This window comes from Coprococcus sp. ART55/1, from assembly GCF_000210595.1.
GTDB lineage: Bacteria > Bacillota > Clostridia > Lachnospirales > Lachnospiraceae > Coprococcus > Coprococcus aceti.
On record NC_021018.1, the window covers coordinates 251,230 to 308,900 of the forward strand.

The following is a 57,671-nucleotide window of genomic DNA, read 5'->3' on the forward strand; positions in this document are numbered from 1 at the left end:
ATCATAAGTCCCGCCATGATCGCTATACCAGTGTCGAATATCTCTACATTTCTGGTCGAATCCTCTATCGCCGTATCTTTCTTCATGTAAGAGCCAAATGTTATGAGTATTCCCATGGCAATGGAAAGCGAGTAGAACATCTGCCCCATGGCAGCAACCACTGTCATCCACGAGAAGTTCTTCACATTTGGCACAAGGAAGTATTTTACTCCCTCAAGTGCGCCCGGTCTTGTCACGGAATATACCGCAATTATGACAGACAGAACGATCAGTATAGGCATCATGATCTTGGATACCCTCTCTATTCCGTTCTGCACACCGGCAAATATAATGATAAGTGTAAATGCGCAGAACGCCACGAAACACAGCTCCGTTGACACACCATTTGATATGAAATCGGTGAAATATCCATCCTCAGCCAGCAGCTTTGCATTTCCTCTGAAATACTCCACCAGATATTTGATGACCCAGCCGCCAATAACCGAATAGTACGGCACTATAAGCACAGGTATAACGGCATTTATCCAGCCGCCAAACGACAGCCATTTCTTCTTTCCAAATGATTTGAATGCTCCAACCGGACTCTTTCTCGTCATTCGTCCGATTGCCGTCTCCGCAACTATCATAGTATAACCAAATGTAAGTGCAAGCACGATGTATATTATGAGGAAAATTCCTCCGCCGTACTTTGCCGCAAGGTAAGGGAATCTCCATATATTTCCAAGGCCCACCGATGCACCTGCCGCCGCCAGCACGTACCCCAGCTTGCCCGAAAATGAACTTCGCTTACCATTCTTCATATCTTCCATATACCTTCACCATAGTTTACCTGGAACTAATCCCCGTAATCTTTCCTTCCACATTTATTTGCATATACATGTGATTCTAACATGCCCCGAGAGGAAAAGCCACTATATATTTGAACATCATCCAGACTGCTGGCATCTCGCCCTCAACACTCCATTTATTTTTGCCGCATCGCGATAAAATACTTCCTTTGAGACCGCCTTGGGGTTATCTCCAAAGGCCCTTATCCCCTGTACTACTCCATCAAGATATAAACCATCTTCCTGAAAAATATGTGTCATAGGGAGATCCCCCAGCATATCCATCAGCACAGCTACTTCTGATTCAGCAACCTTCTTTACCCCGATCATAAATTGTCCTTGTTTTCCGGGATGCTTTTCTGCTTTTTTGCACAGAGCAAACGGATACATTTTTATTGGATTTTTCTTTATCCACGCTATTCTCAGTCTCCATTCTACAAATACCCTTTTATCAAACGTGCATACTTATTCTCCGAATCCTCCACAACCTTTATCTTGCCCTGCCTTATGAAATGTTCTATCCTCGCCGCATACCACCAGTCACCGACTCCGATCGTAACCTGTCCCAGAATGTCACCGATCAGCCGGCACTCCTTAACCGGCTTGTCCGTCAGCTTGTTCCAAATGATAAAATCATAGAAATCATCTGACACACTGAGCACTGTTCCATTTACCACAGCCCTGAGCGGTGCATTTTCAAGGACAAGCTCACCCCACATCTCCGCATACATTCTTATCTCATCTGATGTGAGTTTCCTCTCATTTCCGAGGAGCCCAGCAAATTCCTCCGCCGCCACCTCGCTCCAGCTATGATACGACACTATTACGTTTTTCTTTACAACATGTTCTGGCTGCGTGACAACTGACACTTCATTTGGATAGTTCTTCAGGATGCTGCATACATGATAAAATCCACACCTTGAATATGGAGCGTCACTGTACCATATTCTTACCGGCTCACCACCCTCAAGAAATCTTATAAGCCTTACCAGTTCCCCAGCATACACATCACCAAGTTTCTTAAGTTCATTGTCATATTCCTCGTCCTGCTCCCACTGGTTCTTAGCATACATTGAGTAGATAAAATCCTTGCGGTACTGACTGTCAACTACCTCGCCGATGTAGCCCATGTCCAGCATGAAACCAAGGCAGATCACCTCGTCAGAAGAACCCTGTATCCACAGTGGCTGACCATTCTTATATTCCTCATTCTCGCATTTTGCCGCTTTCATGGAACCTGCCGAACTTTCTCCAAATAGTATCTCTACCATAATCTGCTCCTTATCGTTCCCCAATACCACCTATCATCCTGTCAATCTCCTGATATGCCGTTTCTGTCCGTGCTGAATATGTACCATTCGGAGAATCTCCCTGCATAACAAACAAGATCTCTTCATCAGTTTTCGTGTATAGATCAATTCTGTCAGAATACCAGTTATAAACATGATACGGATATTTATTTAATATGCCATCTATCTTTTCAATGTCACCATCATCATACCAGATAATATCCTCTGCGCAAAACTCAAAACAGGATATTGCCGCCTCATATATCAACATTCCCATCATAAATGCAGACAAACTACTTTCTGCCTGGCCGATCTCATTTACAGTGCCATCCTCATCAGTTTCCACAACATACACAGGTGGATCATCCTCAGCCATATCAGCCCTTCTGATAGCGACCTGATATACTCCCTGGTTCTCATTCAAGATATAAAAATATCCTTTTACCTTCCTTGTCCATTTATACCTGCGCTGAAAATCAAGAGTAATCCAGGGATCATTGCTATGATCAAACAGCTCGCTTGTTTTACCACATTTCTTCCATATCTCATATAGCGTATGTGGGATGCTCTCAAATCCCGCTCTCAGCCCTTTTATCTCCTCATCTGTATATCCTACAAATGACTTGATATTGTATATTTTTTGTAATAAGGCATAATCCATTTACATTTCTCCATAATTCTCATCCCGGTTTTAAGTTTCGGTTTATCAACTCTCAATCCACGATGTCATACCCTGCTGCCGCCAGAACTTCCAGTGCTTTTTGAAAATTCTCCTTCTTCACCATAACATAATCCGTATTGTATGTGGATACTGCAAATATCGAAATTCCGTTATCCGCCAGAACAGATGCGATTTTTGCCAGAATCCCGATCAAAGAAAAGTCCAATACGCCCTGAATGCGGAAGGCCATCCAGCCGTCATCACGCTTTATAACATTTGCCGGCACTTCACTCACCGGGCATACAAGAGACTTTTCCTCATCAGTTTTTCCTAGAAAACAATAATCAGAATCGAGATTCGCATATGTGTAATCTTCCACCTGACACAATGAAAATTCTTCATCAATCTTTTTTATCTCCATGACCTCTCCTTAAATCTATTTTGTAAGCACCTTTTTGCAATATCTATGTGCACCATCAATGAGGACAAACTAATTTACGCTTTGTTAATGTATGTGCTCCCATTACATATGACTTCATATCCGGAACAAACCTTGTGTTGCAATCAGGGCATTCAAATGCTCCTGCCTCTCTATCAAGAATACACGCAATCACTATTCCGCCACATACCACTACTAACCCTATTGCGATAAGCAGAACCCTCAGCCAATTCTCCATCTCCAGAATTCCTGACAATAAAAACAATGGAAATGCCGCAACTATCGTAAGTGTCGCGACCATTGCAGACAAAATAATTTTCTTTTTGCTTTCCTGTGCCTCTCTAACTAAATTCACCATATTAACCTCCGCTTTCTTTCGATAATCCTCTTCAGATACTCTTTCGCCAGATAGTAATTCATTCACTGTTATCTCTAATTCATCACATAACGGCAACAGTAATGAAACTTCCGGAAAACCATTTCCCGTCTCCCTTAATTAAAGATATTGTTGGGTAAAAAAGAAAGGTCAGTCGATTTTGCCGATGAAGCGGTAGTAGATTTCTACTTCCTGCTCACGGCTTCCGTCCTCGCCCTTGACAGCTTCGTGGACGGTTATTTTTTCAATTAGAGTGTTCAGAAGTTCGGCGGTCAGCTCCACAGGGTTGACATACTGTTTCATCAGGGCAATCCACTTTTCAGCATCCGCTGCGGTCTGTACGGCGGCTTCCATCGTTTTGTGAAGCTGTCTTATTTTTGTTTCAAGCTCCTTTTGCTCGTTCTGGTACTTCTCGGACAGCATATTGAAGTTATACTCGGTTATGCGTCCGGCAGACCAGTCCTCATACATTTTAGCAAACAGCCCGTCAACCTCGGCTTTACGCTTCTCTGCCTTTTTCAGCTCCGCAGCCTGCTTTTTCTTCGCAGAGTTTCTTTCCCTGTCGCTGGCATTGAGCAGGCGTTTCAGCAGCTTGTCCTCGTCTTTCTGTGCCAGCATAGACCAGTATTGCAGTCTTGCAAGCACATAGGCATACAGTACATCATAGCGGATATAGTGCATGGAACACTGGCGTAATCCCTGCCCGTTCTTGCTGCAATGGTAGTACCCGTATGGGTTCTTATTCTGCTTGTTTTCCCCATAGGCTAAAGACCATCCGCAGTCTGCACATTTTATCAATCCTGCGAAAATCTGTGTCGTACCGTTTCTGCGTTTCCTGCGTCTGCTTGCAATCAGCTCCTGAACTTTTTGGAACACTTCTTCAGAAATGATGGCTTCGTGGGTATTTTCCACACGATACCATTCTTCCTGCGGCTTCCGCACCTTTTTCTTGTTCTTGAATGAAATGTTGCTCTGCTTGTTGTGAATGCTGTGACCGATGTAGGTTTCCTCTTTCAAAATGCTCTTGACCTGTGCTATCGTCCACGCATAGGCTTTTTCTGCGGGCGCACCGGCGTAGATATTGGCGAAAGTCCCGTATCTTTCATAGTTCAGCCAGCCGGGGGTAGGTACTTTTTCCTCCACCAGAATCCGTGTAATGCTGGCGGCTCCACGCCCGTGTACAGCAAGGTCAAAAATCTTCTCTACAATCCAGCGTGTTTCCGGGTCGATCAGAAGATGACCTTTTTTGTCCGGGTCTTTTACATAGCCCAGCGGTGCATAGGCTCCATAGTGTGCGCCATTGGCAAATCTTGTGTGCATGGCAGCCTTGACCTTTTTGCTGGTCTGTCGGGCGTGCATTTCATTCAGGATGTTTAAGAACGGTGCAAGCTCGCTTTCTCCGTTGATGGTGTCCACATTGTCATTGATGGCAATGTAGCGTACTCCCTTGCTGGGGAAATAGATTTCCGTGTACTGACCGGTCAGGATATAGTTTCTTCCCAGACGGGATAAGTCCTTTGTGACAACGCAGTTGATTTTCCCGTCTTCGATGTCATCAATCATCCTTTGGAAACTTGGACGCTCGAAATTTGTCCCACTCCATCCGTCGTCAATGTACTCGTCTACAACGGTCAGCCCATGCTCTGCGGCATACTGTCTAAGCATCATGCGCTGGGTCTGGATACTGCCGCTTTCCCCCTGTAATTCATCGTCACGGCTCAATCTCAAATATAGTGCAGTGTTATAAATCGTTGTATTGTATGGTTGTTTCACGGTTAAAAATCCTCCTTCTAAAAGAAACAACCCACGCTTATACAATACTCGCTGGTACAAGTATATCATAAGCGTGGGCTGATTGACAGTCGTTATTCCGTATTTTTTCAGGAAGCGGCGGCAGCGTGCTGGATCACATCTTCCAGCAGGCTGTCAAGCGGCTTCCCATCCTGTGCGAAATGCTCCGATACCTTGATACGGACTTTCCCCATGACAAAATACTGGGTGCCGTCTTTTTCGGTAAGCAGGGTGCCGCTGTTTTTGTTATTGCTCTCGTTTTTGCTTTTTGCCATAGGCAGTTACCTCCATAAATGAAATATGCCCGACAAGGGAATGTCAGACAGGTGTACAGCCGCAGACTGTCTCCGTGTCAACCAAACCGTGTCAACCGGCAGAAAAGACTTTGAAAACAATCCATAGGCGCTCTATTATTACTTTTTACTTTTTCTTTGATTTCTTGGTTGACATGGTTGACAAAGGAGAGAAATGCCCCAAATATCAGGCTTTTCCCCGTCAACCGGCTGTCAACCAAAGCGTCAACCAAACTGTCAACCGGTGGCTTTTCAGAATGGAAGTTCCATTTGCCGGGCTTCTTCTTCCGTGATTTCCTGAAAACCGTCCCCCTCCGGCGGAGCTTGGTTGACACGCTCCCAGCCTTTTTGAGAACCGTATTTCTTATACCGCTTCGGGCTTTTGTAGGCTACCCAGCCCTGTATGATGCCGCCCGCAATGCCGGTATTCATAATCTCGCAGATTGCCCGTGTCTCCCAGTCTGCCGGGGAATTTAAGTTCCCCAGCGCTTCCTCATAAAGCTGCTTGGAACATACCCTGTCGCCGGTGTAGTCCTCCAAATAGGCGTAGATCATGCCGGCCTGTGTGTCTTCCTGCATAAAGTCCTGCTGGTGGGCGTTCAGGTATCGGTTCATTTCCATGCTGAATGACAGCTTATACTTCCCACTGCGATAAACCGTCATGGCTTCCGCCCACATCTGTTCGATATACGCCCTCGCCGCCGCTTCATCGTCCAGTATGTGAACCTCCGCCCGTTCCGGGTACACCGTCACGGGGAGAAAGCGCCGGTTGCCGGTGCGGTCACGGGGCAAAAAGTCCTGCCGGTTGGTCGTCCCTCCAAATACACATTGCCGCAGCCGGTCTGCCGGATGTGTCTCATACGGCACTTTGTAGGTTTCTTTCTGGCGGCTTAAGAATGACTTGATTTCCTCAATACTCTTGGCGTTGGCTGTGGCAATCATCTCCGACATCTCGATAATCCAATGCCCTTGCAGCTTGCGGTACACATTTTCATCGTCCAGCTTTTTCAAATCGTCTGAAAACCATTCGTCCCTGCCTGCCAGCAGCCGGAAAAAGGTAGATTTCCCGGCTCCCTGACCACCAACCAGACAGAGCATGACCTCAAACTTGCTCCCCGGTCTGAATACCCGCCGGATGGCTCCCATCAGGAACAGTTTCAAGGCTTCATAGGTGTATTCGTCCGTATCGGCTCCCAGAAAGTGATGCAGGGCGTAACGGATGCGCTCTGTGCCGTCCCATTGCAGGCTGTTCAGGTAATCCCTGACTGGATGGTAGCGGTTTTCATTGGCAACAATCTTGATGGCGCTCTGCACCTTTTTCTCGCTGGTAAGCCCGTAATTTTCTTCCAGATACAAAAGCAGGTAGTTCATGTCCATGTCGGTCAGCGTGGTACTGGTGCGCTCCCAGCCCAGCGGCTTCACAATGTCAATCTGCTCCGTCAAAAGGTTCAGGCGCAGCGCCCCGCGAAACAGAGGGTCACGCTGGAACACCGTCAGGCAGTTTCGGATGCTGTTCTTCACGCCGCCTTTCTGCGTCCCCTCTAATGTTTCCCGGATTTCTGCCGGTGTCTGCGCCGGTTCCATTGTGTCCATCGTCCTTTTGACCGCTTCCTGCGTTTCCGGCGGCAAGCTCTGAAATTCGCTGTTCAAGCCGCAACACCTCCTTTCCCTGTGCGGCGATCAATGCCGCTTTTTCTTCTATTTCTCCGTATAACAAAATATCCAAAAGGTATTCTGTGTAGCTTATCCTCTGCAACGCTTCCACAAAAAGAGGATGCCAGATGGCATCCTGCGGCTGTGGGGCGTGTGCTGTTTTCCAATGCTCCAGCAGGCGCAGATAATCGCATAGCACCCGGAAACAATACCGTTCCGTTTCCTGAAATCTCTGCTCCGCTGATTTTTGTCGGGGCTGTGACCTGTTGTGACGCTTCCTATCTGGCGGCGCATTGCCGGATTTCTCATAGGAAACGCCGAAGTCCTCCGCAAGCCTGACCGCAGCTTCCCGTTTCCCCAATCCATGCAGCAAAGCGGCAAAGTCGATCACATCCCCGGAAGCCCCGCAGCCGAAGCAGTAAAAGCGGCTGTCCACTTTCATGCTGGGCGTGCGGTCATTGTGGAATGGACAGCAGACCATGCCGTTTCTCCCCACCCGGATTCCATAGAATGAAGCAGCCTGCCGGGTGGTAACAGACTGTTTCACCGCTTCAAATACATTCAAATGCTCCCTCCATAAAAATACTGGTAGCGGTAAAGCTGCCGGTTATATCATAGCTCCATCTCATGTTTCTTTCTCTGTACTGCCTGTGGCTGCTCCCTCCGGCGCAGTGCGGTATCTACGGCGTTCTGCACCTGCCGTAGCCGTATGACTTCCTCCCGGAGTGGCTTGTGCTGCGGAGACAGTTCGGCATACTCTGTTTTTAACTGTGCGTATTCCTGTTTCCATGCTTTCAGGGCAATGGGTTTTCCGTCCAGTTTTTCTTTCAAAATACGGCGGGCGGCATAAAACAGCCGTAACTCCGCATCGTGGGATGTTTCAAATTTCTCCCTCTGTTTCTTAAACTTGATATTGTTCAATTCCGTATGAACAGGTTTTAGCCGCTGGTAATTCTCGCCCTCCCGTATCAATTCCTGCAATTCCTTTATCTGGGCAGATTTCTTTTTCATGGAGTCGCTTAACGCTTCAAATTCTTCGTTGACAGAGGAAAGACGCTCCTGCAAATCCTCTAATGTGAGCAGCTTGTTTTCCGTCAGATAATTGACGGCTTCGGCAAACTGCTTTAAGTTTCCGGTTCTGGCTTTATTGCTCCATGCCCCTGCGTTGCGCTGGTTGTAATAAGCGATCAACAGGTCGGCAAGGCTCGGTGTCTGCGGTTTGGAAAGTTCTTCTTTTACCTCTGCCATCCAGACAAACAGGGCTTTGATCTTCTTCCTCACATCCTGCATGAGCCGGTTGGTGGCTTTAATCCAGCGGTTCAGTTCCCCTTTCTCGGTGCGGATGCCCTTTGCTTCCATCTGCCGGACATTAGCTCCCTCGTGGACAGTAGGTATCAGGTCAAGCCCCTGCCGCACATAGGAACGGTGGTCGATACGCACATCCAGCCCTTTTTCCTCAAATTTTGTATTAACGGCAGCCGCCCACTGCTCCCGCCAGTGTTCCAGCGTTTCCGGCTCATGCCAGTCTGTTGTATGGACAGCGTTAAACATATAATCGCCGTTTTTATCCCGGATTCGGTTTCCATCTTCATCAAGAAGATATTCCCGACGCTGTTTTTGTCCCCATGTGCCATCCGGGTTCAAAGGCCGCATGGTTGTCATCACATGAAAATGCGGGTTAGGGATGCCGCCGTCCTCTTTCTCCGGGCTGTGAAAAGCAAGGTCGGCAATCATGCCTTTTGTCACAAACTGCTCCTGTACGAACTTCCTCGCCAGCTCCATGTTTTCTTCCAGCGTCAATTCATTCTGCATGGCAATATCAAAGGAATAGGCAAGCTGTGCTTTTGGATGTTTCTCGCAGTTCTCCACAGCATTCCAGAGGGTCGCCCGGTCAAGATATATTTCCGGCGCATGGGGCGGCAGCATGATTTCCGAAGCGATCACGCCGCCCTTTTTGGTGTAGTCGCTGACTTCTCCATAGTAGCTGCTGTAAAGACGCTCCCCGGCTCGATAGGCTGCGCTGGCAATGGCGCTCTGACCGGCGCTGCGCTTGATCTGTGCGATTGAAAAATGATAAAGTGCTATCCTTAGTCACCGCCTTTCTCCTGCCCGGAAATACGGGCGTGGTTCTCTGTGGCAGACCGGATGAAATGCTCCGCCTGCGGCAGATTCAAAATGCTTTCCATGAGGGAATAAAATTCCGCTTCGGATAGCTCCTTTGTCTGTGGTGCAATGCTCTCAATAGCTGCCCCACGGGTAATCAGCCGGTGCGTCCTCTGTTTCCGGGAACCGCTTTCCAGATACGCCTGCCGGTTTTTCAAACGCTGCATTTTCCGTTTTTCCTGTTCCAGCAGGACAGTGGTTTTTTCATATTCCTGCTTCAACTGTTCCAAAGATTTTTCCATGTTCTCACATCCTTTGCTGATAAGATAAAGAAAGACCATCCGCAGACAGTCCGTGTGTCAGTGCTTCTATAAAACCCGATGAAAAGGGAAAAACGCAGAGCGGATTTCTCTTTGCGGCGGGTACACAGGGGATAGCCGCTTTAGCGGCGCAAGGGGGTGTAGCCACCTTGTCGGAGCGAAGCGAACGCAGACCTCGGATTGCTGATTTTATCAGCGGCAGAGGTAAGCTCCGCAGGACGCACGATACATGGTCTTTAGACTATGTATAGAAGTGCGCCCTTAGTTCCTAAGGGATTTTGCCGTTTCCGGCAGTCTTGTCCTTTTTCTTGGAACGCTTGGAAAGATACTTCGGGCAGTCAACCACAACCGCCCGGAAGCTCTGTTTACATTCGTGCTGGCATTTCCGGCACAGTTCGTTGTAAGTGATACGGCTGCGGTCATTTAAGAAGAAAGACCATTCCAACCGCCGCTTGTTACTCATTCTTGCCATAACCGGCTCCTTTCTCCGTTTCTATCTGATGTACGCAGATAGGCTGTTTTGATGTAGCGTCTCGGTATCATTTTTAAGTTTTTTTCCCTCTGTATGCCCCTTTGGAAAGTGCGGCAGTATTGCAAGTCAGGGAATGATACCTCACGCTTATTTGTCGCTTCCCGGTACGGTTTCGGAGCCTTTTGCCATCCATTCAAAGAAAGCAATTTTGCTGACCTTGATAAGTCTGCCCCTGCGGAACGCTGGAAAGCCGGGTGTGTGTACCAGCTCATAGGCGCTCGCTCTTGAAATTCCCATAATCCGCTGAATGTCCGCCACATCCAGAACCAGCGGTAAATCCTCGTAGCTGTTCAATCTCTTTTTATCGTTCATTCTGTTCCTCCCATAAATCAAATAGGTTAAAATGCTTCCTGTTGCCGTTCTCCCCAAAAGCCGTTTTCCTGCCCCATTCCTGCGGTGTTTCCCTGCATTGGTGCGCCGAATGCGTCACTTCTCCTGCCGGTCATATCCCTTTTGGACGGTCATTCACTTGTCAAGGTACTGTGCGGTACGAAATTACCAACCGCAATCATCATAGCGTACTATCCTTGACAAAACAATGATTCTGCGATACCATGAGTGTAACGGATATAACTGAATTATATAATTACCATAAACAAAGGCAGGGGATAGGGATGGAGAATCAGTTTATACGGCATGAGCCATGTTTTGAGAGGATTTTGTTTGTCCTGACGCTGGACAGGAAGAAAATGAAAGAGCGGATTTTGATTGGGGAAGAACAGCAGATCCGCTTCCGTCTGAACGGGAGCCAAAACGCAGAGGTGCTTTGTGATATGACACGCCCACTGGGAACTTTTTTGATAAACTTTGAGCGTGACACGGACAGAGACTGGAACTTATACGGGCTTTCTCCGCTGCGGCAAGCTCTCCACTCCAACCGATGGAAACAGCCGGAGCTGGAGCAGGCGGCAAGCGAATTTCTTTGGGAGAAATATCTTAGCAACGACCCTCTGAAAATGTATGTGGCGTTCCGTATCTGGAACAGCTATCTGCTTGCCAGAGAACCCCGTGACCGTAACGCTGCCTGTGACCGCTTCATGGATAAAATGAGCAGACTGACCGGGGTATTCCAAAACGAAACCATGAGCTTTGACAGGGAGACAGGAAAACCGAAACAATTTCAAGCTGGCAGCCTTTATTTCAAAGGCGCACCGTCAGAAGATACCCGGCTTGACCTCTGGTTCCCGGACAACCGGCGCACAGAAGAATGTGTGTCTGCCTATGCGTCCCTCTACCCGTTGATTACCTATTATCTGAACAGGCTGAATGACTGGGGGCTTTGCTTCCGGCGGTGCAAGGTCTGTGGAAAATATTTTCTGGCAAAGAGCCAGCGGTATGAGCTGTGCAGCGACAAGTGCCGAAAAGCACAGGCGCTTCAAAACAAGCGGGAATTTGACGAGAGGTCAAGAGAAAATAACTATGACCTGCTTTATAAAAATGAATGCCAGAACTGGCGCAACAAAATAAACCGGGTAAAAAATACCGCAGGCTTTCCGGCTGACCGTCTGGAAAAAATACAGGCTTCCTTTTCCGACTTTAAGAAAGAAGCCTTACAGAGAAAAAAGGCTGTAAAAACAGGAACGGCCAGCCCGAAAGAATTTACGGACTGGCTGTATCAGCAGAGTAATGTAATTGTTGAGCTGACCGAGATATGAAAAACTTTCTATCGTCAATTTCGCATTATTGCAATAACAGATTGCTTCTTCCATGAATGGTAATATTATCATCAAACTTTTGGAAGAACTATAAATGTCCGAGGTGCCTTTGATTTCGACAGAAAAACAGGCTGAATTGTTACAAAGCTCGGACATTTCAAAAGAATTTTTTGAAAAATACTAAAGAAGCGGAGCAGCTAAAATCTGCTCCGCTTCGATATGATTGATCTAAGGATGTTTTGCTATTTGATTAAACTCACTCTGTCAACCGCAATCGCTCCACAACTGGAAGGTTAACGTCAGTTTTGTAGACCCATATAGGCACAATAAGGCAGATTAGCAACACCAGTCCAGACACCAGCACCAGCGGGATAAATGGATAGGAGAAAACAGCATAATAGGCCACTTTACTAAAAATCATATATAGCAAGATGAAGATTGCTGTTCCAATGGTGACTGCAAGGGAAAGGGAAACGCCCCAATAATAGAAACCTTCCATAAATAGCATTCGTTTGATTTGTCGCTTTGTCATTCCAATGCTTTCAAGAACAGCTAATTCATAGCGCCGAGTATTTACATTGACAACCATTGTATTGACAAAGTTCATGACACCAACAAGCAGCAGGATCACGGACAACCCTGTTCCTAAAACCTTTGCTGTAATGAGATATTCCTGCATTTCTTCTCGCCGTTCATATCGGGATATAATATCAATGTTAGCTTGTGATGCGGTGATTTGCTTTAATTCTTGCAGTATACTTTCGTCATGTTGACCATCCGTATCAAAGGCCACGCGGAACACTCTATATTGCGGAAAGAGTTCTTTCAAAGCTGTTTGACTAATATACAAATCAGGAGCCGTCCCTCTCTCATTGCCTCCTCCTGCTCGAAACCCTTCATTCAAATAACCGTTCGCTACAATAAAGGAATGCTGTCCGTTCTGCGTCTGGATTGTTATTTCCTGCCCCGGCTGAATAAGGTCTTCTACTGTTTTGGACAGCAGCACAACCTTTCCTTGTTCAAAGGCAGACGTGTCAATAGGCAAGTTTAAGGTTTTATTGATTTCTTCCAAATATGCACTGTCAATTCCAAAAACCCCGCTAAAAAAGTTTTGCTGATAATTTTCTAATTTTGCCGGATCAGAAAAATCAATGCCGTTACTCCGTCTAATGACGCAAGAAACTCGTGAAATACAGCATCGTCATATACAACATCTACTGCTACTTGAGGATAAGGTGCATAGGTCAACCTCAAATTCTCAATGCCGTCAAGCTGACCAATCTCTGAAACCATTTCGCTGGAAATTAAATCTTCTCTTTCGTGGATACTATATGTGAGTGCAAAATCGCTTACTCCCCATTGGCTCACATAATTCTCCGGGCTTAAACCATGTAATAGCCCTGTGACGACAAGGAACAAGGAAAGGCCGAAAAAAAGCGATGCAAAAACAAGGGTTGTACTCTTAGCATTACGAAAGACATTGTTCCATGCCATTCTGGACAACTTCATTTTGCTACAATTTCTGGCGCTGCTCTTTGTGCTGGCTGCTGTATATTGGAGTGCTGCTATTGGTGAAACACTTCCGGCAATTTTGGCGGGCTTCATGCTTGCAATCATAACGGTAATGAACGTAAATATGGCCGCTCCTATGAAAATAAACGGCGAAAAAGATACTTTTGTTCCCACATCAGAATTTGTTGAATACATCATATTCAGGAAGTAAGGAACAATGCCAAAGGAAACAACCGCACCAAGTAACAGACCAATCGGAATACCAATACAAGAGATTCTGATTGCCTGCTTATAGATAATTCTCTTTATCTGCCTTTGAGTCGTTCCAATCGTTTTAAGACGGCCATAGAATTGCACATCTTTTATGACAGAGACATAAAGAATATTATAAATCAGCAGATAGCCGCTAAAGGATATAAAAACTGCTAAAATTATTACAGCTAAAATAATAGTTCCACCATTTGCCTGTTCTAATGGTACAATTTCAAATGTTTGCCCTTCTGCAAAGTCAATCTCACGCCGCAATCTTTCACAGTTTTTGTCAGCATTATCATTGCCTTGAAAACGGATCATTGCCGTAACACTATTATCCAGTGATACATTTAAGCTATCCTTAAAAGCGGATGAAACATAAACATAACCACGATTATTTGTGCGCATTGGAATGTAGTCCGTATAGTAGCCCGACAGCAAAAAGGTGTCCGTGACATAATCATAGCTATCGCCAATTTGGTATGACAACACAATCTCCATCCCTATTTGCGGATCAGAAATGCCCATCTGTTCAAGCACCCATGTAGGTAGCATAATTTCGTTTTTACTTGATGGGTAATTTCCTACAACACCTGATATAGTAGGAAGACGGTGGTGTTCCCACTCGGTATCATCTATCCAAACTATACCTAATCTCGCATTTTGCAGTTGCTCTGTATCAACACTGCCTAAACGCTGCTGTATACCTACATCAAGGACAAGGTTTGATTTTGAAATTTCAACCAACTGATTTTCTGTTACATTTGTGATTCCGACATCAGCGGTAGTTCCCATTAACCGAATTTGTTGCATTTGGTAGGTTTCAAAGTAACTAAAACCAATACTGAATGTCGCAGTTATCATAAATGCAGTTAGCACAAGAGCAATGATTGCAAATAAATTACGCTGCCGTTCACGATGCAAACTGCGCTTTGCCAGCTTCTTTTCAATGTCACTGGTATCATTTTCAAAAGGCCATGTCATAGCTTGCCACCTCCTTATTCCACAATCCTGCCATCCTCAATGCGGACAATCCGATCTGCAAGGCGGGCTATGTCGTCATTGTGGGTAATCATTACAACGGTTTGCCGGAACTCCGCGCTGGTGCGCTTGATAAGTCCCAGCACCTCGGCGCTGGTCTTGCTGTCAAGGTTACCGGTTGGCTCATCGGCCAGCACAATAGCCGGTTTGGTAATCAGAGCGCGGGCAATCGCCACACGCTGCTGCTGTCCGCCGGATAGATTGTTCGGCATATTTTTCAGTTTATCTTCCAGCCCCAGTAGGTGAACAATTTCGTCCAAAAACTTCTGATCCACCGTGTCCCCGTCCAGCTCCACCGGCAGGACGATGTTCTCATACACATTCAGAATAGGAACAAGGTTATAGTTCTGGAAGATAAAGCCGATGTTGCGGCGGCGAAAGATGGTAAGCTGTTCATCGTTCTTCTTTGCCAGTTCTTCGCCCCGGGCGATCACGGTTCCGCTGGTGGGAGTGTCCAGCCCGCCCATCATGTGAAGCAGGGTGGACTTGCCGCTGCCGGATGTTCCCACAACGGCCACAAACTCGCCGTCCTCCACGGAGAAGTTCACACCGTCAAGGGCGCGGGTAATGTTCGGCTCTGTGCCGTAATACTTTTTCAGATCAATCGCCTGTAAAACGCTCATACTCAAAACTCCTTTCAAGGCTTTCTGCCTGTTGATAAGGCTATTGTAAAACCCAAATGTCCGCGAAATGTTACAGCGGCCAAAAAATTTCATTGAAAATCAGGGTGAAATGTTACAACGCTCGGACATTTCAAAAAAATTTACGGCGGCAGCCGGAAATGGCCGTCCGCCGCGTTCTATTTTGTAGGCAGCATAATGGAAAATTCCGAACCCTTGCCCGGCTCCGAAACCACTTTGATATAACCGCCCTGTCGCGTTACGATCTCGCGGGTCAGATACAGGCCAATGCCCACGCCCTGCTGCTCGTGTACTTCTTCCTCACGATAAAAGCGCCGGAAGATAGCAGCCTGATTACTTTCGGAAATGCCCTTGCCGGTATCGGCTACTTTGATCTCCACATACATTTCCCACGGTATCACCGACACCGTAATTTTTCCACCTGCCGGAGTATACTTCACCGCATTGTCCAACAGGTTAAAGAGGGCTTCGGATGTCCACTTGCTGTCATGGGAAAAGGTCAAATTCTCCGGGCAGTCCACAGATACAGCGATTTTCTTTTTTTCCGCTGCATACACGATCCCACTCATGGCCTGCGCCACAGTATCAAAGAGGCGGCCCGGTTTCTTGTTCAACTGGATCACGCCCGTTTCCAGCCGGGAGGTTTTCACAAGGGCCTGAAAGAGAAAGTCCAGCTTATCTGTCTGGCTGCGGATTCCCCGGATAAAGTCGGTGCGCTCCGCCTCGGTCATGGGCTTTTCCAGCAGGGTGTCCGTCGCCATTTTCAGATTGCTTACCGGCGTTTTCACTTGATGGGAAATATCCGATACAAGGGTCTGTAACTCCTGCCGTTCCTCGTCCACCCGGCGGCGGTTCTCCTGCATGATCTGGTAAAGCCTTGCCAGCCGGTGCCCGATTCTGGCAAGCTGGGTTTCGCTGTCCTCTGGCCGCTGGGGCGCTTCATTCCCGGCGATCATGTGGTCTAAGGTCTGGCACAGGTCAGCGGTAAACTGCGACAGCCGCTTTCCAAACGCCTGCGTCAGTACAAAAATCCCCACAAGGGCGCACAGCAGCAGCGTCCCGCCTGTCAGCAGCACCGCAATCTGTTTTGTCACAAGAAACAGGGCTATGGTGATCCCGGACATGGAGAGGACAAGCTCCATTGCCACCCGGCCAAACAGCCGCTTTACCGAGAGGTTTTGAAACTTCATTTTACCTCGCCTCCCGTCCATTGATACCCCATGCCGTAAACGGTCTTGATGTAGGGTGCGCCGCCGTCGGCTTCAATCTTGCTGCGAATACGGCTGATGGAGGTTGTCAGGGTGTGTTCGTCCACAAACCGCTCGTCTATATCCCACAGCTTTTCCAAAAGCTGCCCACGGGTCAGCACTTGCCGGGGATTTTTACGAAACAGGTTCAGCATTTTGTACTCCATCGGGGATAGAGTCAGGGGCTTGCCGTTTAAGGAAGCCGTCTGCTCCGAGAAGTCCAGAAACAACCGCCCGTCGTCGTAAATGTCCTTGGCCGGTTTGTGGTGTTCCAGCATGGCGAACATGGCTTTGATTTTTCGCTGCAAGGCCCCGATCACAAAGGGCTTTGTGATGTAGTCCACCGCGCCCACCTCATAGCCCCGTATCTGGTCGCTCTCCTGATCGTTGGCGGTCAGGAATATTACGATGGTGTCCGGGTGCTGGGGCTTTATCAGCTTGCACAGTTCAAAACCGTTCCCGTCCGGCAGGTTGATGTCCAGCAGCACTAAATCAAATTCCCGCTGGCGGATGGCTTCGGCTGCGGTTCTGGCATTTAGGGCAGAAGTCACGCCGTAGCCGTCTGCGGTCAGGTTATAGTCTAACATCTTATTCAAAAAACTGTCGTCCTCGACAATTAAAATCTGCTCCATATTCTCACTTCCTTTGCTTTTTGCAGATAGTATAACAGGCAAATGTCCGAGAATTGTTACAAGGACAAATATATTTATCATTTTACAGCTTTTTTATGTGTACTGCAATTTTATAAAAGAAAGGACAGCAGTATCATCAAATTGCTGTCCTTGCGGTTTATTATAGCTGGTAGTGTATAAGCGTGGGTTCATCATATTTGGTGTGGTATCTTTAACTATGGGAAACTCCTCGTTCCCATTTTGAAATTGTTTTATCGCTGATTCCAAGTTTTTCAGAAAGCTGTTTTTGAGTATATCCCTTTCTCTTTCTCTCATCAGCGATAAATCGTCCAATTTTAATCTGGTCCATATGTTTTCCTCCTTTCTGGCTCAATTATCTCCCCATTTTATTGCCAATCACACCCACGAGGCGTAGAATATGGTGAATCTATGCGGGTTCTACGCTTCGTAGACTAATCTATTTATCTGTTATCACCTATTTCTTACCAAAGCTACTTATATCTTCTAAATCACTTACCATCTACGACAGCCTGCAAATCATTATATATTCCTCATCATTCTCGTCCACGATCTGGAATCCAACGCTCCACTATCTCCAGCTCATCCCGTGTAACCCGGCATATGAGATTTAACACCTCCACGCCGGCAGCCTTCGCCTCATAGAAAGTCTCTGCGAACTCCCTGTGTATTTCCGCATTTGGCCTGACCTCAGTTATCCCTGTCATCGGAATGACAAATGCCACATAACATTTATATCCCTCGGAGACCGCCTTCATCAGCTCCCGCAAATGCCTGACTCCCCTGTCGGTGGGTGCATCCGGGAAATATCCTATACCACCGATCTCCTGCGTACAGCCCTTGACCTCCATGAGATACTTCGTGCCATCCTTTTCCATATAGAAATCAATCCTGGAATCCCCGTATACATACTCCGGCTTTATAAAGTCATAATCCTTAGTTTTAAGCCATTCCAAAACCACCTTATTCGGCACCTGACTATCCACGTTCACCCAGCCAAGCTTTGGATCCTCCACCGCTATGAGATCGTATTTCGTCTTGCGGTTTGGATTTGCAGACTTCTCAAGGCTGACCGTGTTCCCCGGTATCAGCAGACGGCTAAGCCTCCCTGTGTTCTTTACGTGCACGGTCTCTGTAACTCCGTCTATCTCCACATGGGCTGTGAACCTGTTTGGCCTGTCTACGAACTTGCCTGAGATAACATTTGTATATTTCACCTTTCCTTACATCTCCCATCTATTCCACAACAGAGCGGTTCATCATGTAGAATGAGAACCTTGCCTTGTCTACAAGCTGTCCCTTGTCATCGTAAATATTTGCCTCGTACAGTGACACCTTCTTGCCCTGGCGGATCTCGATTCCCTCACAGATGAGATACTCCGTGTTCATAGCCGGAGCTATATATGTCATGGTTCCATCTATAGTTGAAGAAAACTTTCCGTAGGTACATGCTGCGATCCCGCTCACTATATCCGCAAGTGAGTACAGGCATCCACCATGCACAGAACCATATGGATTCAGGACATCCTCTGTGACCATCATCTTGCCCTTCACATATCCAAGGCTCATATCGACCAACTCTATCTTCAGGTTCTGGACATAGATGTTGTCCTTGTTAAACCTTATCAGCGCCTGTTTCACATCCTCGGACATAGCTTTTTTGTTGTCGTTTATCTCATTCATGCTTAGTTTTACCTTTCAACTCTATTTTCATGTTCATACATCCTGCGCACATATCAAAAGCACTTGTCCAGAATATCCGGATCAAGTCCTTTTCTTCCCGTTACAAATCCAATTCCAAAGTACAGCACCGCACCTACCATCAGTCCCCACACGACCGCATTTATCCCAGCGATCTTGATAAAATACGTTGCAAATATATATGTTGCGATTGCGCCTACGCTGCTGCACACCGCCGCCTGCTTAGTTCCCTTCTTCCAGAACAGACCTCCCACAAGGGGCCAAAAGAATGTGCATTCAAGTCCGCCAAATGCAAACATATTGAGCATGAAAATTATATCCGGCGGATTGATCGTGAGAACCATCACCACCACGCCGAGCAACATCGTAAGTATCGTGCTCACCAGCTTGACATTCTTGTCGTATTTCTCATTTTTCACCGGATCATCACCCACCACGTAATTCTTCCACAGATCCTTCACTATAGCTGCTGTAGCAAGTATGAGGAGCGAATCCGCTGTCGACATGACTGCTGCCATCGGCGCTGCGAGGAATATCGCTGCTATTCCAGGCGGCATGATCTTCTGTACTATATATGGTATAAAATAATCCGAAGTTGGAAGATTATCAGTATCGACAAGTGCGCCAGCCCATGTTCCTGCAAGATGCATTCCCACGATCACAAAGCTGCATGTGAGAACTCCGATCCACATCGCTCTGTGCATGCTCTTCGTATCCTTAAATCCCATGGCACGCACAGCAGTCTGGGGAAGTCCCAGCGTTCCAAATCCCACAAGCACCCAATAGCTGAGCAGCCCTCCTGGCGTGTATTTTGAGAAAATGTCATCGTACACCTCCGGCAGATTTGTCTGAAGACCGGCATCTATCGCGGCAAGACCGCCCCCGCTCCTTAAGACAAAGAATATAAACAGGAATGTTCCGATACACATTACTATTCCCTGAATCGTGTCAGTTATGACAACCGCACTGAATCCGCCAATAGCTGTGTACAATATCACGACTGTGCCAAATATCAAAAGTGAAGTCACATGATCCATTCCCGTTATGGATGCTATAAGTGTGGCCCCGCCTGTAAACTGGCTTATCATCTGTGCTACGAAGAAAACTATAAGTCCAAGGCTCGTGATGACCACCAGCGCATCGCTCTTGTATCTCGCCTTGAAGTAGCCCACCACTGTCACAGCGCCCGTTCGTCTGGACACTATCGCAAGCTTATTTCCAAGTACACCTAGTACCAGAAATGTGACCGGGACCTGGATAGCAGCTATCCACGCCTGTGCATATCCATATGTAAGACCTGCTGCACCCGGCCCTAATATAAATGAACTTGCGGAAGTGTATGTCGCCATGATCGTCATAGCTAGGACGATTCCGTTCATATTTCTTCCGCCTATGAAATACTTCTTCTCGGACGTTGTGTGCAGACTTTTCTCCGCCCTTCTGCTATAGACAAAGCTCACCACAATATTGAATAACAGATATCCGAGAAAAACCGATAAGATCAATATCTGATTACTGTTCATTTTCACCCTCACTCTCATCCTCTTCATATTGGAAATCTACAAACACAAACTTAAGCAGCCAGAATACACCGATTACCGCAAGCACCACTGTTCCAAGCACCGAGACCACAAACCACGCCGGCATATGGAACACCGTCCACCCGGTGCCATTTAGCAGGAACGCGGTTAGCACATGCCATAAAAAACATATAAATACCACAAGCAGCGTCGCTTTGATCTCTTTTATGCACTGCCTGTGCTGTTCTTCCTTTGTCAGTTTCATCATAATAATATATCCCCTTATATTTCATAAATACATCGAACAATGCTCATTATATCACGCTGATCAGTTTTTTCATAGTTGCCCCGACAGCCACCCAAATCCTGTGCATATACAAACTCTGTATTATTGTCTGCACAAAAAAACTGGCGCACAGACGTTTCGTCCATACACCAGCTATTTATAGTTTACTGTATACCGATTTATGTTATGCTATTTTATCTTTTACATTTTCCAATTCATATAACGTATCCGGATCAATATCCAGACATTTTGATGTATCCCTCGTTCCTGTCACATCCCATGCCAAAGTTCCATTCAAAATTGTACATGAATTCAAAAAGAAATCTTTGTCTCTAAGCGGTTCAAACACTTTCTTATCCAGTAGTGGTTTTGCGTCATAACATACAATTTTGCCATCCTCAAAATACACATATACTGTATAATCATCAAATGGAACCACTTGCACTATATCATATATCATGCCAATTCCCCCTCTCTGTATAGTATATAAATTTTTAAATCAATGGATTTATTCTGTTTAATGGCAAACCATCCTTCGATAATTCCCAATTCTGCATTAACTCATCTTGATGAATTACGCACCATGCAAGTATGAGCTTTAACTGCCTTGAAGGCAATGCACCTTTTATAACCCGTGCTTCATTTATATCTATTATAGCTTTATTTCCGTTATATTCTGCATGAAAATGTGGCGGATTATGATCATCATAATACATAGTTATTCTGATTCCATAAAACAGTGATATTTCTGGCATACTATCAACCTCCAATTATTATTGATAATATTATACTATATCATTCCAAGGCTATTCAATAACTATCATTACTATATCAAAAGATAACTTAAGTAAATTTAGTCTTCTCTAGTTATTTTTTCCTAACCATATTGGCACAATCACTTATAAATTTGAATACAAAAAGCGCCAGCACATAAACCTTGGGATATATCCAATATTAAGCGGACATACCACCAGCGTAAATGCGCCAGCGTCTTATTTACTCTATATACATTTTAATTCAGATCTTTATACATTGATCTCCGCAGTAACACCGAGGATATCCTTGTTCTCATCGAGGATAGGCTGAATGACCTCTGCAAGGAACTCTCTTGTCTGCTCAGGAGCACGACCTACGAAGTTCTTTGGCTCAAGGATAGATACGATCTCCTCCTTTGTCATACCAAAATCAGGGTCTGCTGCGATACGGTCAACGAGATCATTCTCTCTTCCGTACTTCTTGACCTGCTCACCAGCAAGCATTGAGTACTCTCTGATCTTCTCATGAAGCTCCTGACGGTTGCCGCCACGCTTAACAGCATCCATCATGATATTCTCTGTTGCCATGAATGGAATCTCCTTCATGAAGCACTGATAGATAACCTTGTCATATACCACAAGACCATCAACAACGTTCAGGTACAGATCAAGGATTCCATCAACTGCGAGGAATGCCTCTGGAACTGAGATACGCTTATTTGCTGAGTCATCCAGTGTTCTCTCAAACCACTGTGTTGCGGCTGTGATAGCAGGATTGAGCGCGTCGCACATTACATAATTGGCAAGTGATGCGATTCTCTCACTTCTCATTGGATTTCTCTTGTATGCCATAGCTGATGAACCGATCTGGTTCTTCTCAAATGGCTCCTCTATCTGCTTTAAGTGCTGGAGAAGTCTGATATCATTTGAGAACTTGTGTGCACTCTGTGCGATGCCTGAGAGCACATTAAGAACTCTTGAGTCGACCTTTCTTGAATATGTCTGGCCTGATACAGGATAGCACTCAGCAAATCCCATCTTCTCAGCGATCTTTCCATCTATCTTTCTCACTGTCTCGTGATCTCCTCCGAAGAGCTCAAGGAAACTTGCCTGTGTTCCAGTTGTTCCCTTTGATCCGAGAAGCTTCTGCTGGCTGATCATGTACTCTATATCAGAGAGGTCAAGGAGCAGCTCCTGCATCCAGAGTGTTGCACGCTTGCCGACTGTCGTTGGCTGTGCAGGCTGGAAATGTGTAAATGCAAGAGTTGGGAGATCCTTGTACTGATCTGCGAACTTTGCCAGCTCATTTATAACATTGATGAGTTTCTTTCTGACAAGCTTTAATGCCTCTGTCATAACGATAACATCTGTGTTATCGCCTACATAGCAGCTTGTTGCTCCAAGGTGGATTATTCCTGCTGCCTTAGGGCACTGAACACCGTATGCATATACGTGGCTCATTACGTCGTGACGAACCAGCTTTTCTCTCTCTCTGGCAACATCATAGTTGATGTCATCAGCGTGAGCCTTGAGCTCCTCGATCTGCTCATCTGTGATTCTTGGATTGCCGTTCTCGTCCTTGAGACCAAGCTCCTTCTCTGTCTCAGCAAGAGCTATCCACAGCTTTCTCCATGTCTTAAACTTCATATCAGGTGAGAAAATATACTGCATTTCCTTACTAGCGTATCTTTCACACAGTGGGCTTTCGTACTTGTCCTTACTCATGTCTTTACCTCTTTCTTCCTGTAGTCTCCCGCATCTGCCAGCTGACAAATGCTTTTATATCTTATCACACAACTATTATACATGGGTTTCAGATTATTTCCATGCTTTTTTTGCATAAACCAGAAATTCGGAATCAATATCTGCTTTTCCGCTGATATGATTCCGAATTTTTACTTTATTGTCTTCCGACAAGTGCGCACTTTCGTGCGCTATCACCAGGACTCCTCCCGCTTATGCGGGCCCCTCCTCATATCTTGTCTTCCGACAAGTGCGCACTTTCGTGCGCTATCACCAGGACTCCTCCCGCTTATGCGGGTCCCTCCTCATATCTTGTCTTGCGACAAGTGCGCACTTTCGTGCGCTATCACCAGGACTCCTCCCGCTTACGCGGGCCCCTCCTCATGATATAATATGAGACTCCGAGCCTCTCTTGAAATCCTCGTGGTCACCTCTGATGTCCTCTGTAGGCGGTTTCATAGGATATTGGCCGCTGAAGCATCCATGGCAGTACTGTCTTCCGCCTGAGAGCTCCGGAAGTCTCTCCATCTTCAGGTACGCCAGAGAGTCGGCGCCTATGATCTTGCATATATCATCTACAGACCTGTTGTATGCTATGAGCTGTTCTCTGTCCGGAATGTCAGTTCCAAAGTAGCATGGATACAGGAATGGAGGTGAACTGATCCTTACATGGACCTCTGTCGCTCCTGCCTCCCTGAGCATGCCAACTATTCTGTCACTCGTAGTTCCACGAACTATAGAGTCATCTATCATTATGACACGCTTGCCATTTACAGCCTCCTTAAGGACGTTCAGCTTAACACGCACGCTGGACTCTCTCTGGCTCTGCTGTGGCTTTATGAATGTTCTTCCCACATATCCATTCTTGACAAATGCCGTTCCATATGGAATACCCGATTCAAGTGAATAGCCCATGGCCGCTGCATTTCCCGATTCAGGAACGCCAACTACCACATCAGCGTCAACCGGGCTGTCCTTTGCAAGGCATCTTCCGGCTGTGATACGCGAATCGTACACAGACATTCCATCTATGACTGAATCAAGTCTCGCAAAGTATATATACTCAAATATACATCTTGCATGCTGCTCCTGGCACATGTTCTTGTACGACTGGATTCCATACTCAGGTGATATGGTTACAACCTCTCCAGGCTCCACATCCCTGACAAATTCGGCACCTATTGTATCGAGCGCACAGCTCTCAGATGCCAGTATGTATGCGTTATCACGCTTTCCTATACAAAGCGGTCTGAAACCAAATGGATCTCTGGCTCCAATAAGCTTTCTAGGACTCATGATGACAAGTGAATATGATCCCCTTACTTTCTTGAGAGCTCTAGTGACAGCCTCCTCAACGGAACCGCACTTAACTCTCTCCCTGGCTATATGGTAAGCTATTACCTCAGAATCAATTGTAGTCTGGAATATAGCGCCTGTGAGTTCCAGCTCACGTCTAAGCTCAGGAGCATTTACCAGATTGCCGTTGTGTGCAAGTCCCAGAGTTCCCTTTACATAATTGAGAACCAGTGGCTGTGCATTCTCTATAGTGCTGGCACCGGCTGTTGAATATCTCACATGACCCACGCCGATATTTCCCTTTAGCTTGCTCAGTGAATCAGGTGTGTACACCTCATTCACAAGACCCATGCCCTTTAAGGAGCTGACCTTGCCCTTAGGACCGGCAGTGTCTGACACCGCTATACCGCAGCTCTCCTGCCCACGGTGCTGCAATGCAAACAGACCATAATAGATCGTGTTCGCCACATCATTTCCATCGAAATCATAGATACCGAAGACTCCGCACTCCTCGTGCATCTCGTCCTCGTCATAATAATGGGATCTTAAACATTCGTTCATAAATATATGCCTCTCATGTTATATTATTGTAACTGTCACGGCCACATAATTCTCATCGTATGTCTGGTAACAGTCATATCTTTCACCACATAAAACTTTATCTGTTTTACCACAACATGTCAACAGATAAATTCTATCATTTTTAGGATTATACCCCACTTTTTTCATGCATTTTCACCAACAGCAGTATATTTCGCAAGTATTTATCTATTTAAACTTGAGAAAATCCACATCTCTCTGTCACAACCTCGCCTCACCGGTCGCGCTGTGCTTCTCTCCTGACACGGCAGGTTACCACATAGTCCTTCCGGCTTCCACCTGGAATTGAAAAAAGCCCAAAAGATACAAATTTTACGTACTTTGTATCTTTTGAGCTTTTATACCACTCTCTACTCCACTGCGTATCCCTTTGCCTTTATGAGATCCACCATCTTGTATACATACTTCTCACACAGCTCATCTGTGGCTGCCTCGACCATAACTCTGATGACAGGCTCTGTACCGCTCTGTCTGAGAAGAAGTCTTCCGTCGTCTCCAAGCTCTGCTGCTATCTCATCGTTCAGTTTCAACACATCAGCATCGTTCATGACTGCATCCTTGCTTGAAACCTTGACATTCACAAGGAGCTGTGGATATATCGTCAGGCTGTTGAACAGCTCTGAGAGCTTAACCTTACGTCCAAGAATCGTCTCCATGATCATCAGCGAGGTGAGGACTCCGTCACCTGTTGTTGCATATTTAGAGAAAATGATATGACCTGACTGCTCACCGCCGATGGAATGTCCGTGCTCCATCATATTCTCGAACACATACTTGTCGCCGACTGCTGTCTTCTCATAGTTGATGCCCTTCTTGTCAAGTGCCTTGTAAAGTCCAAGATTGGACATAATAGTTGTAACGATCGTATTGTTGTTCAGCTCACCCTTATCCTTCAGGTAACGGCCACAGACATAGAGGATCTTGTCTCCGTCCACGATCTCACCCTTGTCGTCCACTGCAAGACATCTGTCCGCATCACCATCAAATGCAAATCCCACATCAAGTCCCTTCTCCTTGACAAATGCCTGAAGCTTCTCAATGTGTGTTGAACCACAGTCCGTGTTGATATTTGTTCCATTTGGCTCATTGTTGATGACATATGTCTTTGCTCCGAGGGCGTCATACACTGACTTTGCAACCAGATATGATGCACCATTTGCACAGTCAAGACCAATCCTCATACCCTTGAAAGGTCTGGTTGGGATCGTGAGCAGATAGCCTATATATCTGTTTCTTCCCATGGTGTAGTCAGTGGTCTTACCGATGTTCTCTCTCTTTGCAAATGGTATCTCGCCGAGCTCACCGTCTATATACTGCTCGATCTCGTTCTCGATGGCTGCCTCAAGCTTGTAGCCCTGGCCGTTGATCACCTTGATACCATTGTCATAATATGGGTTGTGGCTGGCTGAGATCATGATACCGCAGTCAAAATCACCTGTACGGACAATATAAGATACACTAGGTGTAGGAGTTACATGCATCAGATATACATCTGCTCCGCTGGCTGTAAGTCCTGCAACCAGTGAATACTCGAACATGTAGCTTGAAAGTCTCGTATCCTTTCCGATGACAACGTGTGCCTTTCCATCCTCATGCTGCTTGCCATAGTAATAACCAAGGTATCTTCCAACCTTATATGCATGCTCCACAGTAAGGTCAACATTTGCCTCGCCTCTGAATCCATCTGTTCCAAAATATTTACCCATTGTAAAATCCTCGATTCTATTATTCTATAACCTCATCCTGCTCGCTTTCCTGAACGACCAGAAGATCTATCGCTCTCCTGTGGATGTGTATCTTGGTCTCCTTATATTCTCCGCCGAACTCACCGTCACATGTCCATGCAACCGGATCCTCTGCATCGAACTTGACCCTGTGAGCCCTGAATGAAACCATACTCCTCTCATTCACATCTCCCGTAAGAAGCGCCCTGACAACTCTCTCCAGATCAGCTGGCGTCTTCATTGTCCTTATCAGTATGCCCTCAAAAAGTCCGTCATCGAACTCAACGCCTTTTCGGGTTATACTCTTAAATCCTCCAACGGATATCGAGTTGGACACCATACCGAATATGAACTCGCCTTCCTGCTCGTCCCCGTCTATCGTAACCTTCATCTTGTAAGATGGTACATTTGCCAGACTTTTTATCCCCTGCAATACATATGCCGCATGCCCAAATATATTCTTCATATTCTGCGGCGTTGCATATGATGTATCTGAGAACATTCCAAAAGCTGCGACATAAACAAAGTTCTTGTCGTTCAGACTTCCTATATCTATGGAGAACGGCTCTGCCTTCACTATCATCTCAGCCGCCTCAACCGTCTCTCTCGGTATGTCCATGCTCCTTGCAAAGTCATTGGTGGAGCCACACGGAATATATCCAAGTGGAACCTTTATCCCGCTCTTCATATATCCTGTAACTGTGTTGCCCAGGGTTCCGTCGCCCCCCGCACATACGATCACATCGTAGTTTGCGCCTTCCTCCTGAACAATTCTCTCTGCGTCATCTGCCGATTTCGTAAGATATGTCCTGACCGCGTAATCGTTGTTGCAGAACACTTCCAGCACATCCACCAAAGAATTCTTCAGAGTAGTCCTACCCGCTTTGGGATTCATGATGAACAGCATATTCTTCATACTTTCAATAACACAACCTTTCCCTTTGATACTGCTTATTTACTTGTGATCCTCCTTGTACTTCATGTACAGATCATACCCCTTCTTGCGGAGCTTGCATGATGGACAATGTCCGCAGCCCTCGCCCTTGATGCCATTGTAACATGTGAGTGTCATATCTCTGATGACATCCAGTCCACCCAGCTCATCAGCCATCTTCCATGTCTCCATCTTATCGATCCACATCAATGGTGTTATTATATCAAACTCGTAGTCCATTGCAAGATTTAGTGTTGTATTTAACGATTTGATAAATATATCCCTGCAGTCAGGGTATCCTGAGAAGTCACTCTGGGACACTCCTGTTATTATATCAGATATTCCTCTCTGTTTGGCAAATATTGCTACAAATGTAAGAAATACCATGTTCCTTCCGTCTACAAATGAGTTCGGTGTACCCTCATCAGGTGCATTTTCATCAACCTTCATGTCCGTTCTTGTCAGAGAATTTGGCGCAAGCTGGTTGAGAAGACCCATGTCAAGTATGTGGTGCTCCACTCCGAACTTGTCTGCGATCTCCTTTGCACACTCAAGCTCCAACGCATGTCTCTGTCCATAGTCAAATGATACCGCATACACCTTCTTGTACTTCTTGAGTGCCCACAACAGACACGTTGTGCTGTCCTGTCCGCCGCTGAATACTACAACTGCCTCATCCTTATTCTTCAAATTCTGCATGATCTCATCCTCCATATATAATCAAATATGATATTCCGGACCGCATTATAACGCTCCCGGATAAACAAATTCATCATTATCAATTCAGTGTGCCTATGACTATCTTCCCGCATTGTACATCATCAGCATCTTGTTCTGCAGAGCTGTATCGCTCTCAAATCGTCCCCTGAGAGTGGTCGTCATGGTCTTGCTTCCCGGCTTCTTGATGCCTCTCGCCGTCATACAACTGTGATGTGCCTCTATCATAACCGCCACGTCATCGGTTCCCGCAGCCTTGGATATGACGTAGGCTATGTCCGAGCCTATCCTCTCCTGAAGCTGAAGTCTCTTTGCAACCATATCCGCGATCCGCGCTATCTTAGAAAGTCCGAGCACTCTTCCATTTGGAATGTATGCGACTGAGACCTTCATGTCATACATGAGCGCCATGTGATGCTCACAGTAGCTGAACACCTCTATATCCTTGACAAACACCATGTCGCCTGCCTGTCTTGCCACTCCGTCCTCAGCAAATGTCTTGCCGAACATCTCAGCCAGCTCGTCGTTGGTGTAGTTCATTCCCTCAAATACTTCCTCGTACATGCGCGCGACCCTGTCAGGAGTCTCTACAAGTCCCTCTCTGTCAGGATCATCGCCAAGGGCAATCAATATTCCTCTTACATGCTCCTTTATAGCCTCTTTATCTATCGCCATCTTATACACCTCTTTCTTCCGGATCCCAAATGAACTTGTGAAGCTGTAACTGAAGCTTCACATCATTCATATCGTTCTCGATCATAAAATCCACTATATCCGCAGGATCTATACTGCCATACACAGGACTGATGAATACTCTCGTCTTCTCATCCAGCGCATACTCCTGAACTATCTCAAGACACTTCTCCAGATCTTCCTGTGAACCGACCACAAATTTCACCGAATCATTCTTGTCTATATAGTTATAATTTGCAAGGCACATGTCACTTTCCATGCCGCTGGATGGACATTTGTAATCCAGCGTGTATGACACATTCCCTCCAAGAGCCTTGAACTCTGCTATATCCACACTTCCGTTCGTCTCGATCTCAACCCTTATATCGTCCTCCAACTCAAATGCAAGGAGGAGCTTATCTATATCCTTCTGTATCAGCGGCTCCCCGCCTGTCAGGGTGACGTTCTTCACCTCTGTCCTTCTGACATAATCGATGATCTCATCCTCGGTCAGCTCCTCATACGGAACGCCTGCCTCATTTGCCCACTTGGTATCGCAGTAACCGCAATCAAGATTACAGCCCGCAAATCTTATGAATACGGCAAGCTCTCCGGCTCTCGCGGCCTCCCCGTTGATACTTATAAATCTCTCTACAATTCTGTACGTACTCACGTCTATATTTCCTTTCTCCCAGTGTATATTGTATATCGTCTCACATCTGACAGATCTTGAGACCAGTCAGTTTCTCACCGGGATCCTATTGTTTATATTACTCGCAATAAGACGCCACATTATTCGGTGTCTCATACACACTTGCCTCTATGACCTTATAGCCTCGGCTGGTCATCTCATCATATATATACTTTGCAAAATTCTCTGCCGTAGGTCTGAAGTCTACCTTTACAATTCTCAGATTCTCTGCAATCAGGGCGTCCTCCGTTGCCTGTCTTAGGCTTCCTGTCTCCATGATAAGGCTGTGATCAAAGTAATCTGCAATCTCTCTCAGATCCTTCTTAAGATTTGAGAAATCTACCACCATTCCCCTGTTCTGTGTATCGTGCTCAAGCGTTTCCGCTCCGACCTCTATCTCCACCGTCCATCTGTGTCCGTGGATATTGCTGCATTTGCCCTCATAATCTTTCAAAAAATGGGCGCTGTCAAAACTTGCCTTTGTCTTTAACTTATACATAACTCCTCCTATAAGCATCCAACTGTTCACCACAAAAAAAGACCAGAATAGGACATTCTGATCTTCTTCTGTCCTAGTTTTGTTTAGTGACAGGATGGTACTAATGAACTGTCAATCTATTATGTTGTGTTCTGATCTATTTGTCAGTTTCTCTCAGATCTTAGATGTTAAGGAATCCCTTAACCTCTGCAAGCATATCCTCCTTGTCACATACTGTGTCGTGGAGAACCTTTGCTGATCTGATATCCTCTATAGCCTGAGGTACCTTTACACCTGAGAGCTTCTCAAGCTCGTCGACAAGCTCAAAGTCTGTCTTGGAATCATACTCAGGGTCTATAGCGTTCATAACGCTTCTTGTGAACTTGTATGGGCTTGCTGTTGACGCGATGACTGTAGGTGTCTTATCTCCTGTCTCTGCCACATACTTTTCATATACTGTAGCTGCAACTGCTGTATGTGTATCGATGATATAATCATCTGACTCATATACCTTTTTGATGGTAGCTGCGGTCTCTGCCTCTGTTGCATATCCACCATAGAACTCAGCAAGCTTTGCCTTCATATCGTCTGTGATGGTGTACACTCCATCTGTTGTGAGTTCTTTCATAAGCTCCGAGTTCTTCTCAGCATCATTTCCGGCGATCTTGTATATCAGTCTCTCAAGGTTGCTTGAAATGAGGATATCCATCGATGGTGATGTTGTGAGTATGAACTCTCTGTTTCTATCGTATGTTCCTGTCTGGAAGAAATCAAACAGAACCTTGTTGTCATTTGATGCGCAGATGAACTTTGCGATTGGAAGTCCCATCTCCTTGGCATAGTATGCTGCAAGGATATTACCAAAGTTACCTGTTGGAACGTCCACGTTGATCTTGTCGCCTGCCTTGATGGTTCCGTCTGCAACAAGTCTTGTGTAAGCGTATACATAGTATACCATCTGAGGGACAAGACGTCCGATGTTGATTGAGTTTGCTGATGAAAACTGATATCCCTTCTCATCCATGTACTTTGCAAGCTCTGCATCTGAGAACATCTTCTTTACGCCAGTCTGAGCGTCATCGAAGTTTCCTGTGATACCTACAACAAATGTATTATCTCCCTTCTGGGTAACCATCTGCTTCTCCTGAATAGGGCTTACACCGTGCTTTGGATAGAACACGATTATCTTTGTTCCAGGAACATCTGCAAATCCTGCAAGGGCAGCCTTACATGTATCACCTGATGTTGCTGTGAGGATGACAATCTCATTCTTTACGCCATTCTTCTTTGCTGATGTTGTGAGAAGATATGGAAGGATTGAAAGTGCCATATCCTTGAATGCTATTGTTGATCCATGGAAAAGCTCAAGATAATATGCTCCTGCCTTATTCACAAGTGGTGCTATAACCGGTGTATCAAACTTTGAATCATATGCTGAATCTATACAATGCTTAAGCTCAGCCTCTGTGAAGTCTGTGAACATAAGCTTCATAACCTCGTATGCAACCTGCTGATAGTTCATCTTTGCAAGGTCTTCCAGAGACACATCAAGTGCTGGTATAGAATCTGGTACAAAAAGGCCCCCCTCATTAGCAAGTCCCTTAAGTATAGCCTGTGATGCTGTTGCTGTCTCATTTGCATTTCTTGTGCTTCTGTAGATAAGTTCCATTTGCCAATCTCCTTAATAAATATATTTAAACATTTCGTTATGTACTAAACTCAGGAATCACCTGTATTCTTACAAATAATCGTGTGCATTATAACACAGCATTTTATAAAAAACAAGCTATAGCCCTCCTCATTCGTGCGACTTTCCCAATACTTATATCACTGCATTTAAAAACCCGCCTTACGGCGGGTCTTTAATATATCTGTATATAATTTCTGATTTTTATTACTTTACATATACATCATAGTAGCCTGTTGCGAAGTTGAGAGCTGCCTGATGATTTGAGAAGTAGATGTCAAGGTGATTACCGTTGATCGCTCCACCTCTGTCCTGTACTGTGTATGTGTGACCATCCACGATGAGCTCTGTACCAAATGCAAAGTTGCTTGGTGCTGCACATGTAACACCCTCAACCGCAGGAGCACCTGAAGCTGTTGTCGGGTTATCCATGTTGCTGTACTCTCCACAGCAGATTGGGCATGGACAATATGCCGTAATCCAGAATGTTCCGAGATATGTACCTGATGTCTCACCATTCACCCACATAACCTTGTCATCAGGAAGTCCGTCTGTTGACTTCTCTGTTGATGGATCAACTGATATCTGATCGTCAGGAAGTCCTGCTGCTGACTTATCCTTATCCTTAACCTTCATCTGTGTGGTAGGCTCTGACTTTGTTGTGTCTGCTGCCTGCTGTGCAGCCTCTGTTGCACGAGCCTCTGTTGTGCTCTCCTGAACTCCACCGCTTATGGCTGAAGTCTTCTTAGCTGTCTTCTTGCTTGAGAGGGCTACTGAACCAGTCTTGTTGACATCTGACAGAGTACCATCTGCCAGTGCAACTGATGATGTTGCCTCTCCATAGTCTGCTGTGTTGTCTGCGTATAATGTATTACCTGCTGCTGCGATCGACACTCCCTTGCCCTTGGATGAAACCATGCTGTCATCTGATGCGATAACTGCGTATGATGAAAATCCAACTGCCAGGAGTACTGCTCCTATGCTAATCTTCTTTACGTTTCTTTTCAGTGATGTCTTCATTAGTTTCTGTGATTTCATACGTGATGAATCTGAAAACTTTTGCATAACCTTTTCTCCTTAATTTCTTTACGGTTTCAGAATTGTTACAAAACCGTTAAAATTTAACTCATGACGCTATTATAATCTCTGTCAAAAGAAAGGTCAAGCAAAGTGGCTATTTTTGTAAATCATGCACAATCCGCATAAAATCTTTAATTCCGTTAATGTAAACATGCAACATTTTAAAACGCTATTTTTGTGCATGTTTCACATTTTAGTACCGTAACATTTTTGAAACAAATCAGCATCTTGTATATTTTTACTTTAGAGTTTTTAATAAATTCTTTGTTTTCTGTTACATTTTTTTGTTTTTATGTTAACTCACAATGACTTTTTCAGGTGCGCTGTCAGCCCATCTACAGAGCAGTTCCTCAAGCTCCTCGTAAGTCTCAACCTGGTTCACATTGCTCCTGAGCCTTGCCGAATCATACATTCCGACTGAGTACCATGCCACGTGCTTTCTCATCTCATGGATACCTGTGTACTCACCCTTGAACTCAACCATGAGTCTCGCATGTCTCAGCATCATATCCTTCACTTCATATATGTCAGGCTTGTCCGGCAGCTCGCCATGCTCGTAGTAGTATTTCATATCGCGGAATATCCACGGGTTGCCCCTCGCACCTCTTCCTATCATAAAGCCGTCACAGTTCGTCTGCGCCCTCATGTCTATGATGTCCTGAGGAGTGTTTATATCGCCATTGCCAATGATCGGGATGATGCACGCCTCCTTCACCCTGGCTATGACGCTCCAGTCCGCATGTCCCTGATAATACTGCTGCCTTGTCCTTCCGTGCACCGCCACAGCGGCAGCCCCGCTCTCCTGGGCTATATGTGCTATCTCAGGCGCATTTATATGCTCTGAATCAAATCCGCTTCTTATCTTGATGGTCAGCGGTATACTTATAGCTTTTGCCATGGCCTCGACTATCCTTCCAACAAGAACCGGATCCTTCATCAGCGCAGATCCCTCTCCATTGTTGACCACCTTCGGCACAGGGCAGCCCATATTTACATCTATGAATGAATAACCGTTGCTCTCTATCCTCTTTGCCATCTCCGCCATGATCTCAGGATCAGAGCCAAAGAGCTGCAGCCCAAATGGCTTCTCCCGCTCATCCATAGCCAGAAGCGGCTTCGTGTTCTTATTTTTATAATATATTGCCTTGGCGCTCACCATCTCGCTGTACAGGATATCACAGCCCTGTTCCTTGCATAAAAGACGAAATGGCTGGTCACATACACCAGCCATCGGCGCCAGGATCAATTTATCTCTGAAATCCATAAATTTCTCCATTGCTTCTATAATAATATATAATTTGCAAAATTCGACTTATTTCTGCTTGTCCATGATAAGTCTGAGTCCGTGAAGTGTGAGATCCGGATCATACACATCTATGCAGTCCGTGTTCTCATATATCATCTTTCCAAGTCCGCCGGTAGCCACGACCTTCATGTTGTCGTATCCTGACTCCTTGCGCATTCTCTTCACTATATACTCTGTCTGGCCAATATAGCCCATGCACACACCGGCCTGCATACTGGATATCGTGTCCTTGCACAGTATCGTCTCAGGCACCTTTATCTCTATCTCAGGAAGCTTGGCGGTTCCCGTCCACAGAGCATTTGCAATAAGCCTTATACCCGGCGATGTGACCTCAGCCTCAAACACGCCATCGGCATTGATGAGGTCGTACGTTGTGGCAGTTCCAAAGTCCACCGTGAGAACCGGTCCGCCATACATGTGATAAGCCGCAACTGCGTCAACTATTCTGTCAGCTCCAAGCTGCTTCGGGTTTGGCAGCGCTATATTGATCCCCGTCTTTATTCCCGGCTCAACTATGAGTGGTGTTATTCCAAAATATTTCTTTATGCCATTCACCAGGGAATGCATGATTTTCGGAACAACCGAAGCGATTATAACTTCATCTATAACATCAGTTGACAACTGTCTCATTCTGAGCCAGTCGCACAGAAATACTCCGTACTCATCCGATGTTCTCGATATCCCGGTGGTCATCCTGAAGGTCTTCTCCAGGCGTTCTCCGTCAAACAGTCCTATCGTAATATTTGTATTTCCAGCATCAATAGCAAATAACATGCCCCTTTTTCCTTCCTGATCTTCCAATTATTTTATATCATTCATTTACAAGACTGTTAATGTCAACACCCTGTATAAATATCTTATAGAACAGCTCCAGACTCTGGAACAGCTCCTTCTTTTCATTCTGCAGCTTCTTGACCTTGAGTCCGCATCCTATGTCGTCAAATAACAGGTCATCCTCAAGTGCCCTCGTCTGTATCTTCAGATTGCCGGCGTCGTCAAACACCAACATAAATATTCCTCCGACCTCCTGTGTAAACGCTCCACACATGGCGTGAAGCTCGTCCTTTATCTCATCAGGAAGCTTTGAAAATTCCTTGTTCAGATAAAACTTCTGATTATATATCGAGCTGGCGCACAGAACAAGCTCGCCATCCTCCGTCCTGGTTGAAATCTCCATAACCGCTCCTATCCTATAACGTCCGCCATATCGTACATTCCTGCAGGCTTGCCCTTGAGGAACTTTCCTGCCTCAACAGCACCCTTTGCAAATACTGACTTGGAATATGCAGTGTGCTTGAACTCTATAACCTCATCAATACCTGCAAATATCACCTCATGCTCTCCAACTATAGTGCCGCCTCTGACAGCAGAGATTCCGAGCTCCTTCTTATCTCTCTTCTTTCTCACCTGGCTTCTGTCGTACACATACTCATACTGCTCATTGCATGCCTCATTGATTGAATCAGCAAGAGCAAGAGCTGTTCCGGATGGAGCATCCACCTTCTGGTTGTGATGCTTCTCAACTATCTCTATATCATATCCGGCTGGTGAGAATACCTTCGCAGCATCCTTCAGAAGCTTCATGAGTGTATTGATTCCCAGTGACATGTTCGCTGACTTGAGTATGGCAACCTTTGCACTGCACTCCTTTACCTTTGCAAGCTGCTCATCTGAGAGACCTGTTGTACAGAGAACTATAGGAGTCTGTGTCCTCACACCGTAATCGAGGAGCTTGTCAACAGCTACAGCCGCTGCAAAATCTATGATGACATCAGCCTCGACATCGCAGGCATCTATATCTGTAAATACCGGATATCCGTTATCCCTGTTGTCCACAACATCTATTCCCGCTACGATCTCGGCATCAGGATCGCTTGCAACGATACCTGTTATTACCTGTCCCATCTTTCCATTGCAACCATGCATTATGATCTTTACCATATCTGTCTATCCTCCATATATATAAGCTTTGTCATTTGTTGTCGTCTTTTGTGTGGTCTATGCACGCTGACATGCGCATATATTTCAACATGTACTCCATTTTACACATTTGCTGTCCATTGTGCAACGTTTATATCCACCTCGGCAAATAAAAATGTCTGCAGCCAGTTGAGACCGCAGACATCTGTATTGTTTCTATGATAATTACAGTCCTAGAGAACTCCGTACTCTTCCATTGCCTTCTTGAGCTTCTCCACGTTCTGTGGCTCCATCTCAGTGAGCGGCATTCTCATTGTTCCATCACACATACCAAGAAGCTCTACAGCCTTCTTGACAGGTATTGGATTGACCTCGCAGAACAGTGCGTTGCAGAGGTCGATGGTCTTAAGCTGAAGATCAAGGCTTCCCTGAACATCTCCGTCAAGATATTTCTGAACCATATCGTGTACGTCCTCAGGGATTATATTGGCTGTTACTGAGATAACTCCCTTTCCGCCAAGTGAGAGAAGAGGTACAACCTGATCGTCATTTCCTGAGTAGATATCTATGCATCCCTTTGAAAGACTTGCAAGCTTTACGACCTGGCTTATATTGCCTGAAGCTTCCTTGATACCGACAATGTTCTCAACGTTCTGTGCAAGATATACTGCTGTCTCCGGCTGGATATTGCAGCCTGTACGTGATGGCACATTGTAAAGGATTATAGGCACATTTACTGAATTTGCAACGGCTGTGAAGTGTGCGATGAGGCCCTTCTGTGTAGCCTTGTTGTAGTATGGTGTAACCACGAGCAGACCGTCCACTCCGTAGCTCTCTGCCTCTGTTGAGAGATATATTGCTGTTGCAGTACAGTTTGAACCTGTTCCTGCTATTACCTTTATTCTGTGATCAGCGAACTCTACACACTTCTTCACGCACTCAAGATGCTCCTCGTGTGACAGTGTTGAAGCCTCGCCTGTTGTTCCGCAGATAACTATGGCATCCGTCTTGTGTGCTACATGAAACTCCACGAGCTCCTTGAGCTTATCATAATCCACATCTCCATTTTCAAGAAATGGTGTTACAAGTGCAACTGCTGAACCGGTAAAAATTGACATATTGTCGTCCTCCTTAAAAATAAATAGTCGATACAATATAGCATAAAAATGGGCTGGCAAAAAGCCAACCCATAAAAACATCTCATTCTTACAAGTAGCTCTCCATCCTCAGATGACAGTCATACAGTTCTTAACTGCACAACCAGCAACAGATCCTGTGGAATATCCATCACTTCGGCGGTCTTCCCTTTCGTCAGGCATCTTCTGCATCCACATGCATCAGCCTGCTTAATCATTAATCCCGCGCCTCTACTATATTGTATTCAGTTTAATCTTAGATAGTGCTACTATATCACCGCATCCAGACCATGTCAACCATATATTTTACTGCATGCTTCACAAGGATTCCTCCCACTGACATGGGCCCCTCCTTATGAAATGTTGTGCAGGCGCATTCCTATGCGCTTTGCGCGGCGCCTGCGTGCTTCACAAGGATTCTTCCCACTGACGTGGGTCCCTCCTTATGAAATATCATTCAAGACATTCCATCTTGCTCACAGACACCTCGTATGCCACCTTGCTGATCACCTGGTCATTGTCGATACGCTTCTGATACTCCCTGCTCTGGATCCTTCCCCAGATGGCCACATGCTCTCCTACCTGGAGCTTTCCGGCAAATCTCGCATTTCTGCCCCAGCAGATACATGGTATGTAATCGCTCTTGCCGTATGCTCTGTTGACCGCCAGCAGCACATCCGCGATCTCCCTTCCAAGGGGCGTCATCCTGTACACAGGTGCCTTACATATGTAACCGTCAAGATAGATCTGATTTGGTCTGTTCTCCTCCTCAGCATCATCCTCGTCGATGGTCTCGATCTCTCTCACAAACACAGACAGTATAAGGCGGTTTCTGGTCTCCTCATGCTTGTTGTATGATCTGAACTGTCCCTTTGCCATGATGCGCTCCCCTATGTGGGATTCGTTCACATCGAACAGTCTGTCAGACACCATGAGCGGAATAGTATCGTAAGCATCGCTGAGTCTGCTGACGATGAGATCCACCATATAGAAGCCCTCGCCAAATATCTCGTGGCTGAACACGAACTCTGATGCTATCTCTCCTGCCACCACTACCTGATTGTTGTTTAATGTTTTTTCAGTCATATTTTCTCCCTCCGTTATAACAAACTTTTGCATACTTTAAAAGTTATGCCACGCAGTACAAAAATATGCTGTCTTGTTTAATCTAGTTTTGTCGGTCTCTCTTTCGCTGTCTCATTACCTCATACGACAAAAGAGTCGCCGATATTGCAGCGTTCAGCGATTCGACTTTGCCCTCCATCGGAATCCTGAGAAGTCTGTCGGCTCTGCACGCCACCTCATCCGTCAGGCCATTTCCCTCATTTCCTATGAGGAACGCCACCCTGTCCGGGAATCCTATGTCGTAGAGATCGTCGCCGTCCAGATGTGCTCCGTACACCACAACGCCTGACCGTCTCAGCTCCTCCACGGTCCCGGGCAGGTCATCGCACATGACAAATGGCACCCTGAATATGGCACCCATCGTCGATCTGACTACCTTCGGATTGTACGGATCGCATGAACCTTTTCCTATAAGCACGGCGGTCACACCTGCTGCCTCTGCGCTTCTGAATATAGTTCCCATATTTCCGGGATCCTGGAGCGTATCCAGCACAAGAAATGTCTCTCTGTCATTCCTGCCGAGCACGGAATCAAGCTGATAATGCATGCATTTCACCACAGCCATACACCCCTGTGGAGTCTTGGTCTGTGACACCCCTGCGAACACTCCGTCGCTGAGTATCCAGGTATTCCTGCCATCAAGCACACCCATGCTCTTGAATTCATCCCTGTATTCCTTAAGCGCACTCTCCGACAGATACACCTCCTGAACATTCTGAAGCGGAAGCTCCCTGAACATGCGTATCCCCTCGACCACGAACACGTCTCTGTCCTTTCTGAGCTTTGCATCCTTGTTCAGCTTATTAAGTTCTTTTATCCTCGGATTACTGTTTGCTGTAATTACTTCCACTTTTTTCTCCTTTTGCGGTATTTCTGTCACACTTTTCTGAGCAATACCCTGTCTTTGCCGTATTCCATCTGGAGCGCGTACACCACGCCGGAATTCTCATCCACACAGAATCCCCGGCCCATATTCTTCGCCTGTCTGGACTTCTTGAGCTGCACGTACACCGGACATGTGCCCTTGTACTCCTCAAGGATCGACATAAATGCAGACTCGTTCTTCATGTATTCGTCCACATCATCGAACAATACCCAGAGCTGGCTGTTGCTCTGAACAGGCTTCTGTCTGTTATTCCATGGCTTCCCCGACTGAAAGCTCTTGCCACCTTCTGCCTCCTCAAAGCTTATCATATCCGACAATATGAGCTTGTTTTCCTTCTCACCGAGATTCGCCCTGCCCCTGACAAACACTCTGGAATCCACCAGAAGTCTGTCCCTGAACTTCTCGAAATCCCTCGGGAATACTATAACCTCAACCTGTCCAACCAGATCCTCTATCGTCACATACGCCATATTCTGATTGTTCTTGGTGAGCTTCACCGTCACCCTTGATATGAGTCCGCCGATGACATACATTGCATTGTCCTGAAGCTTCTGTCCATCTCCGTCACCCTGATCCCGGCTCATCTCATCGTCATCCTCGGTGTCCACCACGAAATCCGTCGCCTGAGCCGTGCATGTTCTCTGCATAAGCTCGATATATTTGCCAAGCGGATGTCCCGATATATACACTCCGAGCACAGACTTCTCAAGCGCCAGCTTCTCCTGATCCGAATACTCCTCCACATCAGGGTAAGGTACAAGATTGCTCTGCACAAAATCGTCTCCCATCAGGTCAAACAGAGACATCTGCCCGGACTCCCTGCTCTTTCTCTCCCTTGCTGCTTCCTCCGCTATGGCCGGAAGAGCCATCATCATCTGCTTTCTGTTTGCTCCCATATCATCAAATGCACCGCTGAGTATCAGAGCTTCCACAGTTTTCTTATTTGTATCCTTTGAAGGCATCCTTGTGAGGAAATTCCTGAGATCCTTAAACGGTCCATTCTTGGTTCTCTCCGCCTCTATCCTGTCGACAACAGCGCCTCCGACACTCTTGATACCGGAGAGGCCGTATCTTATCTTGCCGTTGCTTATGGAGAACTTTGCCACTCCCTCATTTATATCCGGAGGGAGCACCTCAACACCCATCTGCTTGCACACGCTTATATACTTTGCAACCTTGCCATTGTTGTCAATTACCGATGACATCAGCGCAGCCATGAACTCCACCGGATAGTAATACTTCAGGTACGCTGTCTGCGCCGCAAGTACCGCATATGCCACGGAGTGGGACTTGTTAAATGCGTACTCCGCGAACTTCATCATCTCGTCAAATATCTTATTTGCCACGGTCTCCGAGATTCCATTTGCCACACATCCCGGAACATTGAGCTCCTTGTTGCCGTACACAAAGTTATGACGCTCCTTCTCCATCTCCTCAGGCTTCTTCTTCGCCATGGCTCGGCGCACAAGGTCACTTCTTCCCAGCGTATAGCCCGCCAGCTTCATAACGATCTGCATTACCTGCTCCTGGTAAATGATACATCCGTAAGTCGGCTCAAGTATCTCCTCAAGCTCAGGGGTATCATAGTGAACCAGCTCACGGTTCTCCTTGCCCCTGATGTAGTCGTCTATGAACTGCATAGGACCCGGTCTAAACAGAGCAACACCGGCAATTACATCGTCCAGACTCTGCGGCTTCAGCTTCATCATGAAGTTTCTCATGCCCTCACTTTCGAGCTGGAACATACCCTCGGTCTTTCCCTGTCCCATGAGTCCAAGTATATTCGGATCATCGTAATCTATATTGTCTATGTCTATATCCTTGCCTGTTGTCTGCTTGACCAGCTTGACTGTATCCTGCACAACAGTCGCCGTACGGAGTCCCAGGAAGTCCATCTTGAGCATTCCCAGATGCTCCACCGTGTTCTTCTCAAACTGGGTTACCACCGCGCCCTCGGCTCCGACTGACAAAGGCGCGTACTCCTCTATGGCTTCACGGCCTATAACCACTCCCGCCGCATGCATTCCTGCATTTCTAGGGAGTCCCTCAAGCTTTCTGGCTATATCCACAAGCTTCTTGATCTCGTCCGAGCCCTCGTACATATCCCTGAAATCCTTGCTCGTCTTGAGTGCTATATCTATAGTCATATCCTTCTCTGCAGGTATTGCCTTTGCAAGGGAATCACACACCGCATACGGGAGATCCATGGCTCTTCCAACGTCTCTTATGACGTTTCTTGCGCCCATGGTCTGATATGCTATTATCTGTGTCACGCACTCCTCGCCATATTTCCTTACACAGTAGTCGATAACCTCCTGACGTCTGATATAACAGAAATCTATATCAATATCCGGCATGGATACTCGCTCCGGGTTCAGGAATCTCTCGAAGAGAAGGTTGTACTGCAAAGGCTCAATTGTCGTTATATCCAGACAGTAAGCAACCACACTGCCAACCGCCGAACCTCTTCCAGGTCCAACTGCGATTCCCTGCGATTTTGCAAAATGAATGAAATCCCACACTATCAGGAAATAATCCACAAATCCCATGCTCTTTATGACAGACAGCTCATAATCTATTCTCTGTCTGACCTCGTAGCCGTGGGTTCCCTCGGCCATCTTACCGGACTCCTCATATGTAAGTCCGTACTTTTTCTCCATACCCTCATATACCAGATGATCCAGATATTCCTCCGCGGTATATCCCTCCGGCACATCGAATCTCGGAACCTTCTGCTCGCCAAATACGATATTCACATTACACCGCTCTGCGATCTTATGTGTATTCTCCAGAGCCTCCAGGGCATATGGGAACAGCTCAGCCATCTCCTCCTTTGATTTGAGGTAGAACTGACCTCCATCATAGCGCATTCTGTTCTCGTCCTGAACCTTGTGGTTAGTCTGTATACACAGGAGAACATCATGTGCCTCCCAGTCCTCGGCATAGATGTAGTGCGAATCATTTGTCACGACCATAGGGATACCCAGTTCCTTTGACAGACGCATGATCCCCGCATTCACAGTTGCCTGCTCAGGTATTCCGTGATCCTGCATCTCCAGAAAATAGTTTTCCTCGCCAAATATATTCCTGTATCTTATCGCAGTCTCCTTCGCACCGTCATAGTCGCCCTTTCTGAGCTTTGTCGCAACCTCACCGGCAAGACAGGCGCTGAGCGCTATAATTCCCTCATGGTACTTCTCCAGCACCTCCATATCGACCCTCGGCTTATAGTAAAAGCCCTCGGTAAATCCTCTGGTCACGATCTTGGACAGATTGTGATATCCCAGATCATTCTCCGCCAGAAGGACGAGGTGATAATATCTGTCATCACCCTTTCCAACTTCCCTGTCAAATCGTGATCCCGGACTGACATACACCTCACATCCGAGAATAGGTTTTATCCCCTCTCTGAGACAAGTCTCATAGAACTCTATAACACCGTACATGACGCCGTGATCCGTTATTGCGAGGGAATCATATCCCAGTTCCTTTGCCCTGCGCACAAGTCCGTCTATCTTCGCCGCACCGTCCAGCAGACTGTAGCCTGTATGCACATGCAGATGTGTAAACTCCATATGTCTCCTCCTTATTTGTTATGCAGTATCTCCCGCCTTATATAGTCAAATGTATAATCTTCGCCCTTCTCAGCCAGAGTCGTTAGCATGTCCTCCAGCAGATCCGCCGATTCAGGGTGCAGATGATGTCTGGATCTGCCCCTCAGATAATACTCAAGCGGAAATGAATCCGTATACTTATCACCATTATAATTCTTGCTGGCAGCCACCCTGTCGCAGAACATCTCCACAACGTACTTCTCCGGCATGCGCATTCCCACCAGCTCCACACAGTTCCTGTCAACACTGTAGTCTACCCAGTATTCCAGATGGTGCTTGTTTCTTCCCTTGTGGTGCAGCCATGCGCTTGAATACCCCTTGCTCTCGCGCTCCGCATCATTCGGGCTTCTTGTTCCCTGATAATACTTTGCCCCGACTGAGAACTCAGTCCACGAATACTTTGACAGATCGTGCACAAGCCCCTGCCAGTATAATCCGCACTTAAAGCAGTTATGCATGACCATTCTCTTATGTCTGTTTATGGTTTTCAAATGTCTGTACCATTTTGGAGCATCCATATCATCCCGTCCTTTCCCACTGAGTACAAAAGGCTGCCGCAAAAACTTTTGCAGGCAGCCTTCCTCAATATTGAAGCCGAAAAAGGGACTCGAACCCTCGACCCACGCATTACGAATGCGTTGCTCTACCAACTGAGCTATTTCGGCATCTATAAATTACTACCATACGCTATCGGTTAGAAACACCAGATACCATATAGCGGTATATTTACCAATCCTTTATCGACAAACATGTCATCTGTAGATATCCTCACTGAAGTCTGATTGTCATATCTCTGTTTGAATACTCTGGAGCTCTGGGCCTTGGTGTGCGGACTTGTCTGAACATCCACTGGAATGACCTCTCCATCGCCCTCATACACGAAATCAACCTTCGCTGTGGCCGATGAGATCCAGAAATACAGATCACCGATACTCCTGTTCACATACAGCTCTGCAAGAGCGTACTGCTCTGCTATAACTCCATCCATCATATCAAGAACATTATCTGTGTCAATATCCTGAACCAGAATACCAGCCATGACCCTGAGCAGACCATGATCAAGATGATACAGCTCAAATGACTTGTCATCCTTCTGGTTTGCCAGAGGAAGCACTCCATTCCTGACTCTGTACACCTGACGCACAACGCCCATCCTGACGATCTGATCAACTGACGCCTCGTACTCCCTGGCACGGGCCTTCGGATCAACGTATCCATACATGAACTTCTTGTTCTCCTTGGTAAGCTGAACCGGAATACTGTTCCATATCGCCATGACCTTGGTAAGATATCTCTTCGGAGTGGAGTTTATCAGATATTCAGTAGTTCTGTCAAGTATAGACTTCAAAACCACATCAACTCTTCTGAGATCTCCTGTCTTATAATATTCATCCACCGCCTCCGGCATTCCTCCGGTCACGAAGAAAGTCTCAAGCATTGTCTGGACGCTGTCCCTGACCTCATCCGGCATCGGTGTGATCTTCTGGTTCTCTATAAATGCACAGAGCTTTCTGCCCTTTCCCGCTTTCAGAAATTCCTCAAAGTTCATAGGCATCATCTCATATACGCATATGTCATCCTGGCACTCTTCCTCTCCCGGGATTGGTCCACAGGATGTCGCAATGACACAGATCCTGCAGTCAGTATTATATCTGCTGTACTCAACAAGGTTGCCGAGCAGTCCCACACAGTTCTGCGCATTGTCAAATATAAGAAGCTTATCCTTGAAATCATACTTGTCAAGCGACGTTGTAAGCTTGGCATGAAGCTTCTCCGGTCTCCTCTCCTTTGCTGCATATGCGGCAAAGTCCGGATACTTGTCCATATCTATTATTATATGATCCTCAAAAAATCCCATGGCAAAATCAGCCACAGCCCATGTCTTGCCAACAAACTTGCCACCACGGACAACTGCAATCTTATCCGCTCCGGTCTCATACCATGTTGCAAGGTCATTCATAACATTTCTAAACAAGCATCTCACCTCGATTCGACCACTTTTTCCAAATCTATTATAGGATACCACTAAAAATTTGCAATGTAAATAGTTAAACCCATATCATTGCACTCTCTGATTTTTTATCACTTTATACTATTCATACAGGAATTTTTCCCTGAAATACGTCTTAAGTGCTGGTTCATCGATATCCATATACTTCATCACAACCTCATACAGGAACTCCTTATAATATTCCCAGTCTTTTCCCGACATATCCAGCTCCTGCACATCCTCATAGAATATCTCTCCAAGCTTATTACGAAGTCTTATAGTCGCTACATATAAGTTGATATTACCATTTGCATTCTCTGACTTCACCACATCCACCGTCATGTCTCCATACTTCAGATGGGTCTCTCCACGCATGATCCTTACTTCCTTCTCAATGCGCAAAAGGCATTTCTCCTCAACCATATCCCGCAGGAAATACCCACGATTTTCAAAGAGATATTTCTTTATGGACATGAGAATGATCTCATTCTGAGAATAACCGGTATAATCAGATAATCTCTCCAAATCCCTCGCCATTCTGGAATCCATTCTCAAAGGCTTGCTCGTGAGCTCTCTCTTGTTAAGTCCCGGCATAATATGCTCCCTTTCTCTATCCCTATGGGGTAAAAAACCCGGAGGAGATATGTCCTCCGGGATCATTCTGATCTAATTGATATCCTGTTGTATTACTCTCCCTTGCCGATCGACAGGAATCCACTCTCATTAGCCTTCAGCAGGAATGCAAGACCGATGTTCTTCTTGCCCTCCTCTGTCGCCTTGTAGATCTCACCTGTCTCAACAAGAGACTTGGCTATTGCAACTACGACATCCTTGAACTGCATCATCTGACGCCTGTCCTTGGAACTCAGTTTGAATATGTACTGGTTCTTGGAGCTTATCAGAAGGATGCTGAATGTATGTACGTTATCCTTTGAAGCCCTTATTGCAGATCCGATCATTCTTGAGTTTGCAATGATCACATCCGCATTCTCATCAGGCAGATACTCCGAAACTATCAGCTTGTAGATCTTCAGGTAATCCTGCTCTGCCGTAGCATTGACAGGCATCTCGGCAACTGCAAACTCAACGACTGAATCAGCCATCTTGATAGTACCGCCGTCATCGTTGATGACTGAGTTACACTCCTTTGGAACACAGAGTCTGAAGAACTTGTTCTCCACAACCTTCTGTCCCTTGGCCGGCTCTCTGAGTATGAGGTCTACATAGTTCATCTCCAGCTTGTTCATGGCAACTATCGCTGACTCATCACCGGTCTCAGCAAGATCGATAAGAGCGTCATACAGGCTCCATATCTGCTGGGTAGTTGTAGGCACAAGTCCGATAAGTTTCTCTATAGCCGGAACATATCCCATACTTGCATTCTCTATGTACAACTTGATGGCCTCGTCGTTTGCCAGGCCCTTCTCAACCTTGTAATTGATGACCTTGAACAGGTTCTCCTTATCCCAGTCATCGAAGTTCGCATTGAACGCCTTCTCGAAATACTTGATACTCTTGATTTCGCCCCTGTAGTTATCCTGCTTCTCCTGTACCTGATAGATTCTTCCGAGCTCATATCCGGCACGGGCGCTTCCAAGACCAAGTGCCTCAAGATAAGCCTTCTCAATCTCATATGGTGTTGCAATGTAGAAAATCTGTCTCTGCTTCATCATGGCTATCTTGATAGCCGCTGACTCGCTTCCGGCCTCCACTGCACGCTCCCACTTCTCAACGGCTGTCTGAAGGTCCTCTCCCTTGAGATCCTCAAGATCCTTGATATAGCCCTCAGCCTCCTGAATACCGTTCTCTCTGGCCTTCTTGAAGTAAGACAGTGCCTTGCCTCCGTCTCTCTTCGTTCTGAGCAGACCGTAATAATATATTCTTCCAAGATAGAATGCAACTCTCTTGTGTCCAAGACGCTCTGCATTCTCATACCAGTTAACTGCCTTCACATAATCCTTGAGCTGCTGGTCGTATACGATTCCAAGAAGGAATGCAAGCTCAGGATCCTTAGTCGCCTCAAACAACTGCTTTGCATAGCTTATAGTCTTCTCAACATCCCTGTACGGGCTGTCCTCATCGTAGTACAGCTCTATCAGAAGGTAACTTGCCTTTATGCTTCCAAGCTTAAGAGCCTGCTTTGCGGCTCTCATGGCACCCTCATAATCCTCAAGGTAGTAGCAGTATATAGCCTCGTTATAATACTGCATATCCTTTCTGTTGGCACTGTGGTCACTGGCCAGTGTAGGATCTACAAACGCAAATGAGTTGGCTGTCTCAAATATGATCTCCTCGTACTGCTCTATGATCTCCATAGTAGCACATACGAATCTCATACATGCCAGTCTACGTCCATGATAGAAAGCAAATGACACGATTCCCTTCTCCATGTCCTTGTGATAGTAAGTCGTACATATTCCATCTGCATACTCTGTGACATACGCCTTGAGCTGCAGCTCTTCGTCAAACGCATCGTTACAGTATCTCAGGTAGTTCTCAAGAGTCATCTTTGAATCCTTTGGCACACTGTCATAATATACATACATTGCAAAATCCTTATATGTAAGACTTGGTGCGTAATACTCCTCGCCTGTCGACTCGTTGATCGTCTTCACCCAGCCCTTTGGAAGCTTGTGTATGAATCCCTCAACCTGATCATGTACATATGTGTACTGATACTGAAGTCTTGAAGCCTCGATAACCTTGTAACGCGGCTCCTTTCCCTTTGCCTTTCTGGCCTCTGCTATATCCGTGTACAGCTTGTCCTTCTCCTCGAACTCAAGGCTGTCACCATGGGTACTCATGTACTCAACTCTCTCGTATGAAGCCTTTGCCTTGGCATCACCGGTATCAGCAAGCTTCTTGTACCACATCATGGCCTTGTCCAGATCGATAGGCACAACATAATCACTCTTGTTGCCGTACTCATCCACTCTGTTAAGTCCGCTCTCGTATATTGAACCGAGGCTCATATACGCTGCCTTTATACCGTAATCTGTGGCTGCAAGCTCATAATACTTGATTGCCTTTGAGAAGTTCTGAACCTCCAGAAGCATCTTGGCAAGCTTGAATATAACATCGCCGTCATGGTTCTGATTCACATACTTCTCGTAATACTTGGTAGCTTTATTCAGATCCACATCCACAACTGCGTTGCGGTACTTTCCCTTCTCATAAAACTCTGCAAGTGCAAGAAGAGCATCATCCCCATATGACTTATACTGCGCATCCATTATTCCTATGTCTGCAACCTGTTCAAGTATGTTTACTGATTCCTCAGCATCTCCGTTGTCCATAAGGTTCATGGCCTTGTTGAACTGGAGCTCCACATTGTTGACCGGTTCCTTCTTTTTGGAAAATCTGGATACGAATGGTATCTTCTTTAATAATCCGTCAAAAAATCCCATATCCTGTTCCTCCGACAAATGTCCATTGATAAATTTATTTTACCACATACACATCCGAGGTGCAATAAATCATCCAAATTACTTATTGTTTTTTGTCAGATATTCTGAAAGTGCATTGACTGCTGCCTCTTCGTCAGCACCGTCTGCAACTATAGTGAGCTCACTGCCATTCTCGAAGTTCATGCTCATCATACCCATAATGCTCTTAGCATTGATTCTCTTATCTCCGGTAACAAGGTGAACCTTGCTGTCATACTGACTTGCAATCTGTACAAGAACTGCAACAGGTCTTTCCTCTGCCTCTCCCATCATTGATACAACAACTGTCTTTTCGATCATTACATCCTCCTTGGGCTCATCAACAGCCCCGCATTTCTTCTGCGATTTCACTTATTTTTCTTAATCTATGATTAACCCCCGACTTACCGATCGGCGGCGTCATCATCTCACCAAGCTCCTTAAGGGAAGCATCCTCATTCTCCAGTCTGGCAAGCGCCAGCTCCTGAAGGTTATCGGGCAGATATCCTATGCCCTTTGTCTCTATTATGTAATTAATGTCATTCATCTGCTTTACAGCAGCGCTCACGGTCTTGTTGAGGTTTGCGGCCTCACAGTTGACCCTGCGGTTGATATTGTTACGGATATCCTTCCTGATCCTTATGTTCTCCATATTCATCAGGGATATGTGTGCCCCCATTATTCCCAACATATCAACTATCATCTCTCCATCCTTCAGATAGACGACGTAGTATTTCTTCCGCTGTATTATGCGGGCTTCCACACCAAATCCGTTTATTATCTCCTGTATGAACTGTGCCCTTCCCTCGTTCTCGCACACCACCTCCATGTGGTATCCCTTGTTCGGATCACTGATTGATCCCGAGGTCATGAACACTCCTTTTATATATGCTCTTCTGCAGCAATCCTGCTGAACATCCATCCTGCTGACCTTCATGAGCTGACACTGTATCAGTCCTTCACACTCATGTTCATTTTCTATCTTCAAGGTCATCAGTATCGTATTGACAATCTCCGGAGAATTGATCTCCATCCTGTATACTCTGCTGTCAGCTCCGGTCCTTCTTACACTTGAGTCCGGAATATATCTGAACAGCCTCTTTATCAGGGAAGCTATCTCCTTTGCGATAACACTTCTCTCTGTAACTATCACCAGCCCGGCCGGTCTGCCAGCCCAATATCTCACATATGCCACCATTGAGATCATCGCAGCCAGCTCAGCTATCTGACAATGCCTCGCTCCCGGGACATTCCCTGCCAGCTCCATCTTAACGTCTGAAGAAAATGACATATTCCACCTGCTATACTATCTGTTATTACATGCTACAACTTCTTGACTATTGAATCCTTCAAAATATCCCTGTGAACTATCCTCACTGTATACTTTGACTTCTGCAAACGGGCATAGACAGCATTGGCTATCGTGACGGATCTGTGTTTTCCGCCTGTGCAGCCGATGGAAATGACCAACTGATTTTTGCCTTCCTTGATATAATTCGGTATCAAAAATGTTATCAGATCTATAAACTTTTCCAGATACTCAGGGCCCTCCTTGCAGTTCATAACATAGTCCTGTATCTCTTTGTCGTTTCCCGTTTTCTCCCTGAGTTCAAGGTCATAGTACGGATTAGGCAGAAATCTCACATCCTGAACTATATCAGAATCCCTCGGTATTCCATACTTAAAGCCAAATGACATGACCGTAATTATGAAATTCGAATACTCCTCATTCTGCACAAATATCTTGTCAAGCTCCGCCTTAAACTCTCTCACAAGGAGGTTGGTAGTATCGATTATATAATCAGCCTCCTCCTTGAGGAAGCCGATAAGCTCACGCTCCTTGTTTATTCCATCTATTATTCGCCCACCCTTGACCGAAAGAGGATGGTTTCTTCTAGTCTCTTTATAACGCTTTACCAGAGTTGCATTGGAACACTCAATGAACAGGATCTCATAATTCATGCCCTCTCTTCTGATATCCGCCAGGCACGAATTGAGCTGTGACAAAGCCCTTCCACTTCTGATATCAACACTGATAGCAACATCATCCACCTGGATCTGCTCATCATAAGCGATCTCGGCAAATCTTTTTATAAGCTGGATAGGCAGATTATCAACACAGAAAAATCCGGCATCCTCAAGCGTCTTAAGCGCCGTTGCCTTTCCTGCTCCACTCATTCCTGTCACAATAACAAATCTCATGCTCTGTTCTCCCTGTCTCACTAAATGCTAGAAATCGCCAAGCATCTTCACCTCAGGCTCCAGCATCACGCCAAACTGATCCATAACCTTCTTCTGTACATCATGGATCAGACCTGTCACATCAGCAGCGGTTGCACCGCCCCTGTTCACAACAAATCCGCAGTGCTTCTCGGACACCTGTGCTCCTCCCACAGAATATCCCCTGAGTCCTGCTTCCATTATAAGTTTACCCGCAAAATATCCCTCAGGTCTCTTGAATGTAGAGCCCGCCGACGGATACTCAAGCGGCTGCTTTGTTCTTCTGGAATCCGACAATTCCTTCATTCTGTCATCTATATCCTGCTGCACACCTGCTGCCAGCTTCATGGTAACCTCAAGAACTATGAGCCCCTCAGCCTCCACAGCACTGTGTCTGTACGAAAAATCCAGTTCATCCGACGACATATCATATATATGTCCATCGGCATCCATCACCTTGACACTGGTGACAACGTCCTTCATCTCACCACCATAAGCTCCCGCATTCATATACACCGCACCGCCTATAGTACCGGGAATCCCGGAAGCAAACTCAAGACCGGTCAGCGAATTATCCCTTGCCAGTCTGCTGACTCTCACCAGCTTTGCCCCGGCCTGGGCTGTTATCACATCACCGTCAACTGTTATCCCATTCATATTGTCCATTATATTGATTATCATGCCCCTGTAGCCAGCATCCGACACAAGCAGATTACTGCCATTACCAAGAACAAAATACGGTATCTCACATTTCCGACAAAGTTCTATAAGCCCCGCAACCTGATCTGCATCAGAAGGACTCGCAAAATAGTCGGCAGGACCGCCCACCCTGAAGGTAGTGTGTGCGCTCATCACCTCATCTGCGCTTGCATTCTTCTCTCCGGTTATCTCTCGAATACTGTTCAATATTTCTAAATCTGACATGTCAACCTCATACAATCTGTCTTCTATATTTTATTCACATGTGCATGTATTTTAAAACAAAAGTAAAAGCACCCTCTGTCACAGAGAACTGCTTTTTTCTTAACATACACAATAAAAGTCTTTAATATATTGGATTTTACGGCACTATTCATCACCATTAAATTCATCATACATTAAAGACTTTTATAATTCAATATTAAAATTTAATATAAATTTACCATCTTTCGCAAAACCTTTGGATATTTTCACAAATTCTACTGGTAAATTTTACCGAATTTACATTCAGGTCAATTACCTTCCAAGTATGCTGCATGCACTTCCATAAATACCTGCATCATTGCCAAGCTGTGCAAGTGCGAACTTTGTCTGTCTGCATGCATGGAATGCATAATGCTCGAAATACTTCTTTACTGAATCTGTAAGTATGGAGCCCGCCTTTGACACGCCTCCACCGATTACAAATATCTCAGGATCAACTACACATGCTATCTGTGCAAGCGCACGACCCAAGATACGTGCCTGTGTATCAACTATCTCAAGTGCAAGCTCGTCTCCTGCCTTTGCTGCGTCAAATACATCCTTTGCAGTAACAGCCTCGAGCTCACGGAGAGTTGACTTCTTATCTGAAGCTGCCATAGCTCTGCCCGCAAGTCTTACCACGCCTGTTGCAGATGTGTACTGCTCCAGACATCCCTTGTTTCCGCATCCACATGTCTCAGTCTCTGAATCGTCAACACATATATGTCCGATCTCACCGCCGGCACCATTCACGCCGAACAGCATCTTGCCGTTGAGTATGATTCCGCCGCCAACACCTGTTCCAAGTGTTACCATTACCAGATTGCTGTGGCCCTTGCCACCGCCCTGCCACATCTCTCCGAGCGCAGCGACATTTGCGTCATTTCCAGCCTTTACAGGATATCCGATCAGCTTCTCCAGCTCGTCCTCAACATTCAGTATTCCCCATCCGAGGTTTACACACTTGAGAACCGTTCCATCCTCCTTGACAGGTCCCGGAACTCCGATTCCAACGCCCTCAACATCTTCCTTTGCAAGCTTCTTGCTTTCAATAACTTCCTTTATAGAATCAGCAATGTCCGGAAGAACATTCTTTCCACCGTCCTCTGTGCGGGTCTTGATCTCCCACTTGTCGAGCAGTTCGCCCTCAACGGTAAAAAGTCCCATCTTTACTGTAGTTCCTCCAACATCAACTCCAAATACATACTTAGCCATGTTTTTTCTCCTTCCACATTCTCCGCTTTTTATTGTAATATCACGGCCGGCAGTCATTTACTGCTTGTCACCACCGCCGTTGCCCTTCATAATATTCTGTGTAACTCTGTTATAAAGCTCCTGAGCTGCATTGTATCCCATCTTCTTCTGTCTGTGGTTTACAGCCGCCGACTCAACTATGATCGCGATATTTCTTCCCGGTCTGATAGGTATATTGTGACTTACCACCTTATTTCCCAAGAACTCCATATAATTGTCCTCAAGTCCGAGTCTGTCGTATTCTGTATCTTTGCTCCACTCCTCCAGGTTGATGACAAGATCGATATTCTGATCTATCTTAACGCACTCAACACCAAACAGTGATTTCACATCTATTATTCCAATTCCTCTGAGTTCAATAAAATGCCTTGTTATGTCAGGAGCTCTTCCTACAAGAGTTGCATCGCTGACCTTCTTGATCTCAACCACGTCGTCCGCAACAAGTCTGTGTCCTCTCTTCAGAAGCTCCAGCGCCGCCTCCGACTTACCGATTCCACTCTCACCCATGATCAGTACGCCCTCGCCGTATACATCGACAAGAACCGCATGCACCGATATTCTTGGAGCCAGCTCCACATGCAGCCATCTGTCCACCTCATGTACAAATGCAGATGTGACCGCATCGGACGTGAGTACTGGAACCCCATGCTTCTTTGCCATCTCTATGATAAATGGATATGGCTCAAGGCCTCGGCAGAATATAAGGCATGGCGGCTTGTATGAGAAGAACTCATCCATGATGCGCTTGTTCTCCTCCTCAGTATGCATAGCTGCCACATAGGCATGCTCAACATTACCACAAATCTGTATTCTTCCTGCATCAAAGTGCTCGAAGAATCCACCAAACTGTACTGCCGGTCTGTTCATACCCGGATCCTGGATAAGTATCTTATCCGTATCGATCTCCGGAGTATGGTTCTTGAGATCCATCTTCTCTATAAGCTGTGTAACCGTAACACTGTAAACCATATAAACCCTCTGCAACACCGAAACCGATGTTTTTCCTTTCCTAATATAGTCAATATGACTTATTTTATCGCAATTAATTATACTTATGTACGCTCTCTGTTGTCAAGCAGACATGCACAATTACACAGCCAAATATGCAACTCATTTGTGGTCTATTTATTCAGAAATCTCGCCTCATCCTGAACCATGCTGACCTCGCTTCCATCCCTCGCATCTATCAGTACAAGCTGTATCGGGTAAGTGTCGGAATGATCCGAATCCAACTGTGCAAATGAGTACACAGGTATAGCCTCATACTCGCCGTCCCCTGTCTTTATCCTGAAATATGTGAGTCTCACATCGTTGAACTCCACTGAATTATATCCGGTATAATCCGCAAAGTGGCTTTCCATGACTCCCTTGAGGCTTGTCACCGCAGAATCCCAGGTGATCAGTGTCCCTGCATCCTGAATATCCCCCGCGGACTTCATCGGCCAAGTACATGTAAATCCCGTAAGTTTCTCTCCTGTAAATGCGATACTGTATGTGGACTGCTCCGTATAGTAGTATTTCTCTGCAGAAAACGAACCACTGTCCTCCGCATTCTTCTGGTTTGAGATGGTGTCTATGCCAAATGCATCCGGCTGATAGAGCGGCTGTCCATTCACGGACGCCTGAAATGTCACAGAGTATCCATCCTTCTCATATCCTACAACCTCTCCATACTCATCACTATATTGGCGGTAAAGCTCCGACTGTGATGTAGGGACCACATCATTAAAGCCCCATTTGTCCATGTAGTCCAGCGCTTTTACCATTCCGGCATCCTCATCCATGCCACTCATATTGGATTCATCAGTCTGAACGTCCGACGGATTCCCTTCATTTGCCGTTATCAGTTCCGCGGGATCCCATGAGGTATACTCCGTGAATGTCGCACCCTTGTCCGCCATATCTTCAGGAACAGGGTCCGTCACCGCAAGCTGGATAGAAAATCCCTCATCTGATATCCACGACAGATCATAAAAATACAGTATGTATTCAACTCCATCTATCTTCCCAATAAAATAATCCTTGCTGTAATCCACATCGGCACCCCTATGAGCGAACAGTTCATCTCTCTGCTCCTGTGTCACACTGTCCTTCATATCATATGGATACTCGAAAACTCCATCCTCCTCGTCAAATATGCTTTTGAGTATCGTCTCCCTGTCTTCAGCTCCTATGCTGCCCATGGTGAACTTCTTAGTATACATCTTATCGGCATCCGGAGTCTTGATCTCCGACGCTTTGATGCTTGCAGACTCCAAAGTTCCGCAATTTTCAACAGGTATATCAACACTTACGCTGGTCGGAATGCTGAGTGTTCTGGCAAGTCCACCCACACTGTCATCATAATCTGCATCCTTCTCGGTGTCCCCGGACGTGTCCGTTCCGCTGCTGTATTCCTTGATATCATCGCCCTCTATGACCGCCGTGTTTGCTTCCTTTTTCTTATCCGCGCAGCCACCGCACGCCATCGCAAGGCAAACCAAAGCTGCACATATCATCCATCTTCTTTTCCTCATATTTACTCTCCTTCACCAAGATATATTGTCATATACTCATAATAACCTGCCATTGAACTGCTCGGACTTACCTGCATGTAACAATCCTCAAGCTCACTCTCGTCAACAAGGAAATACACCGTCAGCAAATGTTCTTCGCCATCCCTCTTCAGGCAGCAGTAGCCATCCACGCTCTTTTCAGTAATCTCTGTGCCGTCATCTACTACATACGCAGGTACTCCATATGTCATCCGTCTTTCATAACTCGCACGAGGCTCACCATCTCCGCAATAATAATTCGTGTCAACCGGTGGCGCCAGCTTGTCCCCCGAGAGTTTTTCTCCCCTCTCAAGATCTATAACTATATCGTCATACGGATATGCTCTGTAGTCCGCTTTATATGTGATATCCACCGCAACCATCCGCAAGCTGCTGTTATTATAATCTCCCCAGCTTGTAAAGCTGTTATCTGTCGCTTCGTTCATCCTCCGACATCTGACATCCACAAAGTTTCCGTCCGTATCCACCAGACCTTTCTCCTTGAGATCTCCCACAACATAGAGCATATCCGCAGGATCTATTCCCCGGGTGTCATCGTATACGTTCACACTGTTTACCGTCATCTCTACGCCATCCACAACAAACGACTCGTCCAATCCTATAAATGTGTACTTGTCATCCACCTGGATCGTATCAACATTATCCGGATTGTCATCATAAAATGTTGAGTCAACTCCGACCCAGTTAGATGGATCATCGCCCTCAGCATCCTTGACATTTATTCCGGTCACGATCTTGTCCAGTTCCTCATCCGTTATATCGCAGCCGATATACACAGTCAGAATAACGGACTCTTCTTTTATCGGAACGTACAGCACTCTATCAAATCCCCAATCAACTCCTCCCCTCTCAAACAACAGGTACTCATAACTTCCCGCCTGTCTGACTGTGGCATCCTCGATGCTTCGGTTTATCACAGTATTCGACTGTCCATTCCACTGGGTTGCCGCTATGGATATTCCCATATATCCTTTCCTGTCCGGGCTGTCATACTTACATTCCTCGACCTGAACCACGCCTTCCGGCAGATAATCAAGAGTGATCTCCACGTATCTTTTGCCAGAATTTATCATGTATGAATTACCATCGCTTCCTTTCATTATGCTCTGTGTTCCATTTTCTTCCTCCTCCGCCATTCTCTTTTTCATCGCGTCCAGAGTCTCCGTGCTCTCGGTGTCATCTGCAGCTGTGGCAACACCATCGTCATTGAGCTCTATCGTTCCACTTGCATAATCACCATTCTTCTCGATCGTAAATCTATACACGCTGACCGCAGCATGGATCGATACCGGTATAAGGATCACACCACACAGCAGCAGTGCTGCAACCTTGATAAATCTCTCCATTCCTCCATGTCTTTTCCCGAGGCCTGTCGGTCTGCCGGACTCCTCCATATCTCTCATTCCGGCGAGCAGACTTTCCTTTTTAGCTTTGTATTCTGCCGAAAATTCATGTTCAGACAGCTTGTCTATATTAACCGTATTGTCCGTGTTATCAACATTCTCCATATTCCTATTCTCCATCCAGCATCATCTCCTTCATCAGCAGTTTTCGCGCTCTCTTTACCGCCCGCTCATATTTCTTCCGGACCGCAGCCTCTGTCAGCCGCATCAGATCAGCTGTCTCTCTTACACTGAGCTGCCGCACTATCCTTAGCTGGAGCACTAGGGCATCATCATCAGATAATCTTCCAAGTATGCCTGTTATCAACTGTCTGTTCTCCACCTCATCAGCCATATTGCTCTTCACCGATGGATCGGCATGACTCCACAGGATGTTGTCTGCAAGTTCCGTGGAATCGTCATCCCCCTGCAGACTGCACACAGCCTCTTTATCTCTTTTATTTTTCCTGTACATATCAACAGCGATATTTCTTGCAATCTTGGTTATGTACGCCGACCTCTTCTCCTCCGGCATCCTTTTTATCATATTCCTGTATCTTATGACTTTCAGAAATGTCTCCTGTACAGCCTCCTCCGCCTGCCATATATCTCCCAATACGGCATACGACAGCCTGTATAACTTCTGTTCGTACTTGTCATAATATTCTGCTATCAATTCGCTGTCTTTCTTATCATTATGCATAATTTCCCTATCCTTTTTCATGTGTTCCCCGCCATGAACACCCCTTG

At 46.0% G+C, this 57,671-nt stretch carries 58 protein-coding genes, 1 tRNA gene and 1 riboswitch; of the genes, 1 reads left to right on the top strand and 58 read right to left on the bottom strand.

Features of this window, described 5'->3' with window-relative positions:
• The 14 genes from CCU_RS01120 to CCU_RS01185 form a co-directional block, all read right to left on the bottom strand.
• A partial coding sequence (locus CCU_RS01120; RefSeq protein ID WP_208895887.1) for a sodium-dependent transporter occupies positions 1 to 809 on the bottom strand: 809 nt, incomplete at its 3' end.
• Between the two features lie 117 nt (positions 810 to 926).
• The gene (locus CCU_RS01125; RefSeq protein WP_156332959.1) at positions 927 to 1,157 is read right to left on the bottom strand and encodes a hypothetical protein; all 231 of its coding nucleotides are present in this window, start codon (positions 1,155 to 1,157) and stop codon (positions 927 to 929) included.
• 104 nt (positions 1,158 to 1,261) lie between these two features.
• Positions 1,262 to 2,098 carry a DUF3658 domain-containing protein gene (locus CCU_RS01130; protein WP_243440827.1) on the bottom strand — a complete coding sequence of 279 codons (837 nt, stop codon included), beginning with the start codon at positions 2,096 to 2,098 and terminating at the stop codon, positions 1,262 to 1,264.
• A 10-nt stretch (positions 2,099 to 2,108) separates the two neighbouring features.
• Positions 2,109 to 2,777: a hypothetical protein gene (locus tag CCU_RS01135; protein WP_015533252.1), complete on the bottom strand. Its 669-nt coding sequence runs from the start codon at positions 2,775 to 2,777 to the stop codon at positions 2,109 to 2,111.
• Positions 2,778 to 2,829: 52 nt separating this feature from the next.
• The gene (locus CCU_RS01140; protein ID WP_015533253.1) at positions 2,830 to 3,198 is read right to left on the bottom strand and encodes an ACT domain-containing protein; all 369 of its coding nucleotides are present in this window, start codon (positions 3,196 to 3,198) and stop codon (positions 2,830 to 2,832) included.
• A 55-nt stretch (positions 3,199 to 3,253) separates the two neighbouring features.
• Positions 3,254 to 3,640, bottom strand: coding sequence for a hypothetical protein (locus CCU_RS01145; RefSeq protein WP_243440828.1), 387 nt, complete (start codon positions 3,638 to 3,640; stop codon positions 3,254 to 3,256).
• A 102-nt stretch (positions 3,641 to 3,742) separates the two neighbouring features.
• On the bottom strand, positions 3,743 to 5,365 hold the full coding sequence (locus CCU_RS01150) for a recombinase family protein (RefSeq protein ID WP_138345044.1): 1,623 nt from the start codon (positions 5,363 to 5,365) through the stop codon (positions 3,743 to 3,745).
• 107 nt (positions 5,366 to 5,472) lie between these two features.
• Entirely contained in the window at positions 5,473 to 5,658 is a 186-nt protein-coding gene (locus CCU_RS01155) for a hypothetical protein (RefSeq protein ID WP_004849804.1), read from the bottom strand.
• A 270-nt stretch (positions 5,659 to 5,928) separates the two neighbouring features.
• Complete coding sequence (locus CCU_RS01160; RefSeq protein WP_009321442.1) at positions 5,929 to 7,269, bottom strand: virulence-associated E family protein; 1,341 nt, start codon at positions 7,267 to 7,269, stop codon at positions 5,929 to 5,931.
• A complete protein-coding gene (locus CCU_RS01165) occupies positions 7,154 to 7,894 on the bottom strand; it encodes a CHC2 zinc finger domain-containing protein (RefSeq protein ID WP_014079457.1) in 741 nt (246 codons plus the stop codon). The genes CCU_RS01160 and CCU_RS01165 overlap by 116 nt, the downstream gene beginning before the upstream one ends.
• A gap of 47 nt (positions 7,895 to 7,941) precedes the next feature.
• Entirely contained in the window at positions 7,942 to 9,414 is a 1,473-nt protein-coding gene (mobQ, locus tag CCU_RS01170) for a MobQ family relaxase (RefSeq protein WP_173743101.1), read from the bottom strand.
• Between the two features lie 2 nt (positions 9,415 to 9,416).
• Complete coding sequence (locus tag CCU_RS01175) at positions 9,417 to 9,734, bottom strand: DUF3847 domain-containing protein (RefSeq protein ID WP_008816380.1); 318 nt, start codon at positions 9,732 to 9,734, stop codon at positions 9,417 to 9,419.
• Between the two features lie 286 nt (positions 9,735 to 10,020).
• Complete coding sequence (locus tag CCU_RS01180) at positions 10,021 to 10,224, bottom strand: hypothetical protein (RefSeq protein WP_004614949.1); 204 nt, start codon at positions 10,222 to 10,224, stop codon at positions 10,021 to 10,023.
• Between the two features lie 147 nt (positions 10,225 to 10,371).
• On the bottom strand, positions 10,372 to 10,596 hold the full coding sequence (locus CCU_RS01185) for a helix-turn-helix domain-containing protein (protein ID WP_005362423.1): 225 nt from the start codon (positions 10,594 to 10,596) through the stop codon (positions 10,372 to 10,374).
• 302 nt (positions 10,597 to 10,898) lie between these two features.
• Between CCU_RS01185 and CCU_RS01190 the strand changes: the two genes are divergently transcribed.
• A complete protein-coding gene (locus CCU_RS01190) occupies positions 10,899 to 11,939 on the top strand; it encodes a DUF6076 domain-containing protein (RefSeq protein ID WP_008816376.1) in 1,041 nt (346 codons plus the stop codon).
• A 256-nt stretch (positions 11,940 to 12,195) separates the two neighbouring features.
• Here the strand turns inward: CCU_RS01190 and CCU_RS13970 are convergent, their stop codons facing one another.
• From CCU_RS13970 to CCU_RS01405, 44 genes are all read right to left on the bottom strand, one after another.
• Entirely contained in the window at positions 12,196 to 13,011 is an 816-nt protein-coding gene (locus CCU_RS13970) for an ABC transporter permease (RefSeq protein ID WP_243440829.1), read from the bottom strand.
• Between the two features lie 53 nt (positions 13,012 to 13,064).
• Complete coding sequence (locus CCU_RS01195; RefSeq protein WP_015533255.1) at positions 13,065 to 14,687, bottom strand: ABC transporter permease; 1,623 nt, start codon at positions 14,685 to 14,687, stop codon at positions 13,065 to 13,067.
• A gap of 14 nt (positions 14,688 to 14,701) precedes the next feature.
• Positions 14,702 to 15,367 carry an ABC transporter ATP-binding protein gene (locus tag CCU_RS01200; RefSeq protein ID WP_015533256.1) on the bottom strand — a complete coding sequence of 222 codons (666 nt, stop codon included), beginning with the start codon at positions 15,365 to 15,367 and terminating at the stop codon, positions 14,702 to 14,704.
• A 176-nt stretch (positions 15,368 to 15,543) separates the two neighbouring features.
• Positions 15,544 to 16,575, bottom strand: coding sequence for a sensor histidine kinase (locus tag CCU_RS01205; protein ID WP_015533257.1), 1,032 nt, complete (start codon positions 16,573 to 16,575; stop codon positions 15,544 to 15,546).
• Positions 16,572 to 17,264: a response regulator transcription factor gene (locus CCU_RS01210; protein ID WP_015533258.1), complete on the bottom strand. Its 693-nt coding sequence runs from the start codon at positions 17,262 to 17,264 to the stop codon at positions 16,572 to 16,574. The genes CCU_RS01205 and CCU_RS01210 overlap by 4 nt, the downstream gene beginning before the upstream one ends.
• 211 nt (positions 17,265 to 17,475) lie before the next feature.
• On the bottom strand, positions 17,476 to 17,613 hold the full coding sequence (locus CCU_RS01215) for a helix-turn-helix domain-containing protein (protein WP_015533259.1): 138 nt from the start codon (positions 17,611 to 17,613) through the stop codon (positions 17,476 to 17,478).
• 205 nt (positions 17,614 to 17,818) lie between these two features.
• Positions 17,819 to 18,499, bottom strand: coding sequence for a DNA/RNA nuclease SfsA (sfsA, locus tag CCU_RS01220; protein WP_208895889.1), 681 nt, complete (start codon positions 18,497 to 18,499; stop codon positions 17,819 to 17,821).
• Positions 18,500 to 18,518: 19 nt separating this feature from the next.
• Entirely contained in the window at positions 18,519 to 18,965 is a 447-nt protein-coding gene (locus tag CCU_RS01225; RefSeq protein ID WP_015533260.1) for a PaaI family thioesterase, read from the bottom strand.
• Between the two features lie 53 nt (positions 18,966 to 19,018).
• A complete protein-coding gene (gene panF, locus CCU_RS01230; RefSeq protein ID WP_015533261.1) occupies positions 19,019 to 20,506 on the bottom strand; it encodes a sodium/pantothenate symporter in 1,488 nt (495 codons plus the stop codon).
• Positions 20,496 to 20,771: a YhdT family protein gene (locus tag CCU_RS01235; protein WP_004849642.1), complete on the bottom strand. Its 276-nt coding sequence runs from the start codon at positions 20,769 to 20,771 to the stop codon at positions 20,496 to 20,498. Before CCU_RS01235 ends, panF begins: the two co-directional genes overlap by 11 nt.
• Before the next feature lie 202 nt (positions 20,772 to 20,973).
• Positions 20,974 to 21,249 carry a DUF2442 domain-containing protein gene (locus CCU_RS01240; protein ID WP_015533262.1) on the bottom strand — a complete coding sequence of 92 codons (276 nt, stop codon included), beginning with the start codon at positions 21,247 to 21,249 and terminating at the stop codon, positions 20,974 to 20,976.
• Between the two features lie 34 nt (positions 21,250 to 21,283).
• The gene (locus CCU_RS01245; protein ID WP_015533263.1) at positions 21,284 to 21,544 is read right to left on the bottom strand and encodes a DUF4160 domain-containing protein; all 261 of its coding nucleotides are present in this window, start codon (positions 21,542 to 21,544) and stop codon (positions 21,284 to 21,286) included.
• A gap of 270 nt (positions 21,545 to 21,814) precedes the next feature.
• A complete protein-coding gene (gene purB / locus CCU_RS01250) occupies positions 21,815 to 23,269 on the bottom strand; it encodes an adenylosuccinate lyase (protein WP_015533264.1) in 1,455 nt (484 codons plus the stop codon).
• Between the two features lie 399 nt (positions 23,270 to 23,668).
• The gene (gene purF, locus CCU_RS01255) at positions 23,669 to 25,144 is read right to left on the bottom strand and encodes an amidophosphoribosyltransferase (protein WP_015533265.1); all 1,476 of its coding nucleotides are present in this window, start codon (positions 25,142 to 25,144) and stop codon (positions 23,669 to 23,671) included.
• Between the two features lie 389 nt (positions 25,145 to 25,533).
• The gene (gene glmM / locus CCU_RS01260; protein ID WP_015533266.1) at positions 25,534 to 26,889 is read right to left on the bottom strand and encodes a phosphoglucosamine mutase; all 1,356 of its coding nucleotides are present in this window, start codon (positions 26,887 to 26,889) and stop codon (positions 25,534 to 25,536) included.
• A 19-nt stretch (positions 26,890 to 26,908) separates the two neighbouring features.
• Positions 26,909 to 27,823 carry a diacylglycerol/lipid kinase family protein gene (locus tag CCU_RS01265; protein WP_015533267.1) on the bottom strand — a complete coding sequence of 305 codons (915 nt, stop codon included), beginning with the start codon at positions 27,821 to 27,823 and terminating at the stop codon, positions 26,909 to 26,911.
• 39 nt (positions 27,824 to 27,862) lie between these two features.
• Positions 27,863 to 28,540, bottom strand: coding sequence for a 7-cyano-7-deazaguanine synthase QueC (gene queC, locus CCU_RS01270; RefSeq protein ID WP_015533268.1), 678 nt, complete (start codon positions 28,538 to 28,540; stop codon positions 27,863 to 27,865).
• 99 nt (positions 28,541 to 28,639) lie between these two features.
• Positions 28,640 to 29,233, bottom strand: coding sequence for a GTP cyclohydrolase I FolE (gene folE / locus CCU_RS01275; RefSeq protein WP_015533269.1), 594 nt, complete (start codon positions 29,231 to 29,233; stop codon positions 28,640 to 28,642).
• A 1-nt stretch (position 29,234) separates the two neighbouring features.
• A complete protein-coding gene (gene queE, locus CCU_RS01280; RefSeq protein WP_208895890.1) occupies positions 29,235 to 29,903 on the bottom strand; it encodes a putative 7-carboxy-7-deazaguanine synthase QueE in 669 nt (222 codons plus the stop codon).
• 97 nt (positions 29,904 to 30,000) lie between these two features.
• Positions 30,001 to 30,420, bottom strand: coding sequence for a 6-carboxytetrahydropterin synthase QueD (gene queD, locus CCU_RS01285; RefSeq protein ID WP_208895891.1), 420 nt, complete (start codon positions 30,418 to 30,420; stop codon positions 30,001 to 30,003).
• Between the two features lie 160 nt (positions 30,421 to 30,580).
• Positions 30,581 to 32,068, bottom strand: coding sequence for a threonine synthase (thrC, locus tag CCU_RS01290; protein ID WP_015533271.1), 1,488 nt, complete (start codon positions 32,066 to 32,068; stop codon positions 30,581 to 30,583).
• 225 nt (positions 32,069 to 32,293) lie between these two features.
• Complete coding sequence (locus CCU_RS01295) at positions 32,294 to 33,151, bottom strand: 3D domain-containing protein (protein ID WP_015533272.1); 858 nt, start codon at positions 33,149 to 33,151, stop codon at positions 32,294 to 32,296.
• A 310-nt stretch (positions 33,152 to 33,461) separates the two neighbouring features.
• On the bottom strand, positions 33,462 to 34,430 hold the full coding sequence (gene dusB / locus CCU_RS01300) for a tRNA dihydrouridine synthase DusB (RefSeq protein ID WP_015533273.1): 969 nt from the start codon (positions 34,428 to 34,430) through the stop codon (positions 33,462 to 33,464).
• Between the two features lie 48 nt (positions 34,431 to 34,478).
• On the bottom strand, positions 34,479 to 35,246 hold the full coding sequence (locus tag CCU_RS01305) for a type III pantothenate kinase (protein ID WP_015533274.1): 768 nt from the start codon (positions 35,244 to 35,246) through the stop codon (positions 34,479 to 34,481).
• Between the two features lie 37 nt (positions 35,247 to 35,283).
• Positions 35,284 to 35,649 carry a DUF6145 family protein gene (locus CCU_RS01310; protein ID WP_015533275.1) on the bottom strand — a complete coding sequence of 122 codons (366 nt, stop codon included), beginning with the start codon at positions 35,647 to 35,649 and terminating at the stop codon, positions 35,284 to 35,286.
• An 8-nt stretch (positions 35,650 to 35,657) separates the two neighbouring features.
• Complete coding sequence (dapB, locus tag CCU_RS01315) at positions 35,658 to 36,413, bottom strand: 4-hydroxy-tetrahydrodipicolinate reductase (RefSeq protein WP_015533276.1); 756 nt, start codon at positions 36,411 to 36,413, stop codon at positions 35,658 to 35,660.
• Between the two features lie 212 nt (positions 36,414 to 36,625).
• Positions 36,626 to 37,510: a 4-hydroxy-tetrahydrodipicolinate synthase gene (gene dapA, locus CCU_RS01320; RefSeq protein ID WP_015533277.1), complete on the bottom strand. Its 885-nt coding sequence runs from the start codon at positions 37,508 to 37,510 to the stop codon at positions 36,626 to 36,628.
• Positions 37,511 to 37,597: 87 nt separating this feature from the next.
• A riboswitch (Lysine riboswitch) is annotated at positions 37,598 to 37,770 on the bottom strand.
• Positions 37,771 to 37,981: 211 nt separating this feature from the next.
• Positions 37,982 to 38,614, bottom strand: a complete 633-nt coding sequence (locus CCU_RS01325) for a single-stranded DNA-binding protein (RefSeq protein WP_015533280.1) — start codon at positions 38,612 to 38,614, stop codon at positions 37,982 to 37,984.
• 82 nt (positions 38,615 to 38,696) lie between these two features.
• Positions 38,697 to 39,503 carry a TrmH family RNA methyltransferase gene (locus tag CCU_RS01330; RefSeq protein WP_022216600.1) on the bottom strand — a complete coding sequence of 269 codons (807 nt, stop codon included), beginning with the start codon at positions 39,501 to 39,503 and terminating at the stop codon, positions 38,697 to 38,699.
• 26 nt (positions 39,504 to 39,529) lie between these two features.
• Positions 39,530 to 43,114 carry a DNA polymerase III subunit alpha gene (locus CCU_RS01335; protein WP_015533281.1) on the bottom strand — a complete coding sequence of 1,195 codons (3,585 nt, stop codon included), beginning with the start codon at positions 43,112 to 43,114 and terminating at the stop codon, positions 39,530 to 39,532.
• Between the two features lie 11 nt (positions 43,115 to 43,125).
• Positions 43,126 to 43,671, bottom strand: a complete 546-nt coding sequence (locus CCU_RS01340) for a DUF5662 family protein (protein ID WP_015533282.1) — start codon at positions 43,669 to 43,671, stop codon at positions 43,126 to 43,128.
• Positions 43,672 to 43,745: 74 nt separating this feature from the next.
• Positions 43,746 to 43,818, bottom strand: a tRNA-Thr gene (locus CCU_RS01345).
• A 29-nt stretch (positions 43,819 to 43,847) separates the two neighbouring features.
• On the bottom strand, positions 43,848 to 45,128 hold the full coding sequence (locus CCU_RS01350) for a DUF4143 domain-containing protein (RefSeq protein WP_022216601.1): 1,281 nt from the start codon (positions 45,126 to 45,128) through the stop codon (positions 43,848 to 43,850).
• A gap of 117 nt (positions 45,129 to 45,245) precedes the next feature.
• Complete coding sequence (locus CCU_RS01355; RefSeq protein ID WP_015533284.1) at positions 45,246 to 45,737, bottom strand: hypothetical protein; 492 nt, start codon at positions 45,735 to 45,737, stop codon at positions 45,246 to 45,248.
• Positions 45,738 to 45,829: 92 nt separating this feature from the next.
• The gene (locus tag CCU_RS01360; RefSeq protein WP_015533285.1) at positions 45,830 to 48,550 is read right to left on the bottom strand and encodes a tetratricopeptide repeat protein; all 2,721 of its coding nucleotides are present in this window, start codon (positions 48,548 to 48,550) and stop codon (positions 45,830 to 45,832) included.
• Positions 48,551 to 48,628: 78 nt separating this feature from the next.
• A complete protein-coding gene (locus CCU_RS01365) occupies positions 48,629 to 48,889 on the bottom strand; it encodes an HPr family phosphocarrier protein (RefSeq protein ID WP_015533286.1) in 261 nt (86 codons plus the stop codon).
• A 19-nt stretch (positions 48,890 to 48,908) separates the two neighbouring features.
• Positions 48,909 to 49,859: a DNA-binding protein WhiA gene (gene whiA / locus CCU_RS01370; RefSeq protein ID WP_015533287.1), complete on the bottom strand. Its 951-nt coding sequence runs from the start codon at positions 49,857 to 49,859 to the stop codon at positions 48,909 to 48,911.
• 32 nt (positions 49,860 to 49,891) lie between these two features.
• Entirely contained in the window at positions 49,892 to 50,770 is an 879-nt protein-coding gene (rapZ, locus tag CCU_RS01375) for an RNase adapter RapZ (protein ID WP_015533288.1), read from the bottom strand.
• A 27-nt stretch (positions 50,771 to 50,797) separates the two neighbouring features.
• The gene (murB, locus tag CCU_RS01380; RefSeq protein ID WP_015533289.1) at positions 50,798 to 51,712 is read right to left on the bottom strand and encodes a UDP-N-acetylmuramate dehydrogenase; all 915 of its coding nucleotides are present in this window, start codon (positions 51,710 to 51,712) and stop codon (positions 50,798 to 50,800) included.
• A gap of 291 nt (positions 51,713 to 52,003) precedes the next feature.
• Entirely contained in the window at positions 52,004 to 52,945 is a 942-nt protein-coding gene (locus tag CCU_RS01385; protein ID WP_055223838.1) for an ROK family glucokinase, read from the bottom strand.
• Positions 52,946 to 53,002: 57 nt separating this feature from the next.
• Positions 53,003 to 53,953, bottom strand: coding sequence for an HPr(Ser) kinase/phosphatase (hprK, locus tag CCU_RS01390; protein WP_015533291.1), 951 nt, complete (start codon positions 53,951 to 53,953; stop codon positions 53,003 to 53,005).
• Between the two features lie 152 nt (positions 53,954 to 54,105).
• Complete coding sequence (locus tag CCU_RS01395) at positions 54,106 to 55,500, bottom strand: hypothetical protein (protein ID WP_015533292.1); 1,395 nt, start codon at positions 55,498 to 55,500, stop codon at positions 54,106 to 54,108.
• A gap of 2 nt (positions 55,501 to 55,502) precedes the next feature.
• Positions 55,503 to 57,062: a hypothetical protein gene (locus CCU_RS01400; protein WP_015533293.1), complete on the bottom strand. Its 1,560-nt coding sequence runs from the start codon at positions 57,060 to 57,062 to the stop codon at positions 55,503 to 55,505.
• Positions 57,052 to 57,624 carry an RNA polymerase sigma factor gene (locus CCU_RS01405; protein ID WP_015533294.1) on the bottom strand — a complete coding sequence of 191 codons (573 nt, stop codon included), beginning with the start codon at positions 57,622 to 57,624 and terminating at the stop codon, positions 57,052 to 57,054. Before CCU_RS01405 ends, CCU_RS01400 begins: the two co-directional genes overlap by 11 nt.
• Between the last annotated feature and the right edge of the window lie 47 nt (positions 57,625 to 57,671).

Excerpts from the sequence above, each read along its gene's own strand:
- CCU_RS01210 (WP_015533258.1), bottom strand. The coding sequence starts at position 17,264 with ATGGAGCAGATTTTAATTGTCGAGGACGACAGTTTTTTGAATAAGATG.
- rapZ (WP_015533288.1), bottom strand. The coding sequence starts at position 50,770 with ATGAGATTTGTTATTGTGACAGGAATGAGTGGAGCAGGAAAGGCAACG.
- CCU_RS01245 (WP_015533263.1), bottom strand. The coding sequence starts at position 21,544 with ATGCCAGAAATATCACTGTTTTATGGAATCAGAATAACTATGTATTAT.
- CCU_RS01400 (WP_015533293.1), bottom strand. The coding sequence starts at position 57,062 with ATGGAGAATAGGAATATGGAGAATGTTGATAACACGGACAATACGGTT.
- hprK (WP_015533291.1), bottom strand. The coding sequence starts at position 53,953 with ATGGTTTACAGTGTTACGGTTACACAGCTTATAGAGAAGATGGATCTC.
- folE (WP_015533269.1), bottom strand. The coding sequence starts at position 29,233 with ATGGCGATAGATAAAGAGGCTATAAAGGAGCATGTAAGAGGAATATTG.
- CCU_RS01200 (WP_015533256.1), bottom strand. The coding sequence starts at position 15,367 with ATGAGCGTTTTACAGGCGATTGATCTGAAAAAGTATTACGGCACAGAG.
- CCU_RS01195 (WP_015533255.1), bottom strand. The coding sequence starts at position 14,687 with ATGACATGGCCTTTTGAAAATGATACCAGTGACATTGAAAAGAAGCTG.
- CCU_RS01310 (WP_015533275.1), bottom strand. The coding sequence starts at position 35,649 with ATGGAGATTTCAACCAGGACGGAGGATGGCGAGCTTGTTCTGTGCGCC.
- CCU_RS01190 (WP_008816376.1), top strand. The coding sequence starts at position 10,899 with ATGGAGAATCAGTTTATACGGCATGAGCCATGTTTTGAGAGGATTTTG.
- CCU_RS01395 (WP_015533292.1), bottom strand. The coding sequence starts at position 55,500 with ATGAGGAAAAGAAGATGGATGATATGTGCAGCTTTGGTTTGCCTTGCG.
- CCU_RS01365 (WP_015533286.1), bottom strand. The coding sequence starts at position 48,889 with ATGATCGAAAAGACAGTTGTTGTATCAATGATGGGAGAGGCAGAGGAA.
- dapB (WP_015533276.1), bottom strand. The coding sequence starts at position 36,413 with ATGGTAAAGATCATAATGCATGGTTGCAATGGAAAGATGGGACAGGTA.
- CCU_RS01355 (WP_015533284.1), bottom strand. The coding sequence starts at position 45,737 with ATGCCGGGACTTAACAAGAGAGAGCTCACGAGCAAGCCTTTGAGAATG.
- whiA (WP_015533287.1), bottom strand. The coding sequence starts at position 49,859 with ATGTCATTTTCTTCAGACGTTAAGATGGAGCTGGCAGGGAATGTCCCG.
- murB (WP_015533289.1), bottom strand. The coding sequence starts at position 51,712 with ATGTCAGATTTAGAAATATTGAACAGTATTCGAGAGATAACCGGAGAG.
- CCU_RS01240 (WP_015533262.1), bottom strand. The coding sequence starts at position 21,249 with ATGATATATGATATAGTGCAAGTGGTTCCATTTGATGATTATACAGTA.
- queD (WP_208895891.1), bottom strand. The coding sequence starts at position 30,420 with ATGTATAAGTTAAAGACAAAGGCAAGTTTTGACAGCGCCCATTTTTTG.
- CCU_RS01185 (WP_005362423.1), bottom strand. The coding sequence starts at position 10,596 with ATGAACGATAAAAAGAGATTGAACAGCTACGAGGATTTACCGCTGGTT.
- CCU_RS01160 (WP_009321442.1), bottom strand. The coding sequence starts at position 7,269 with ATGGACACAATGGAACCGGCGCAGACACCGGCAGAAATCCGGGAAACA.
- CCU_RS01180 (WP_004614949.1), bottom strand. The coding sequence starts at position 10,224 with ATGGCAAGAATGAGTAACAAGCGGCGGTTGGAATGGTCTTTCTTCTTA.
- glmM (WP_015533266.1), bottom strand. The coding sequence starts at position 26,889 with ATGGGTAAATATTTTGGAACAGATGGATTCAGAGGCGAGGCAAATGTT.
- panF (WP_015533261.1), bottom strand. The coding sequence starts at position 20,506 with ATGAACAGTAATCAGATATTGATCTTATCGGTTTTTCTCGGATATCTG.
- CCU_RS01385 (WP_055223838.1), bottom strand. The coding sequence starts at position 52,945 with ATGGCTAAGTATGTATTTGGAGTTGATGTTGGAGGAACTACAGTAAAG.
- queC (WP_015533268.1), bottom strand. The coding sequence starts at position 28,540 with ATGCAGAATTTGAAGAATAAGGATGAGGCAGTTGTAGTATTCAGCGGC.
- CCU_RS01295 (WP_015533272.1), bottom strand. The coding sequence starts at position 33,151 with ATGCAAAAGTTTTCAGATTCATCACGTATGAAATCACAGAAACTAATG.
- CCU_RS01360 (WP_015533285.1), bottom strand. The coding sequence starts at position 48,550 with ATGGGATTTTTTGACGGATTATTAAAGAAGATACCATTCGTATCCAGA.
- dapA (WP_015533277.1), bottom strand. The coding sequence starts at position 37,510 with ATGTCAATTTTTACCGGTTCAGCAGTTGCACTTGTAACACCATTTCTT.
- thrC (WP_015533271.1), bottom strand. The coding sequence starts at position 32,068 with ATGGAACTTATCTACAGAAGCACAAGAAATGCAAATGAGACAGCAACA.
- purB (WP_015533264.1), bottom strand. The coding sequence starts at position 23,269 with ATGAGTAAGGACAAGTACGAAAGCCCACTGTGTGAAAGATACGCTAGT.
- CCU_RS01215 (WP_015533259.1), bottom strand. The coding sequence starts at position 17,613 with ATGGACCAGATTAAAATTGGACGATTTATCGCTGATGAGAGAAAGAGA.
- CCU_RS01175 (WP_008816380.1), bottom strand. The coding sequence starts at position 9,734 with ATGGAAAAATCTTTGGAACAGTTGAAGCAGGAATATGAAAAAACCACT.
- CCU_RS01225 (WP_015533260.1), bottom strand. The coding sequence starts at position 18,965 with ATGAATGAGATAAACGACAACAAAAAAGCTATGTCCGAGGATGTGAAA.
- CCU_RS01305 (WP_015533274.1), bottom strand. The coding sequence starts at position 35,246 with ATGTTATTTGCTATTGATGCTGGAAATACAAATATTACGATAGGACTG.
- CCU_RS01135 (WP_015533252.1), bottom strand. The coding sequence starts at position 2,777 with ATGGATTATGCCTTATTACAAAAAATATACAATATCAAGTCATTTGTA.
- CCU_RS01265 (WP_015533267.1), bottom strand. The coding sequence starts at position 27,823 with ATGAAGAATATGCTGTTCATCATGAATCCCAAAGCGGGTAGGACTACT.
- CCU_RS01130 (WP_243440827.1), bottom strand. The coding sequence starts at position 2,098 with ATGGTAGAGATACTATTTGGAGAAAGTTCGGCAGGTTCCATGAAAGCG.
- CCU_RS01205 (WP_015533257.1), bottom strand. The coding sequence starts at position 16,575 with ATGAAGTTTCAAAACCTCTCGGTAAAGCGGCTGTTTGGCCGGGTGGCA.
- CCU_RS01340 (WP_015533282.1), bottom strand. The coding sequence starts at position 43,671 with ATGGATGCTCCAAAATGGTACAGACATTTGAAAACCATAAACAGACAT.
- CCU_RS01325 (WP_015533280.1), bottom strand. The coding sequence starts at position 38,614 with ATGACTGAAAAAACATTAAACAACAATCAGGTAGTGGTGGCAGGAGAG.
- CCU_RS01140 (WP_015533253.1), bottom strand. The coding sequence starts at position 3,198 with ATGGAGATAAAAAAGATTGATGAAGAATTTTCATTGTGTCAGGTGGAA.
- CCU_RS01235 (WP_004849642.1), bottom strand. The coding sequence starts at position 20,771 with ATGATGAAACTGACAAAGGAAGAACAGCACAGGCAGTGCATAAAAGAG.
- CCU_RS01405 (WP_015533294.1), bottom strand. The coding sequence starts at position 57,624 with ATGCATAATGATAAGAAAGACAGCGAATTGATAGCAGAATATTATGAC.
- CCU_RS01155 (WP_004849804.1), bottom strand. The coding sequence starts at position 5,658 with ATGGCAAAAAGCAAAAACGAGAGCAATAACAAAAACAGCGGCACCCTG.
- CCU_RS01335 (WP_015533281.1), bottom strand. The coding sequence starts at position 43,114 with ATGGAGTTTACACATCTGCATGTGCATACAGGCTACAGTCTGCTGGAC.
- purF (WP_015533265.1), bottom strand. The coding sequence starts at position 25,144 with ATGAACGAATGTTTAAGATCCCATTATTATGACGAGGACGAGATGCAC.
- CCU_RS01125 (WP_156332959.1), bottom strand. The coding sequence starts at position 1,157 with ATGATCGGGGTAAAGAAGGTTGCTGAATCAGAAGTAGCTGTGCTGATG.
- dusB (WP_015533273.1), bottom strand. The coding sequence starts at position 34,430 with ATGGATTTCAGAGATAAATTGATCCTGGCGCCGATGGCTGGTGTATGT.